Genomic DNA, 56,836 nt, shown 5'->3' on the forward strand with positions numbered 1-56,836 from the left:
GAACGGCACGTCGGCCTCGCCGGCGACGGCCCGGGCGAGCAGGGTCTTGCCGGTGCCGGGCGGACCGGCGAGCAGCACCCCGCGCGGCATCTTGGCGCCGAGCCGCCGGTAGTGCTGCGGGTTCTTCAGGAAGTCGACCACCTCGGCGAGTTCGGCCTCGACCTCGTCGATGCCGGCCACGTCGGCGAAGGTGGTGCGCTTGCCCTGCTCGGCGGTGACCGGCTTGGGCGGGGCCTTGCGGCCGAGCGGGCCGCCGCCCATGCCGCCGGCCATCCGGCGGGCCAGCAGCACCCAGATCAGGATCAGCAGGAGCATCGGGGCGAGCGAGATCAGCAGGTTGGCGAGGAAGCTGCGCTGCTGGACCACCGGCTTGGCGGTGACCTCGACGCCCTGCTGCTGGAGGGTGGTCCAGAGGCTGTCGCCCGCGAAGGACGGGCGCTGGGTGTCGAACTCGGTGTAGTCGCCCTTGGCGCCGTCCGGCTTGGGTGCCGCGTTCTTGAGGGTGCCCTCGATGGAGTCGCCCTTGGAGTAGATCTTGGTGACGTTGCCGTTGTTGAGCTGGTTGTTGAACTCCGTGTAGGAGATCGTCGTCGCGCCGGCGTTGCCGAAGAAGGACAGCAGCAGGTCGGTGATCAGGAACACCACGAGGGCGGTGAGCACGAGGCCGATCCAGCCGCCGGGCATCTTGCGACGGGGCGGCTGCGGGGGTGGGGCACCCTCGGAGCGCCAGGGCTGGTCGGGGGTCCGGCGCGGCGGTACGGGATCGGTCACCTGTCGGACAATACGGACATTCATCCGGGTGAGACAGCCGCAACGCCGCGCCCGCACGGCCGCACCACGGGCACCCGGGGCGCCCCGGACACCCGCCAGCCGCGCCGCTCCCCCCGCGCCGCTCTCCCGCGCCGCGCCGCGCTACTCCCCCGCGCCGGGCCACTCCTCGGCGGTCAGCGCGAACCGCTCGTGGTCCCGCCAGGCGCCGCTCAGGAACAGCATCCGGGGCGTGTACCCCTCGTGCCGGAAGCCGAGCCGCTTGGCCAGCCCGATCGAACGCGCGTTGTCCGGCTGCACGTTGATCTCCAACCGGTGCAGGCCGAGACCGCCGGCCGTCTGCGGGGCGAAGCAGCGGTCCAGCACCAGCCGCATGCCCTCGCTCATCCGGCCGGTCCCGGCGAACGGCACGTACGAGTCGTAGCCGAGCGCGCCGTTGCAGAACCGGCCCATCACGATGTTGGCGACGTTCACCTTGCCGACCAGCCCACCGGTGGCCTGATCGACGATCAGGAAGGTGCGCAGACCGGCGCCCTGGCGCTCCAGGAGATCGGGGAGCCCGTTCGGCTCGACCGGGTTCCACCGCCCGATGTGCTCGGCGGACCGGCGGACAGCCTCGGCGTACGGAACCTCGTCGTCGGCCCGTGGGGCCCTGATCGTCACTCTCACCCCACCATCATCGGACATGTGAACGGCCCGCCACCCGGATACCCCGGGTGGCGGGCCGTTCGAACGCCGACGGCGGCCCCGGACGGTGCCGGGGGCGGGCGGCGGCGGGAACCGCGGCAGGACCTGCAACAGGACCTACAGCAGGTCCTTGAACTCCTTGGGCAGCTCGAAGTCGGACGGGCCCTTGCCCGCGCCGAGGCCGAAGGCGCCGCCCTGGGCCGGCGGCTGGCCGGCGCCCGGGCCGAGCGCGCGGCGCTCGGCGGCCGCGGCCTCCTCCTGCGCGCGCTTCAGCGGGTTGCCGCTCTTGCGCTTGCCCTTGGCGGCCGGGGCCTTCTTGGCGGACTTCTTCGAGCCGCCGCCCATGCCCGGGATCCCCGGCATACCGGGGATGCCCTTGCCGGAGGCCATCGCCGACATCATCTTGCGGGCCTCGAAGAACCGCTCGACCAGGTTGTTGACCTCGCCGACCTGGACGCCCGAACCCTTGGCGATGCGCAGCCGGCGCGAGCCGTTGATGAGCTTGGGGTCGGTCCGCTCGGCCGGGGTCATCGACTTGATGATCGCGCCGACGCGGTCGACGTCCTTGTCGTCGATGTTGTTGATCTGGTCGCGGATCTGGCCCATGCCGGGCAGCATGCCCAGCAGCTTGGAGATCGAGCCCATCTTCCGGACCTGCTCCAGCTGGTCCAGGAAGTCGTCGAGCGTGAAGTCCTTGCCGCCGCCCTGCAGCTTGGAGGCGATCTTCTCGGCCTCGGCCTGCGAGAAGGTCTGCTCGGCCTTCTCGATCAGCGAGAGCATGTCGCCCATGCCGAGGATGCGCGAGGCCATCCGGTCCGGGTGGAAGGCGTCGAAGTCGTCGACCTTCTCGCCGTTGGAGGCGAACATGATCTGCCGGCCGGTGACGTGCGCGACCGACAGGGCGGCGCCACCGCGGGCGTCGCCGTCGAGCTTGGACAGCACCACACCGGTGAAGTCGACACCGTCGAGGAAGGCCTGCGCGGTGGTGACCGCGTCCTGGCCGATCATCGCGTCGACGACGAACAGGACCTCGTCCGGGTTCACCGCGGCCCGGATGTCGGCGGCCTGCTGCATCAGCTCGGCGTCGATGCCCAGACGGCCGGCGGTGTCGACGACGACGACGTCGTACTGCTTCTGCTTGGCGTACTCGATCGAGTCGCGGGCGACCTGCACCGGGTCGCCGACGCCGTTGCCCGGCTGCGGGCCGTAGAAGGCCACGCCCGCGCGCTCCGCGACCACCTGGAGCTGGTTGACGGCGTTGGGGCGCTGGAGGTCGCAGGCGACCAGCAGCGGGGTGTGCTTCTGCTGCTTCAGCCAGTGGCCGAGCTTGCCGGCGAGGGTGGTCTTACCGGCGCCCTGGAGGCCGGCGAGCATGATCACCGTGGGGCCGCTCTTGGCGAACCTCACCCGGCGGGTCTCGCCGCCGAGGATCGCGATGAGCTCCTCGTTGACGATCTTGATGATCTGCTGGGCGGGGTTCAGCGCGCCGGAGACCTCGGCGCCGAGGGCGCGCTCCTTGACCTGCTTGATGAAGGCCCGCACGACCGGCAGCGCGACGTCCGCCTCCAGCAGCGCGATGCGGATCTCGCGGGTGGTGGCGTCGATGTCCGCCTCGCTGAGGCGGCCCTTGCCCCGGAGGTTCTTGAACGTCGCTGCGAGGCGATCGGAAAGGGTGTCGAACACGTCGTCGCGGGTCCTCTGCGGCATCGGGATCAGTACGGTCGTCGCCCCCAAGGGTATCCGGCCGCCCTGGCAACGGTCTCCACCCCCGGACGAACCGGCCCGGGGGCGCCCGGAGCGGGCGGCTCCGACGGCCGCCCGCAGGCCCCGCGGCCGCCCCGCGAGGGCGGCGACGGGGCTCCGGCGGGCGTCGGGGCCCGGTCAGCCCAGCGCCGCCCGGACGGCCTGCGCCACCTCCCCGGCCCGCCGGCCGGAGAGCGGCCGGCCCGCCTGGTCGGTCAGGTAGAAGGAGTCCACGGCCTCCGCCCCGAGCGTGCTGACGTGCGCCGTCCGGACCCGGACACCGGCGCCGTCCAGGGCCCGGCCGATCCGGTGCAGCAGGCCGGGGGCGTCATGGGCGCGCACCTCCAGCACCGTCGCCGTCGCCGAGGCCACCTCGGGCGCCACGGCGACCACCGGTGGCGGGGTGGGGATGCCGCGCCGGCGCGGGGCGGCCGCGTCGCGCTCGGCGAGCCGCCGCGAGACGTCCAGCGAGCCGTCCAGCGCCCGGCGCAGGTCGGCCCGGAGCCGGGCCGCCTCGGGCAGCTCGCCGAACTCGGCCGCCACCGTCCAGGACAGCAGCAGGACCGGGCCGGCGCCGATCGGGTCCAGCTCGCGCAGGCCCGCCGAGCGGACGGTCAGCCGGTGCAGGGCCAGCACCCCGGCGACCGTGCCGAGCAGACCCGGCCGGTCGGGCACGGCGAGGGTCAGCCGCACGCCCATCGGCTCGGCGCCCGGCTGGTCGTCCCCGTCGGCCTGGGCCAGCAGCGAGAGCGCCGGACCGCCCGTACGGGCCGCCTCGACGGCGAGCCGCTCCTGTTCGGCGGTCGGCGCCGCCTCCCCGGCGTGGGAGCCCCACCGGCCCGGGTCGGGCGACGGGTACGCGCCGGCCAGCCGGTCGGCGGCCCGGGCCGCCAGGCCCTCCACCAGCGAGGCCCGCCAGCGGCTCCAGGCGGCCGGGCCGGTGGCGGTCGCGTCGGCCTCGGTCAGCGCGTGCAGCAGCTCCAGCTGCGGCAGGGTGGCGACCACCTTGGTGATCGCCTCCACCGTGGCGGGGTCGTCCGGATCCCGCCGCGTCGCGGTCTCCACCAGCGTCAGGTGGTGGCGGACCAGCACGGCGAGGGTCTCCACGGACTCGTGGTCGAAGCCCATCCGGGCGGCCACGTCGCGGACGATCACCTCGCCCGCCTCGCTGTGGTCGCCGGGCCAGCCCTTGCCGATGTCGTGCAGCAGCGCCGCGACCAGCAGGAGGTCCGGCCGGGCCACCCGGCGGGTCATCGCGGCGGCCCGCACGGCCGTCTCCACCAGGTGCCGGTCGACCGTCCAGCGGTGCACCGCGTTGCGCTGCGGACGGCAGCGCACGCGCTCCCAGTCCGGCAGCAGCCGGGTGATCAGCCCCTCCGCCTCCAGCGCCTCCCAGACCGGCAGGCAGGCCTCCCCGGCGCCGAGCAGGGTGACCAGTTGCTCGCGCGCCTCGTCCGGCCAGGGCACCGGCAGCGGGCGGCACTCGGCGGCCAGCCGGCGGACCGTCGCGTAGGAGATGGTGAGCCCGTTCTGGGCCGCCGCGGCCGCCGCGCGCAGCGGCAGTACTGGGTCGGCGGCCGGGCGGGCCCCCTGGGCGAGCACCGCCTCGCCGTCCTGCTCGACGACGCCCTCGGCGAGCGGCCGGCGCTGGACCGCGCCGCGGGCCACCGCGCCGCCGCCCCGACCGGTGCCGGTGAACGGGAAGGAGAGCCGGGAGGAGCGCCGGCCCCGGGTGGTCCTGGCGGCCAGCACCCGGTCCACCGCCCGCCAGGTGACGTCGCTCGCGTAGGCGATGGTCCGCGCGGCCTCGTACACCTGGCGCAGCAGGGTGTCGGCGTCCAGTACGCCGAGCCGTTCGGCGACCTGGTCCTGGTCCTGGAGGCTGAGCCGCTCGGTGGCCCGGCCGGTGACCAGGTGCAGCGCGTCCCGCACGTCCGCCAGCCGCAGGGCGGCGGCGTCCAGGCCGTCGCGCGGGGCGTCGGCCAGCCAGGTGGCGGCGATCGCGTTGAGCGCGACCACGTCGCGCAGGCCGCCGCGGGCCTCCTTGAGGTCCGGCTCCAGCAGGAAGGAGAGTTCGCCGTGGCGCTCGGCCCGCTCGCGCCCGAGTTCGCGCAGCTCGGGTAGGCGGTTCGGGGCGCCGGCGCGCCAGTCGGCGAGCACGGCGGAGCGCAGCCCGGCGGTGAGCTCCCGGTCGCCGGCGATGTGCCGGGCGTCGAGCAGGCCGAGCTGGGCCTTGAGATCGTCGGCGGCGACGGTCCGGGCCTCGGCGAGGGTGCGGACGGAGTGGTCGAGCGAGGCGCCGGCGTCCCAGACCGGGTACCAGATGCGTTCGGGCAGTTCCGGGTCGAGCGGACCGTCGTGCAGCAGCAGGACGTCGAGGTCGCTGCGCGGGGAGAGTTCGCCGCGCCCGTAGCCGCCGACCGCGACCAGGGCGACGCCGGCCGGGGCACCGGCCGCCGCCAGCAGTCCGGCCAGCCACTCGTCGGTGAGCGCGGCCAGCGCGGTGCGGCGGGCGGTGCTGACGAGGCCGGGCGTGTCCAGCAGTCGGGCCCGGGCGGTGCCGTGGTCGGGCGGGCCCGACTCCCCGGACGGGCGCTCGGGGGGAGTCGCGGGCCCGGCGGCGGGCCGGGAGGGCGGGTCGGGCTGCGTGGTCATCGGGGGTCCCCGTCCGTCGTCGTCCGGTCTGAGCGCGCGCTGGTCGAGCGGGCGGCGCCCGGGTCGCGCGAGGAACGCCGATTCGCGCGAGGAGCGCTGATACGCCGTCAGCGGACCCGCGACCACGGGGTGGTCACGGGCCCGCCGGCGGGATCGTGCTGAATGCTAGGCCCTGTCCTGGAGGAAGGGGTCCTGGTCAGAGGGCGTCGGGGCCGCGCTCACCGGTCCGGACCCGCACGGCGGTCTCGACCGGGACGCTCCAGACCTTGCCGTCGCCGATCTTGCCGGTCCGGGCGGCCTTCACCAGGACGTCGATCAGCTGGTCGGCGTCGTCGTCCTCGACCAGGACCTCGATTCTGACCTTGGGTACCAGGTCCACGGTGTACTCCGCGCCCCGGTAGACCTCGGTGTGACCTCGCTGGCGGCCGTAACCGCTCGCCTCGGTGACGGTCAGCCCGTGCACCCCGAAGGCCTGCAGGGCGGCCTTCACGTCGTCCAGGCGGTGCGGCTTGATGACTGCGGTGATGAGCTTCATCAGGCGTCGACCCCGGTCTTCTCGGTGCTCTTCCCGGCGGCCCTGGCGGCGGGCCCGGACGTGGACTCGGCGACCACCGCGGCGGTCATCCTGGCCGGACCGGCCCCCAGCGCGCTGAAGTCGTAGGCGGACTCGGCGTGCTCGGCCTGGTCGATGCCGGCCACCTCGACCTCCTCGGCGACCCGGAACCCGACCGTGCTGTCGATCGCCTTGGCCAGCAGCCAGGAGACGACGAAGGAGTAGGCGGCGACCACGGCCACGCCCATCGCCTGCTTGCCGAGCTGCTCCAGGCCACCGCCGTAGAACAGGCCCTTGGCGGTCTGGCCGACGGTGCCGGTGGCGAAGAGGCCGACCAGCAGGGAGCCGATGGCACCGCCGACCGCGTGCACGCCGACCACGTCGAGCGAGTCGTCGAAGCCGAAGCGGTACTTGAGGCTGATCGCCGCGGCGCAGACGGCGCCGGCGATCAGGCCGATCGCGACCGCGCCGAGCGGGCTGACCGAACCGCACGCGGGGGTGATGGCGACCAGACCGGCCACCGCGCCGGAGGCGGCGCCCAGCGTGGTGAACGCGCCGTGCCGCAGCTTCTCGTAGATCAGCCAGCCGAGCAGCGCGGCCGCCGTGGCCACCTGGGTGTTGACGAAGGCCATCGCGGCGACGCCGTTGGCGGCCAGCGCCGAGCCCGCGTTGAAGCCGAACCAGCCGAACCAGAGCAGCCCGGAGCCGAGCATGACCAGCGGCAGGCTGTGCGGGCGCATCGGGTCCTTCCGGAAGCCGACCCGCTTGCCCAGCACCAGGCAGAGCGCCAGGCCCGCGACGCCCGCGTTGATGTGCACGGCGGTGCCGCCGGCGAAGTCGATCACGCCGTTGCGGTCACCGAGCCAGCCGCCGTTGCCGCCGTCGAAGAAGAAGACCCAGTGCGCGACCGGGAAGTAGACGACGGTCACCCAGAGGGCGATGAACAGGCCCCAGGCGGTGAACTTGGCGCGGTCCGCGACGGCCCCGCTGATCAGGGCCGGGGTGATGATCGCGAACATCAGCTGGAAGGCGGAGAACGCGGTGACCGGGATGGTCCCGGTCAGGTCGTTCAGCCCCACCCCGTGCATCCCGAGGAAGTCCAGGTTGCCGATCAGCCCGGCGCCGGCGTCGGGGCCGAAGCTGAGCGAGTACCCGTAGAGGACCCAGAGCACGCTGACGATGCCCAGCGAGAGGAAGCTCATCGCCAGCATGTTGAGTGTGCTCTTGGCCCTGACCATGCCCCCGTAGAAGAAGGCCAGCCCGGGGGTCATCACCATGACCAGGGCCGCGCAAATGAGCACGAAGGCGGTATCGCCCGCGCTGAAGCCGTCCGGCATCGGCGTCTCCTCATGAATGGAAGCCGCTCCACACCCGGGATACCTGTCCCGTGCCACCCGGGGTGTCGGCGATGGGAGGAGCGTGCCGAAGTCGGGTTTCGACCGATGCGACCCGGTGTTTCGCGACCGTGACGACGGCGACGCGCGGGTTACGCCTACGTGAACCACGGCCCTGCCGCCGGGCCCGGTGGGTTACCGTGCCGCCCCGCGGCACGCGCGGTGCCGGACACACCACCGACCGTGGCGGCGGCGGCCGTCACGGTCGGTGGGGGCTGGGGGCCGGGGGGCTGGGAAGGCTGGGGGCGGACGCCGGTGCGGGTCAGACCACCGAGACGTACTCCGGGATGTCCTGGACCACCCGCTCCTTGAGCCGGCTGATCGCGTCCACCCCGCCGTACCGGGCGGCGGCGGCCTCGGTGGTCTTGCGGACCCTGGAGTTGAGCCGCTCGGAGCGCACCTTGGTGGCGATCTCCACCGCCTGCTCGGCCATCACCACGGCCTGCTCGGGCTCACGCTGCAGCAGGTGCACGCTGGCCATGCCGATCAGGTTGAAGGCGTAGGAGCGGACGTGGTCGCCGTCCTGGCGGAAGAGGTCGACCGCCCGCTCCATGACCGGGGCGGACATCGAGGCGTACAGCTCGGCCCGGTCCGAGTGGTAGGCGAGGTCGCGGAAGGAGTGCGCGTTCTCGGCGTTCAGCTCGGCCGGCGAGAAGAACTTCAGCCAGTCCGGGTCGCCGTCGCCCTCGCGGATGTCGGTGAAGGTGTCCTCGGCCAGCCGGACCGCCCGGGCGCAGCGGTTCACCTCGCCGATGGTGGCGTAGGCGCGCGCCTCCATCGCGTACAGCAGGGCCTGCTGGCGCGGGGTGGCGGTGTCCCGGCTGCCGTACTGGGCCAGGTGGATCAGCTCCAGGGCGTCCTCGCCGCGGTTGAGGTGGATCATCTGGCGGCTCATGTCGGTGAGGATCAGCGCGCCGAACGGGCGGTCGCCGGCCTCCTTGGCGGCGTGCAGGGCCAGCACGTAATACTTCTGCGCGCTGGGGTGCATGCCGACGTCGTAGGACATCCAGCCGGCCAGGTGGGCCAGCTCGGCGGTGAGCCGGAACAGCCGCCGGGTGGTCTGCTCGGGGTAGGTCTCCTGGAGCAGGTCGGTGACCTCGTGCAGCTGGCCGACGACGGCCTTGCGGCGCAGCCCGCCGCCGTTCTGCGCGTCCCACTGCCGGAACATGACGGTGGTCTGCTCCAGCAGTTCCAGCTCGGGCTCGGAGAGCCGGCCGGTGAACGGCTCGCCGCCGTTGGCGGCGGTCAGGATCGGGGTGGGCGCGCCGTTCGGGCCGGGGGCGAGCCAGCGCTGCATCGGCTCGATCAGCGCGGCGCCGGCCGTCATGGCGAGCGAGGTGCCCAGGAAGCCCCGCCGGTTCAGCATCAGGTCGCTGCGCGAGTAGTCGCTGATCAGCTGGACGGTCTGCGGGGCGCTCCACGGCAGGTCGACGCCGCCGCCGACGGTGGAGACCGGGATGGCGGCCCGCAGCCCGAGGTCCTCGATGGAGACCACGGAGCCGAAGCGTTCGGAGAAGAGCTCCGACATGATCTTCGGGATGGGCTCGCGGGGCTGCTCCCCGTCGAGCCAGCGCCGCACCCGCGAGGTGTCGGTGGACACGTGGTGGGCGCCGATCTGGCGGGCCCGGCGGTTGACCTGGCGGGCCAGTTCGCCCTTGGACCAGCCGCTGCGGGCGAACCACGTGGTCAGCTTCTCATTGGGTTGCTTCTCTGCCATGGGAACGTCCCCATCCCGCCCGGCCCCTGCGGGGCCCCGATCGTGACCGCCCGACGGTTGCGGGCTCTTGCCAGACGTGCTGCTTCTCTTCCGTACCCGAGGTGCTGTCGAGACCGCTGGTCGGACCACTCGTCGCACTGGTGTGCCATCCTCGCGGACGAGCCGTCAGATTCCCCAACTCCCGCCCCCACAGGGCCGGAAGCGGACTCCCCGACGATGTCTGCGTGCTGAACGTAACGCCCCGCACACGGTCCCGGGGAGCGGCCCTGGCGAAACGCCACCTTTCGCCACCCCCAGGAGTGAACCGATCCAAGACCGCACACGCTTCACTGGATAGTCCCGGCGGTCCGGCATATGCGGGCTGCCAAGTCCCCACCGGCACCACGGCCCCTCACCTGCAACCCACGGCAGCCCCAGGCGAGTTTGCCGCCCGCCCCGGTAGACGGCCGCCTCGTGGACACGACGATCCGGCACGGGCACCGCCCCCCACAAGGCGGCGCCCGAGGCGCAGAGCCGGAACAGGCGCACGCCATGCGCTGCGCGCCGCTCCCGCACCACGCACGACGCAACGGACAATCAACACAAAGTCACCATCCCGTAACCATCGGCAACGAGAACCTGTTGGGGGAGGCATGGACAACCTGTTCGGCGAACTTCGACTGGGGCACCTGCGGTTGGCCCCGCTGAGCGCACGCCGCCGCACCCGGGTGACCGCGTCCCGGGCGGCCGCGGAGTACACCGGCCGCTGGGGCTGGGCGGTCACCGTCGGCAACCAGGCCGGCCCGGCGGCCGCGGCCCGCTGCCACTGCGGTGCCGCCCGCTGTGCCGCGCCCGGTCTGCATCCGGCCCCCGGCGGCGCACCGGCGGACCGCACCGGTACGAACGTCTCCGTCCTGTTCCCCACCGGCCGCGCCTTCGACGTCCTGGACGTCCCCGAGCAGGCCGGCCTCCAGGCGTTGGTCCGGCTGGAGCGGATGGGCACCCAGGTCGGCCCGGTGCTGGCCTCGCCCGCCGGCCGGCTGCAGTTCCTGGTCGCCGCCGGCACCGCCCGGCGGCTGCCCGACCTGCTGTACCGGATGGGCTGGGACGACGCCGCGCTCGACCTCACCTGCCACGGCGAGGGCAGCTACGTCGCCGCGCCGCCGACCGTGCTCGGCGGTCTGGGCCCGGTCCGCTGGCTGCGCCGGCCCACCCGTGACAACGCCGGCTGCCCGCCCGAGGCCCGGTTGCTGCTCGGCACCCTCGCCTACGCCTGCCACCGCGGGCGCGAGCGCAGCGCCGAGCCCGCCTGGCTCGCCTCGTAACCACCCCGCCCGCCGGCCCCGAGGGGCCGCCGCCCGCTCCCCACCGCGCCGCCCCGGAAGACGCCGGGACACGCCGAAGGGCCCGCCCCGACCGGAGCGGACCCTTCCTCGGACAGCGGCCGGGGCTCAGTCCCCGATCAGCGCGTCCACGAACGCACCCGCCTCGAACGGCGCCAGGTCGTCGGCGCCCTCGCCGAGCCCGATCAGCTTGACCGGGACACCCAGCTCCCGCTGCACCGCGACCACGATGCCGCCCTTGGCGGTGCCGTCCAGCTTGGTGAGCACGATGCCGGTGATGTCGACCACCTCGGCGAAGACCCGGGCCTGGATCAGACCGTTCTGGCCGGTGGTGGCGTCCAGCACCAGCAGCACCTCGTCCACCGGGCCGTGCTTCTCCACGACCCGCTTGACCTTGCCCAGCTCGTCCATCAGGCCGGTCTTGGTGTGCAGCCGGCCGGCGGTGTCCACCAGCACGGTGTCGGCGCCCTCGGCGATGCCCTCCTTGACCGCGTCGAACGCGACCGAGGCCGGGTCCCCGCCCTCCGGGCCGCGGACGGTCCGCGCGCCGACCCGCTCGCCCCAGGTCTGCAGCTGGTCGGCGGCGGCGGCACGGAAGGTGTCGGCCGCGCCGAGCACCACCGAGCGGCCGTCGGCGACCAGCACCCGGGCCAGCTTGCCGGTGGTGGTGGTCTTGCCGACGCCGTTGACGCCGACCACCAGGACGACGGCCGGGCCGGCCTCGTGCTTGGTGGAGTGCACCGTGCGGTCGGCGTCCTTGCCGACCAGCTCGACCAGCTCCTCGCGCAGCAGGGCGCGCAGCTCGTCCGGGGTGCGGGTGCCGAGCACCTTCACCCGGGTGCGCAGCCGCTCGACCAGCTCCTGGGTGGGGGCGACGCCGACGTCGGCGGTCAGCAGGGTGTCCTCGATCTCCTCCCAGGTGTCCTCGTCGAGGTGCTCGCGGGAGAGCAGCGACAGGAGGCCCTTGCCGAGCGAGTTCTGCGAGCGGGAGAGCCGGGAGCGCAGCCGGACCAGCCGGCCGGCGGTGGGCTCGGGGACTTCGAGGGCCGGCGCCTGCTCGGCCTCGACCGCCTCGGGAGCCTCCGGGGCCGCCTCCGCCTCGGGGAGCTCGACCTCCTCGACGGTGCGCCGCGGCTCCTCGGTCGGCGGCGCGGCCTCCTCACCGACCTGGGGCTCCCGCGGGGTCCCGGGCGGTGTGATGACCGGCGGCCGCGCCTTCGGGGGGAGCTCCCGGCGTCGTCTGCCGGAGACGACCAGGCCGGCGACCGCGCCGACGGCCAGCACGGCGATGACAACGGCAAGGATCACGTATTCCACATCAATCTCCTTCTCGGGATCCCACGACAGAGTGATCCTTCGGTCACCGACGCACGGGGCGTCGCCGCCTCCCTTACGCCGACGCGGTGCCGTCCGGCACCGGTCGGGGCTTGGCCGTCATGAGGTCGTCAAGCGGCTGAATCAGAAGCCCCCTCGCGCGCGAGGGGGAGGAGTCACAACCCGTCCAGTATCCGTGATCGGGTCGCCCACGGGCAGCTGCCCCGGCGTCGGCCGGTGGATCACCCGGTCGGACGGGCGGCGGCGGCCGCCTCCCGCTGCCCGGCCGGCTGCGCGAGCGGCCTGCGCCGACGGGCCGGGGGCGCCCCCTCCCGCAGCCGCTGGCTGATCACCTGGGAGATGCCGTCGCCCTTCATGGTCACGCCGTAGAGGGCGTCGGCGGACTCCATGGTCAGCTTCTGGTGGGTGATCACGATCAGCTGGGAGCTCTCCCTCAGCTCCTCCATGATCCCGACCAGCCGGCGCAGGTTGGTCTCGTCCAGCGCCGCCTCCACCTCGTCCATCACGTAGAACGGGCTGGGCCGGGCCTTGAAGATCGACACCAGCAGCGCCACCGCGGTCAGCGAGCGCTCGCCGCCGGAGAGCAGCGAGAGCCGCTTGACCTTCTTGCCCGGCGGCCTGGCCTCCACCTCGACCCCCGTGGTCAGCATGTTGTCCGGATCGGTCAGCACCAGCCGCCCCTCGCCGCCGGGGAAGAGCCGGGAGAAGACGCCCTCGAACTGGGCGGCGGTGTCGTGGTACGCCGAACTGAACAGCTGCTCGACCCGCTCGTCCACGTCCTTGACGATGTCCAGCAGGTCGCGCCGGCTCCGCTTGAGGTCGTCCAGCTGCTCCCCGAGGAAGGTGTGCCGCTCCTCCAACGCCGCGAACTCCTCCAGCGCCAGCGGGTTGACCTTGCCGAGCTGCTGGTAGGCCTTCTCGGCGGCCCGCAGCCGCTTCTCCTGCTCGGCCCGGTCGTACGGCCGCGGCTCGCCGGGCTCCCCGCCGTCGTCGGGTGCCGGCGCCGGGACGAGCCGGTCCGGCCCGTACGAGGCGAGCAGCTCACCGCCCTCGATGCCGAACTCCTCCAGCGCCCGGGACTCCAGCTGCTCGATCCGCAGCCGCTTCTCGGCGCGCAGCACCTCGTCCCGGTGCCCGGCGTCGACCAACTTGTCCAGCTCGGCCTTGAGTTCGCGGCCGTGCTCGCGGTGCTCCCGCAGCTGCGCCTCCCGCTCGGCGCGCGCCTGCTCGACGGCGGCCCGTCCGGCGTCGGCGCGGGCCAGCGACACCTCCAGGCAGGCCAGCAGCTGTCGGGCGCCGGCCGCGACGGCGTTCGCCACCCGGGCGTCGTGCTCGGCGCGCTCCCGGCGCTCGGCGGCGCGGGCGCGCGCCTCGCGCTCGGTCCGCGCGGCCCGGTCCAGCTGGTCGGCCCGCCCGGCGAGGGCGCGCACCCGCTCCTCGTGCGTCCGCACGGCGAGCCGGGCCTCCAGCTCGGCCTGCCGGGCGCCGGTGGCGGCCGTGGCCAACCGCTGCTGTTCCGCGGCGTCGGGTTCGTCCTCCCCCGCGTCGGCCGACTCCTCGGCGGCCGCGAGCCGTCCGGCCAGCTCCTCGGCGGTGTCGAGCAGGTCGGCCAGCCCCTGCTCGGCGCGACCGGCCGCGGCCGCGAGCCGTTCGGCCTCGCCGGCGGCGGCCCGGGACTGCCCGCCGAGCCGGCCGAGTGCGCCGGCCACCTCGGCCCGCTCGCGCTCCGCCTTCCGCCGGGTGGTGGCCAGTTGCTCCAGCCCGGCGGCCGACTCCCCCCGGAGTTCGGTGAGTTCGGCCAGCTGTTCGGCCGACTCGGCGCAGCGGAGGTCCAGTTCGCCGATCGCCCGGGCGGTCTCGTCGACCGCCGCCTGGGTCTCCAGCAGGCTCGGCGCACCGCCCGCGCCGCCGTACGCGAAGCCCGCGCCGAGCCGGTCACCCTCGGCGGTGACCGCGGTCAGCGCCGGGTGCTCCGTCACCAGCCGCACCGCCTCGTCGAGCGAGCCGACCACGGCGACGCCGGCCAGCAGGGCCCGCGCGGCCGGCAGCAACGGGGCTGGGCCGTCGACCAGTTCGGCGGCCCAGCGGGCGGTGGGCGGCAACGGCGGCGTCGGCGCGGCCGGCTCGGGCGCGCCGGCGATGAGCAGCGCGGCCCGGCCGGCGTCCGCCGCGCGCAGCAGGCGCAGGGCGTCGGCCGCCGTGCCGGGCGAGTCGACCGCCACCGCGTCCGCGGCGGCGCCGAGGGCGGCCGCGACGGCGCTCTCGTGCCCGGGCGCGATCCGCAGCAGCGTGGCCGCCGGGCCGAGCAGGCCGGTCAGCCGGTCGGCTGCCGCCAGCAGCGCGCCGGTGCCGTCCTTGCGGCGCAGCCCGAGCGCCAGGGCGTCGTGCCGCGCGGTCAGCCCGGCCCGCTCGCGTTCGGCGGCGCCGGCGGCCTCGCGGGCACCGGCCAGCTCGCGTTCGACGGCGGCGAGCCGCGCACGGGCCGCCTCGTGGGCGGCCTCGGCCCGTTCGTCGTCCCCCGCCGAGGCGTCGACCTGCTCCCGCAGCTCCTCGTAGGCGGTCCGGGCGGCCTCGGCGCGCAGCAGTGCCTCGTCCCTGGCCTCGGTGAGCCGGCCGATCTCGGCCTCGGCGGCGGCGGCTTTGGACCGGGCGGCCGCGGCCTGCCCCTGCAGCCGGGCCAGCCCTTCGCGGCGGTCCGCGATGGCCCGGGCGGCGTCCTTCAACCGCCGTTCTTCCGCGGCGAGTTCCCGCTCCAGCTCACCCCGGGACTCGACCGCCTCGGCGAGCGCGTAGCGGGCCTCCTCCAGGGCCTCGGCCAGGGCGGCCTCCTCCTCCCGGACGTGCTCGGCCTCGCGCTCCAGCTCTTCCGGGTCCCGGCCGCGCCGCTCCTCGACCGCTCCCCCCGCGGCCGCGTGCCGGGCCCCGGCCTCGGCCAGCCCGACGGTGCCGCGGGTCCGCTCGGCCAGGGCGGAGAGCCGGTACCAGGTCTGCCGGGCCGCCTCCAGGCCCGGACCGAGCTGCTGGACCTGCGCCTCCAGGACGGCCTCCCGCTGGATCGCCCGGGACAGCTCCTGTTCGACGGTGGAGCGGCGCAGCTTCAGCGCCAGTTCGTCGGCGACCTCGGCCTCGACGGCGGTGCGCAGCGCGAGCAGGTCGTCGGCGAGCAGCCGGAGCCGGGCGTCGCGCAGTTCGGCCTGGATGCCGGCCGCGCGTCGGGCGATCTTCGCCTGCCGGCCCAGCGGTCCGAGCTGGCGCCGCAGTTCGGCGACCAGGTCCTGCACCCGGTTGAGGTTGACCTGCATCGCGTCCAGCTTCCGCAGCGCCTTCTCCTTGCGCTTGCGGTGCTTGAGGACGCCGGCCGCCTCCTCGATGAAGGCGCGGCGGCCCATCGGGTCGGCGTGCAGCACGGAGTCGAGCTGTCCCTGCCCGACGATGACGTGCATCTCGCGGCCGATGCCGGAGTCGGAGAGCAGCTCCTGGATGTCCAGCAGCCGGCAGGTGTCGCCGTTGAGCGCGTACTCGCTGCCGCCGTTGCGGAACATCGTCCGGGTGATGGTCACCTCGGCGTACTCGATCGGCAGCGCGCCGTCGGAGTTGTCGATGGTGAGGCTGACCTCGGCGCGGCCGAGCGGGGCGCGCCCGCTCGTCCCGGCGAAGATGACGTCCTCCATCTTGCCGCCGCGCAGCGACTTGGCGCCCTGCTCCCCCATCACCCAGGAGAGCGCGTCGACGACGTTGGACTTGCCGGAGCCGTTGGGGCCGACCACGCAGGTGATCCCGGGCTCGAACCGCAGGGTGGTGGCGGAGGCGAAGGACTTGAACCCGCGCAGGGTCAGACTCTTCAGGTGCACGCGCCGCTCTCCTCGTCGCTCGCCAGGGCCCCAGCGGCGACTGTATCCGGACGGACCGGCGCCGACGGCGCCCGGACACGACGAAGGGACGCCACTCAGGGCGCCCCTTGCAAGCTGCGTCCCTTATCGGGGCGGCTCAGTGCACTGCTGCGTCGATCTGCGAGGACCGGGCGGGACTCAGGTGAGAGCCGGCTCCCGCTGATCCAGATCGATGCTGTTGAGCAGCGAGTGCTCGTCAGCGACAGCGGTGAGCGCGTCGTTCTCGGCCTGCATCCGAAGGAGCTCGGACTCAAGATCCTGGACACGCTGCTGAAGCCGTCGCACCTCGGTGAGCATTCGCGGGTCGGGGCCGCCGACGTACCCGAGAAGCGCCTTTGCCATGATGAATGGTCCTCCACGCTGAGTGACCGAACCGGAACGGTACAGGTCTAGGGGGAAGGGGGACGCACGCGCGTCGCGCCACCGGCAGTGCTGGCTGGGCACTACGGCACAACCACCGTGAGCTGGGCTCACGAGGGCGTGCGCCTACCGGGTAAACGCGGTCGTGTGCGCGGGCTTCCAGCGTCTCACCAAAGACGGAAAGGGTCAACACGATCACCGCACGCTACCGCGCCCCTGTCACCTGCCTGGCGGTGTGGTCACACCAGGGGGGATCTCGGGCCGGTCCACCAGTCGCTCGTGGATCATCGTTCGATGCGGAGTCAACCACGAGTCTGCCCAGATGGCAACCGTATGACACCGAAGGCCGCCGATCATTTCACGGGGGCGGGCCCCGGCCCGTCCGCCACGGCGCGCGGGGCCCCGGTCAGCGGATCTCGAAACCCGGGTAGCCGGTTCCGACGGCCGTCCAGATCTCCGTGACCCCGCTGACGCGGCCGGGCGTGTCCGGGCCGCGCAGCAGCGCCAGCAGATGCTCGCAGTCGGCCGCGAGTCCCTCGGCCACCACCTGCACCCGGCCGTCGCCAAGGTTGCTGGCGTAGCCGGTCAGCCCGATCTCCAGCGCCCGCGCCCTGGTCCACCACCGGAAGCCGACCTGCTGGACCTTGCCCCGCACCCAGGCGGTCACCCGGACCGGTTCATCACTGTGGGCGTCGCGACCGTGCATGGCCCCGACCCTATCGGGCCGGATCGCGGGCCGCGCTACGGCGCCGTGGGGCCGGCCATCGTCCAGTCCGGACTGTGGATCTCCGCCCGGAGGTCCCCGCGCCGGCCCTCCTCGCCGCAGGTGCGGCAGACCCAGGCCGGGTCGTAGGGGTGCGGCTCGTGCCCCTCGGGGCTGTGCTCGAAGCTCACCGGCGGCTCGGGGAGCAGCCAGCGGTCGCCCCAGCCGAGCAGGGCGTGGGTGAGCGGGGCGAGGTCGCGGCCGGCCTCGGTCAGGTGGTACTCGTAGCGCGGCGGCCGCTCGCTGTAGGCGCGGCGCTCGACCACGCCCGCCTCCTCCAGCGCGCGCAGCCGGGCGGTGAGCCGGTCGCGCGGAGCGCCGGTGTTGCGGGCGATCCGGTCGAAGCGGTGGTTGCCGTAGAACAGCTCGCGGACGGCGAGCAGGGCCCACTTCTCGCCGACCACGTGGAGCGCGGCGGCGATCGAGCAGGGCCGGCCGGGGAGGGCGGGCGGGGCCGGAGGCGTGTGGGAGGTCACACCACCAGCCTGCCACACAGGGTTGCGTTCTCAAACCTCCTCGGGGGCACCACCGGCAGGGCCCGCGGCCCCCGCCGTCCACCGGCGGGGGCCGCGGGCCCGGTCGTCACGCCGCCGGGGTCAGAAGCCCCCGCCGAAGTCACCGCCGCCACCGTCGAAGCCGCCACCGCCGCCGAAGTCGCCCCCGCCGCCACCGTCGAAGCCGCCGTCGAAGTCACCGGAATCGAAGTCGGCGCCGGAGAAGTCGCCGCCGTCGTAGCCGGAGCCGCCGTCGTAGCCGGCCCCGTAGGCCGGGGAGCTCATCATCGAGCCGAGCATGGTGCCGACCAGCAGGCCGGGCAGCAGCCCGCCGCCGCCGAAGCCGCCGAAGTAGCCGCCCGCCCACGGGCCGTACGCCGGGCCGGCGTTCCAGTACGGCTGCGGGCCGTGCTCGGTCGGCACGGTCCGGATCTCCGGGTCCTGCCCGGTGGCCAGCCGGTCGGCGTCCGCCCGGCAGACCGGGACGGTGCGCGCCGCGCCGCCGGCCGGTGCCCAGTCGGCGTCCCGCACGGACGGGCCGTGCCGCGGGTCGAAGAAGCACGGCGGCCGGCGCTCGGGCAGCGGCCGCTTCGCGCGCCGGGCGTCCAGGGTGGCCAGCGCGAACCGGCCGTCCTCCAGTGCTTCGGTGACCGGCTTGACGTCCTCCGGCCCCTTCGCCTCGTCCATGCTGCGCTTGGCCCGCTCGTAGGAGTCCAGGGCGTGCGTGTAGTCGGCCCGCTGGACGTCGTCGGCGTCCGGGGCGCCCGGGCTGAAGTCGAGCCGGTCCAGCTCCTCGCCGAACGCGGTGATGTCCTCGTCCACCACCCGGCGCAGCTGCGCCAGTTCGGCCCGGCGCCGCTCCTCCTTGCGCTTCTTCGAGCGGCGGAAGAGCAGGAACACCCCGGCGCCGGCCAGTGCCAGCAGGGCCAGCGGGACGACGACCGCCGCCACCGAGAAGCCGCCGGAGCCGCTGTTCGCCCCGTGCCCCTTCACCTGGGGCGCGGCGGTGTCGACGAAGTCGTTCAGGGTCGCGTCGATGTCGCCCGGGTGTGAGCGCGCGGACGCGCCCGCGATGCGCTCGGCGCTCGTGGTGGCCAGCGCGGCCTTGTCGGACTGGGCCAGGAACCGGTCACCGCGCCAGATGCCGTAGACACCGGTGATGCCGACCTTGGTCCGCAGGTCGGAGAAGACCGTACGCGCGCCGTACGGGTCCGCCGCCGGGACCACTGCGATGAAGATCGGCTTGTCGGCCTTGCGGATCTTCTCGGTCAGGGCGTCGGCCTGGCCCTGGCTGAACCGGCCGGTCATCGCCGGGTCGACGTAGACCCGGCCCTGCTTGAGCGCGGCGGTGGCGTCGTCCAGCCCGCCGGCCGCGGCGGCCGCCGGGGCCAGCACGAGCAGCAGCCCGAGCAGCAGCGCCACCAGGGTCGACAGCCCGGCACTCCGGGAGCGTCGTCGAGCGAGGGTTCTCATGCCATCGACGCTACCCCTCCTGCCACGTCGACAGGGCATCCCCTTCGCGTACGGGCGGCCCCGCGCACCCCCACCGTCCGCCGGGGTCGCTCCCCTCCTCGCGGATGATGTTTCCCCCGGCCGCCCCGGAGACGGGCCGCGGCGGGAACCCGGCCGTCGGCCCGGTCGTCCGTCCCGGCGGGTCCACGGGTGGTCGAGGAGCGCTCGACGGCCGATCGGACCCTCTCCCCCGACCAGGCATAGTGGTGGCCGGGCCTCGGCCCCCTTACCTACTCCTGACCTCTTCTCCCGATCGGAGCATCTGGGTGTTCATCGGCCTCGTCACCGCCGTGGCGGCCTCCGCCTGCTACGGCACCGGTTCGGTCCTGCAGGCCGTCGGATCACGTCGCTCCGCCCGGGAGGAGGCCGCCGCCGCGGGCAGCGGCTCGGCCGGGGTCACCGCACACGGCGGGCCCAGCCTCGCCTCCACCGCGAAGGCCGCCGTCACCTGGGAGTTCATCCTGGGCACCGTCCTCGACTTCATCGGGTTCGGACTCGGCGCCCTGGCCGCGCGACTGCTGCCGCTGTTCCTCTCCCAGACCATCATCAGCGCCAATCTGGTGATCACCGCGGTGCTGAGCATCAAGCTGCTCGGCATCCGCCTCAAGCAGCTGGAGTGGGCGTCGATCGGCGTGCTCTGCTCGGCGCTGGTGCTGCTGGCCGTCTCCGCCGGGCCGGAGGGCGGCCACCACGTGGAGATGTCCTTCCACTGGTGGCTGCTGCTGATCACCACCGTGCTGCTGGTCGGCGGCGCCCTGCTGGTGCGGCGGATGGGCGCCAACGGCGCGATCGTCGCCGGTCTGCTCTCCGGCCTCGGCTTCGGCGCGCTCGGCGTCGGCGTGCGGATCCTCAACGGCGTCGAGCCGTTCGACCTCGGCGCGCTGCTCTCCGACCCCGCCCTGTACGCGATCCTGGTCGGCGGCATCGGCGGGATGTACGTGCACACCGTGGCCCTGCAGATCGGCTCGGTGAACGGCGCGACCGCCGCCCTGGTGGTCGGTGAGACGGTGCTGCCCGGCGCCGTCGGCGTCCTCTGGCTCGGCGACTCCTCCAAGGAGGGCCTGGCCTGGCTCGGCGCGGTCGGCTTCCTGCTCGCCGTGGTCTCGGCGGTCGGCGTCGCCTACTTCGGCCAGGACACCCACGGCCCGGCCGGGTCCGACCAGCCGCAGCCCGAACTCACCAAGCGGTAGCGCCGGGTGGCCCCGGACCGGGGCCGCCCGGGCTCAGGCCCCGCTGCGGGCGCGCGGGACGCGCTGGCAGCGGGGGCAGAAGTAACTGGAGCGGTTCATCCAGGCGGCCCGGCGGATCGGGGTGCCGCAGCGGCGGCACGGCTCGTCCTCGCGGCCGTAGGCGTCGAGGTCCCGGGAGAAGTACCCGCTCTCGCCGTTCACGTTGACGTAGAGGCTGTCGAAGCTGGTGCCGCCGACCGCGAGGGCGGCCGTCATCACGTCCCGCGCGTGGGCCAGCAGGACGGCGGCCTGCGGACGGGTCAGCGCCGTGGTCGGGCGGTCGTAGTGCAGCCGGGAGCGCCAGAGCGCCTCGTCCGCGTAGATGTTGCCGACCCCGCTGATCAGCGTCTGGTCCAGCAGCGCCCGCTTGACCGTGGTGCGCCTGGCCCGCAGCGCTGCCACGAAGGCGGCGTCGTCGAAGCGGGGGTCGAGCGGGTCCCGGGCGATGTGCGCGATGGAGAGCGGGGTGGCCTCCGGGTCACCCTCCTCGGCCTCCTCGACGGCCAGCCCGCCGAAGGTCCGCTGGTCGACGAAGCGCAGCTCCCGGCCGCCGTCGGTGAACCGCAGCCGCACCCGCAGGTGCTTCTCGTCGGGCACCGACGGGTCCTGGACGAGCAGTTGGCCGCTCATCCCCAGGTGACCGATCAGCGAGAACCCGCCGACCGGCGAGCCGTCGGCCGCGGTGGACAGCGGCACCCAGAGGTACTTGCCGCGACGCTGCGCGGCGCCGAGCGTGGCCCCGGTCAGCCTCGCGGTGAAGTCGGCCGCACCGGCCGGCTGGCGGCGCACCGCCCGCGGGTGCAGCACGTCGACGGCGGCGACGGTCCGCCCGGCGACCCAGTTCGCCAGACCTCGGCGGACGACCTCTACCTCGGGGAGTTCGGGCACGGGAAACAAGCCTCCTGCGACTGAAACATGCAGGAGGAAGAGTACTGCGTGCTCAGGCGCCGGCGGGCAGGCGGTCGGCGTACTTCTCCTTGATCGCCCGCCAGGCGCTCTCCGCGGCCTTCTGCTCGGCTTCCTTCTTCGAGCGGCCGACGCCGCTGCCGAAGTCCTCGCCGGCCACCCGGGCCGCGGCGGTGAAAGTCTTCTCGTGGTCCGGACCGGACTCCTCGACCACGTACTCCGGCACTCCGATGCCCACCGAGGCGGTGAGCTCCTGGAGGCTGGTCTTCCAGTCCAGGCCCGCGCCCAGCTGGGAGGACTCCTCGATCAGCGGGTCGAAGAGGCGGTGGACGAACTCGGTGGCCGCGTCCAGGCCCTGGTCCAGGTAGACGGCGCCGATCACGGCCTCGACGGTGTCGGCGAGGATCGACGACTTGTCGCGGCCGCCGGTGCCCTCCTCGCCCTTGCCGAGCCGGATGAACGTCCCGAGCTCCAGGCCACGGCCGACGTCGGCGAGCGCGCGGGAGTTGACCACCGCGGCGCGCAGCTTGGCGAGCGTGCCCTCCGGGACGTCCGGGTGGACGCGGTAGAGGGTGTCGGTCACCACCAGGCCCAGCACCGAGTCGCCGAGGAACTCCAGGCGCTCGTTGGTGGGCAGCCCGCCGTTCTCGTACGCGAACGAGCGGTGGGTCAGGGCACGCACCAGAAGGGCGCGCTCGAGCGTGTACCCGAGGCGCCCTTCCAGGACGTCGTATTCGGTCGAAGCCGGCCCGCCGGCCTTTCCGCCGCCCGAAGAAGCCTTCGGGGCGATGGTCGCCTTGCGGGAAGAGTTACTGTCCGACATCGATCCGTACACCCCGCCGATCAGACCGAGAGGACCTGGCGACGGTTGTACGTGCCGCAGCTCGGGCACGCGATGTGGCCGAGCTTCGGCTCGTGGCAGCTGTCGCACGCCACGAGGGCCGGAACGACGGCCTTCCAGTTGGAACGGCGGTGGCGCGTGTTGCTGCGCGACATCTTCCGCTTCGGAACAGCCACGGCTACTTCTCCTGGTTCTCGGCGGCACCCTCACGGGTGTCGCTGTTCTTGATTCCGTCACCCTCGTCGCCAGGGGCGGCGGAGAGTCCCTGCAGAGCCGCCCACCTGGGGTCGGCGGCGTCGTGGTGGTGCGCCGGGTCGTCGCTCAGGCGCGCTCCGCACTCGGAGCACAGGCCCAGGCAGTCTTCCTGGCACACCGGCTGCAGCGGCAGTGCGAGCACCACCGCGTCACGCAGCACCGGCTGGAGGTCGAAGAAATCGCCCTCCAGACGGTAAGTCTCGTCTTCCGAGTCCTCGTCGAGGTCGTCCGTCCCGGCGGTGCGGGCACGGTGACGCTCGTCGGACTCCGGGTAGTAGTACAGCTCCTGGAAGTCCACGTCGAGGTCGTCCTCGACCGGCTCCAGGCACCGCACGCACTCGCCCTCGATCACGGCCTCGGCGGTGCCGGTCACCAGCACGCCCTCGACCACCGACTCCAGGCGGAGCTCCAGCCGCAGTTCGCTCTTCTCCGGGACACCGATCACATCGATGATCCCGAGGCCCTCGGGGGCTTCCAGGGTGCGGGACACCTTGCGCAGCGAGCCCGGGCGACGGCCGAGCTCGTGCGTGTCGAACACGAGTGGGTCGCGGTGGTCGAGGCGGTTCAAGGTGTCCTGACTTCCTGAGAAAACTGATGCTCGGTGCTGCTCACCGGACGATGCGCGGGCAGACCGACGGCCCGACACGGAGAGGCCGGAGTGGTCAGACTACCGGAGTCTCCCGCCAGGCCCAACTTCGCCCACGGAGGGCGAGCGGGCTCAGCGGCCGCCGAGCTCCCGGAGCCTGGTCATGTCGATCATGCTGGTGTCGAAGAAGCTGGTCTCGTCCAGGCCCGGCTGCTGCGGGACGGCCGGCGGGTTGGCGGGCTGCTGCGGGTAGCCGTAGGCGTCGTACTGCTGCGCGGCGTAGCCCTGCTGCTGCTGCGGATAGCCGTAGCCGCCCTGCTCCTGCGCGGCCGGGTACCCCTGCTGCTGGTGCTGCTGCTGCTGCCCGTAGCCGTACTGGCCGCCGTACGGATCGCCCTGGCCCGCCGGGTCGAAGCCGCCGCCGTACACCTCGGCGTACTGGCCGCCCGGCTGTTGCGCGGCGGCGTACTGGTCGACGCCGGGCGCCTGCCAGCCGGCCGCGGCCGGGGTCTGCTCCGGCCAGGTCTGCTGCTGCGGCACCTCCTCGCGGTACCACGGCACCTCCTCGCCGTCGGCGTCGGTGGCGAAGCCCGCCGCCACCGCCTCGGCGCGGTTCTTGGCCTGCTGGGCCTCGTCGGCGGCGGCCAGGTAGGCACCCAGCTCGTCGATCGGGGCCTTGCCGAGCAGCTTGTCGCGGCCCTTGCCGACCGCCTCCAGCGTCGCGCTGAGGACGTTCTCCAGGGTGGCGAGCTTCACATCGACGTACTCGTCGACCTCGGGGCTCGGGGTGATCCGCGGCTGCGGCCGGAACTCCTCGCCGTCGGTCTCGCCCTCGTACGGGGTCTCGAAGACGCTGGAGTCGCCGCGCAGCTTCGTCCGGCCGCGGCCGACCGCGCCGAGCGTCTTGGTCAGCACGACCTCGAAGTTGGCGAGCTTGCTGTCCACGTAGTCGTCGGCCTCGGCGCGCTTGGTCTCGACCTCGGCACGCGCCTCCGCGAGGATGCGGTCCGCCTCGGCCTGGGCCCGGCGGACCACTTCGGTGTCGGAGATCAACGAGCCGCGCTCGGCGTGCGCGCCCTGGATGATCCGCTCGGCCTCCGCCTCGGCGCCGGCGACCACCTGCTCGTGGTCGGCCATCACCGACTGGGCCTGGGCCAGCTCGGCGGGCAGTGCCGCCCTGAGGTCCTGGAGCAGGCCGACCAGTTCGGCTCGGTTCACCACGCAGGAGGCCGACATGGGCATCGAGCGGGCGTTCTCGACGGCCGCGACGATCTCGTCGACCTTGTTCTGCACGTCCACGGGGCTTCGTCTTTCCGTGTGCCGCCGACGGTCCGGCGGAGGCAGGCCCGGCGCGGTGGACCTCACCGCAGGGCAGGAACACAGACTTTACGGCCACGGCGGGGCGAGGTCACAACGCCCGGACCGGGCTGCCGGACCGGCCCCCGGACAACTGGTGACGAATCGGCAGAAACGGACCGGCCCGGCTCCGGCCCGGCGGCTACTGGGCCTTCCGCTGCGCGATCCGCTCGACCAGCCGGCGGTGCACCGTCTCCGGCAGCAGGTGCGAGACGTCGCCCCCGTACGAGGCGACCTCCTTGACCAGCGTCGACGACAGGAAGCTGTACGTCGGCGAGGTCGGCAGGAAGAGCGTCTCGACCCCGCTCAGCCCGTGGTTCATCTGGGCCATCTGCAGCTCGTAGTCGAAGTCGCTGACGGCCCGCAGGCCCTTGACGATCGCGGGGATGCCGCGCTCCCGGCAGAAATCCACCAACAGGCCGAGGTGCGACTCGACCACGATGTTCCCGTACTGGGCGGTGGTCTCCTCGATCAGCGCGATCCGCTCCTCGATGGTGAACATGCCCTGCTTGTTCCGGTTCACCGCGACCGCGACGTGCACCACGTCGTACAGCTTCGAGGCCCGCTCGATGATGTCGAGATGACCGTTGGTGATCGGGTCGAACGATCCGGGGCAGACGGCGCGGCGCATGGCGTGGATGCTCCCTCGTGGGGTGACGGGTCCTGCGGGCCTCGGCCCGCTACGAGTGTGGGCGGCCCTCGGCGGCGGCGCGACCGTACCAGAGCGTGCCCTCGCCGTAGCGGCGCGAGCGCAGTACCTCGAAGCCTTCGGGCCAGCCGAACTCGCCGCCTCGGGTGCTGCGCTCCACGGTGACGAGTGCGTCGGCCGCGAGCCAGCCCCCGGCCAGGAGTGTGATCAGCATCTCGCGCACCTCGTCGTCGGTGACGACGTACGGCGGATCGAGGAAGGCCAGGTCGTACGGGGTCTCCGGGGCCGGTCCCGCGATCACCTTCTCGGCCCGGGAGGCCACCACCACCGCGCCCGGCAGGTCGATCGTCCGGACGTTCTCCCGGATCACCCGGGCCGCCTGGCCGTCGGCCTCGACCAGCAGGACGTGCTCGGCGCCGCGGGACAGCGCCTCCAGGCCGACCGCGCCCGATCCGCCGAACAGGTCGAGCATCCGGGCCCCGTGCAGGGTGCCGCGCAGGGCCTCCAGCGTGGAGAACATCGCCTCGCGGGCCTTGTCGGAGGTCGGGCGGGTGCTCCGGCCGGGCGGTACGGCCAGCCGGCGGCCGCCGGCCGCCCCGGCGATGACGCGGGTCATGGTGGTGGGAGGTCCTTTCGTCGCTGCCCGACCACGCTATACGGCCCCCACCCGAAGGGCCGCCCCGAACCCCTCGCCGCAGCCCCGGCGGAGGGCTGCGGCGAAGGTCGCGGCGAGGGCCGCGGGATCAGCTCGCGTCGGCCGCCGTCGACTGGGGCGGGATCGCCGCGCCGAGCAGCGCCGGCGAGGCGTAGCGGGACCACGAGAGGCAGCCGTCGGGCGGGCAGAACTCGGGGCGGCGCGGGTCGTGCCCGAGCTCGCGCAGCTTGGTGCGGACGGAGTCGGGGGTGCGGCCGAAGCGGGCGGCGATCCGGGCGACGGTCTCGCTGTCGTGGAACCGCCGGACCAGCTCCTCCTCGTGCTGCGGCACCCAGGGGGCGCCGTGTCCGGGGTAGAGCTCGCGCAGCACGTCACGGTCGGGGATGGGCTCGGAGACGTCGGCGACGATCGCCAGGGCCCGGAGCGCGCGGTTGAGCGCGATCCGCAGCGAGGCGACGTCCTCGACCGGCAGGCGGAGCTTGCCCGAGGCGAGCGGCGCGGCGGCCGCCCCCTCGCGCCAGCCGGTCAGGGTGAGGGTGACCTCGCGGTCGTCGTCGCTGGCGAGTTCGATCCGGAAGACCTTGTCGCCGAGCGGGAGCTCGTTGAGATGACGGAATGCCATGGCAGGACCCCCAAGTGTCGTGCCAGGTACGCACCTTGAGGGTGCGTCCTGAACAACTACATTCTCTCGCGGGGGTCTGACAATCGGCCCTGGCGGTCAGCCCTCACGGGCGGCCCGGGCACCGGCCCGCCGGCCGGGCTCCCGGGGGCTCAGCCCTTCTCCAGGTACTCCGCGCGGTCGGCGTCCAGCAGGCTCTCCAGCGCGGTGCGCAGGTCCGGGTGGGCGGCCAGCTCCGGGTCCTCGGCGACCAGCCGGGTGGCCTCGGCCCGGGCGGTCACGATGACCTCCTCGTCCTCCAGCACGGAGAGCACCTTCAGCGAGGACTTCACCCCGGACTGCGCCTGGCCCAGCACATCGCCCTCGCGCCGCTGTTCGAGGTCGATCCGGGACAGCTCGAAGCCGTCCAGGGTGGCGGCCACCGCGTCCAGCCGGGCCCGGGCCGGGCTGCCCGCCGGCATGTCGCTGACCAGCAGGCAGAGGCCGGCGGCGCTGCCGCGCCCGACCCGGCCGCGCAACTGGTGCAGCTGGGAGACGCCGAAGCGGTCGGCGTCCATGATCACCATCGCGGTGGAGTTGGGGACGTTGACCCCGACCTCGATCACCGTGGTCGCCACCAGGACGTCCACCGCGCCGGCCGCGAACCGGCGCATCACCTCGTCCTTGGCGTCGGGCGCCAGCCGGCCGTGCAGGATCTCCACCCGCAGCCCGGCCAGCGGGCCCTTCAGCAGCTTCTCGGCGGTCTCGACGACCGACAGCGGGGGGCGCCGGTCGTCGCTCCCGGCGCCCGCGTCGGGCTCCGCGCCGGTGAGCTCCTCCAAGTCCTCGGCCGGGACCGACCGGCGCTTCCTCTTGGCGTCGGGGGCGGGCTCCTCGTCCCCGATCCGGGGGCAGACCACGTACGCCTGGTGGCCCTTGGCCACCTCCTCGCGGACCCGCTCCCAGGCCCGCGCCAGGAAGTTGGGCTTCTCCAGGGCCGGGACGACATGGGTGGAGATCGGCGAGCGGCCGGCCGGCAACTGGTCCAGCACCGACGTCTCCAAGTCCCCGAAGACGGTCATCGCGACGGTGCGCGGGATCGGCGTGGCCGTCATCACCAGCAGGTGCGGCGGCTGCTCGCCCTTGGCGCGCAGCGCGTCCCGCTGTTCGACGCCGAAGCGGTGCTGCTCGTCCACCACGACCAGGCCGAGGTCCTGGAACTGCACCTTGTCCTCGATCAGCGCGTGGGTGCCGATCGCGATGCCCGCGTCCCCGCAGGCCATGTCGAGCATCGCCTGGCGGCGGGCCGGGACGCCCATCGAGCCGGTCAGCAGCACCACCCGGGTGCCGAGGTCCGAGCCGCCCAGCAGGCCGCCCTCGGCCAGGTCCCCCATCATCTCCACGATCGACCGGTGGTGCTGCTGCGCCAGCACCTCGGTGGGCGCCAGAAGGGCGGCCTGGCCGCCCGCGTCGACCACCGCGAGCATGGCGCGCAGCGCGACGAGCGTCTTGCCGGAGCCGACCTCGCCCTGGAGCAGCCGGTGCATCGGGTGTTCGGTGGCCAGGTCGGCGGCGATCTCGGCGGAGACCTTCAACTGACCGTCGGTGAGGGTGAACGGGAGCCGGGCGTCGAAGGCGTCCAGGAGGCCGCCGGCCCGGGGCTCGCGGGGCTTGGCCGGCAGGGCGGAGTCGGCGGCCCGGCGCTGCGCGAGCGCGACCTGGAGGACGAAGGCCTCGTCCCAGCGGAGCCGGCTCTGGGCGCGCTCGCGGTCGGCCTGGCCGCGCGGGCGGTGGATCAGCTCCAGCGCCTCGGGCAGCGGGATCAGTTCGTGCCGCTCGCGCAGCTCCGCGGGCAGCGGCTCGCCGACGTCGGAGAGGTGCTTGGTGAGGGCGGTCTCGACGCAGATGGACAGCTTCCAGCTGGGCATCTGGGCGCTGGCTCCGTAGACCGGGATCAGCTGGCCGGCGAACTGCTGCGCCGCGTCCGACCCGGTGTCCTCGTCGAGCAGTTGGTAGTCCGGTGAGACCAGCTGGCGGGTGCGGTTGAAGACGCCGACCTTGCCGGCGAACAGGCCCTGGGCGCCGGTGCGGAGCTCCTTCTGCCGCCAGCCCTGGTTGAAGAAGACCAGCGAGAGCCGGCTGCGGCCGTCGGTGACGACCACCTCCAGGCGGTCCCCCTTGCGGCCGCGGAACGGGATCAGGGTGACCTTCTCGATCCGGGCCAGCACGGTGACGTGCTCGTCGATCTCCAGCTCGTCCAGGCTGGTGAGCTGGCCGCGCTCGACGTAGCGGCGCGGATAGTGGTGCAGCAGGTCCCCGACCGTGCGCAGCTTGAGGCTGTCGGCGAGCACCTTGGCGGTACGGTCGCCGACGAGCTTGGTCAGTGGTTCATCGAGAGCGCCCATCAGGCCCTTGTTTACACCACCGGACCGACATTCCGGGCGCCACCCGCTGCCCGGCGCCCCGGCCGGACCGCGGCGCCCGCCGCCCGGACCGCTACTCCACGCCGATGAGCAGCGGCGCGGACTCCTGCCCGCCGTGGAAGGCCACCGCGTCGACCTCCGGCCGCCGGTGCCGGGCGTGCGCCACCAGCCGGTCGGCCAGCTCCTCGTCCGCGCCGTCGCCGAGGATCAGGGTGACGAGTTCGCCGCCCGCGCCCAGCATCCGGTCGAGCACGCTGGCCCCGACCTCGGCCGGGGCGGCGCCGATCACCACCACGTCCCCGTCGATCAGCCCGAGCACGTCCCCGGCCTGGCAGACCCCGGCCATCGTCCAGGACTCGCCCTCGGCGACGGCGAGCTCGGCGTACCGGGTGGCGCCGGCCGCCGAGGTCATGGCGACCACGTCCTCGTCGAACCGGCGGCCGGCCTCGTGCACGGCGAGGGCGGCCAGCCCCTGGACCGGTGACCGGGTGGGCAGGACGGCGATCCGCACCCCCTCCTCGCGCAGCTGGTCGGCGGCGGCCCCGGCGGCGGCCCGCAGCTCGGGGTCGTTGAGCAGCAGGACGACCTCCCGGGCGCCCGCCCGGCGGACGGCGGCGGCGAGTTCGGCGCTGGCCGGCGGGCGGTCCGGGTCGGCGTGCAGCACGACGGCGCCGGCCTGCTCGCAGAGGTCGGCCAGTCCCGCACCGGAGACCACCGAGAGCACCACCCGGGTGCGCTCCTCGTGCTCGCCGCGGTCGTCGGCGGTCCCGGCCCGGGCGGCGGCCTCGGCGAAGTGCGTGATCCGGATCTGGTGCGGCCGCCCGGCCCCCAGCCCGGCCTCCACCGCGGCCCCCGCGTCGTCCACGTGGACGTGCACGTTCCAGAGGCCGTCCCCGCCACCGATCACCAGGGAGTCGCCCAGTCCGGCGAGCCGCTCGCGCAGCGCGGGCAGCGCCTCGTCGGGGGCGTCCAGCAGGTAGATCACCTCGAAGGCGGGGTGACCCGGGCCGGGCGGCCGGACGTGCCCCTGGCAGCTCTCGACCGGCCGGACGTCACCGCGCAGCGCGACGGGGCCCATCGGCTGGTGGCCGGCCACCGCGTCGGCGAGCGCCCCGAGGACGGCGACCAGGCCGCGTCCGCCGGCGTCCACCACCCCGGCCTCGGCCAGCACGGAGAGCTGCTCGGGAGTGCGCCGCAGCGCGTCCCGGGCGGCCCGGTACGCGGTGTCGGCGACCTGGCCGAGTCCGTCGCCGGCCCGGGTCGCCTCCCGGGCGGCCACCCGGGCGACGGTCAGCAGGGTGCCCTCGACGGGCTCGGCGACCGCCTGGTAGGCGGCGTCCGCGGCCCCCTGGAGGGCGGCCCGCAGCTGGTCGGCGCCACCGCCCTGGGCCAGCTGCTCGGCGGTGCCGCGCAGCCACTGGGCGAGGATCACGCCGGAGTTGCCGCGGGCGCCGACCAGCGCGCCCCGGGCCATCGCCCGGGCGGTCTCGGCGAGCCCGGGGGCCGGGCCGCCCGCCGGGTCGGTGAACCGGCTCTCCACCGCGGCGGCGGCGGACTCCACGGTCAGGTAGAGGTTGGTGCCGGTGTCGCCGTCCGGGACGGGGTAGACGTTGAGTGCGTCGATCTCCTCGCGGGCCTGGCCCAGCGCGCGCAGGGCCAGCTGGCACCAGCTGCGCACGGCCGGGGCGTCGAGCGTGGTCAGCACCAGGTCTCCTCCGGATGGGACGCCGTGATGGCCTGAGGTTGAACGGCGAGGGTTGGTACCGGCAGGTTATCGGGGGCCGGGGCCGCCGCCGGAAGCGCCGAGCGCGGCGATCACCTGCGCAGACGTGGTAGTTTCGTTGAACGGAAGCAAGCGTTGTATGCTCTTCCGGTTGCCTGGAACAGTCCAGGCTCACCCCATTGATCTGATCTGGTTCACGTGAGTGCTCCGGTGGGTTGGCGGGGTTTCGAACGTAAATGATCTGAAGTCTTGGAGTGACTCCTGTGGCTGCCAACTGCGACGTCTGCGGCAAGGGGCCGGGCTTCGGCAACAGCATCTCCCACTCTCACCGCCGTACCCCCCGTCGTTGGAACCCCAACATTCAGACGGTGCGCGCTGTGATTGGGCGGACGCCGAAGCGGCTCAACGTCTGCACCTCGTGCATCAAGGCCGGTAAGGTCTCGCGCTGACGCGCAGACCGGTAAGCCGGTCCTCCAGGAAGCCGGTCCATCCTCGGATGGGCCGGCTTCCTGTTTCTGGATCCCGGCTCTCCAGTGCCGACCCCTCTCTCCGGGCCTGCCCGGAGCCGCCACGGGCGGGCCCTCGGGCCCGCCCGTGGTCGTTGCGGCCCCGGTGCGCTCAGCGCCAGCGCCAGGCGTGGTCCACCGGGCCGATGCCGGACCCGAGCGCGAAGCCGCCGGCGATCGCACCGGTGATGTAGGCCTTCGCCGAGGCCACCGCCCCGGGCAGCGGTTCGCCCTTGGCCAGCCCGGCGGCGATGGCGCTTGCCAGCGTGCAGCCGGTGCCGTGGGTGTGCCGGTTGTCGTAGCGGGGCGCCCGGTACCAGTGCTCCTCCCCCGGTCCGCCGTACAGCAGGTCGGCGGCCTCGCCCTCCAGGTGCCCGCCCTTCACCAGGACCCAGCGCGGCCCGAGGTCGAGCAGCGCCTTGGCCGCGTCGAGCATCTGCGCCTCGTCCTCGACGGTGCGCCCGGTGAGCTGCGTCACCTCGTGCAGGTTGGGCGTGGCCAGGGTGGCGACCGGCAGCAGCCGCTCCCGGACGGTGGCGACGGCCTCGGCGGCCAGCAGCGCGTCGCCGTGCTTGGAGACGCCGACCGGGTCGACCACCACCGGGGCGTCCACCCCGGCCAGCAGCTCGGAGACGGTCTCGACCAGCTCGATCGAGGCGAGCATCCCGGTCTTCACGGCCTGGACGCCGATGTCGTCCACCACACTGCGGAACTGGGCCCGGACGGCCTCGGCCGGCAGCTCCCAGTAGCCCTGGACACCGAGCGAGTTCTGCGCGGTGACGGCGGTGATCACGCTCATGCCGTGGACGCCGAGGGCCAGCATCGCCTTGAGGTCGGCCTGGATGCCGGCGCCGCCGCCGGAGTCGGATCCGGCGACGGTGAGCACCCGCGGGGGTGCGGAGGAGGGGCCGCCCTGGGGGCGGCCGCCGGGAGCGGGGGCGGAAGACGGGAGGGACATGGGCCCCAACCTACCCGCGCCGCCTCAGAGCACGGCTTCGGATTCCGCCCAGCGGTCCTGCGGCACGGTCTTGAGGTGGGTGACCGCCTCGGCGACCGGCACCAGCTCGATGTCGTTGCCGCGCAGCGCGGTGAAGTGCCCGAAGGCGCCCTTGTGGACGGCCTCCACCGCGTGCCAGCCGAACCGGGTGGCGAGCACCCGGTCCCGGGCGGTGGGGGTGCCGCCGCGCTGGGTGTGGCCGAGGATGACCGGCCGGGCCTCCTTGCCGAGCAGGTTCTCCAGCTCGTTGGCGAGCCGGTTGCCGATCCCGCCGAAGGTCCGGTGGCCGAACTGGTCGACGACGCCGTGGTCGAAGCGCATCGTGCCGGGCATCGGGGCCGAGCCCTCGGCCACCGCGATGATGGCGAACTTCTTGCCCCGGGAGAAGCGGTCCTCGACCATCCGGGCGACCGCCTCGATGTCGAAGGGCTTCTCCGGGATCAGGATGCCGTGGGCGCCGCCGGCCATTCCGGCGGTGAGGGTGATCCAGCCGGTGTGCCGGCCCATCAACTCCACCACCATCACCCGCTGGTGGGATTCGGCGGTGGTCTTCAGCCGGTCGATCGCGTCGGTCGCGACATGGACTGCGGTGTCGAACCCGAAGGTGACGTCGGTCGCGTCGATGTCGTTGTCGATGGTCTTCGGCACGCCGACCACCGGCAGTCCGGCGTCGCTGAACATCTTGGCGGCGGTCAGCGTGCCCTCGCCGCCGATCGCGATCAGCGCGTCGATGCCGATGTCCCGGGCGAGGGTCTCGGCGTTCTCCACCGCCCAGGCGATCCGGTCGCGCTGCACGCGGGCCGAGCCCAGGATGGTGCCGCCGAGGGTCAGCAGGCCGGTGACGTCGTCGTGCGAGATCGGCCGGGTGCGGCCCTCGATCAGGCCGAGGAAGCCGTCCTCGATGCCGACGATCTCGTCACCGTGCACATCGGTTCCCCGGTGCACCACGGAGCGGATCACCGCGTTGAGCCCGGGGCAGTCTCCGCCGCTGGTCAGGACACCGATGCGCATGGTGGCTGTGCTCTCCCGCTCCGCAGTGGTTCAGACCACCCGCGTCCGAGGAGCAGCAGGTGGATCCGGTTCAGCGCAAGCCTACGCCGTCCCCCGGCGCGGGCCCGCGCGCCGCTCGCCGGGGCGTCCCGCGCGTCCGGGCCGATGCGCGCGCCCGCGCCGGCCCGCGGCCGCCAGCGGCCACCCGCCGACCGACGCCGCGCTCGCTCCGCTCATTCCGCGAAGTGGTCCCAGCCGCCGACCCGGTCCCAGGGCTCGCCGTCCACCGTCACCCGGCCACCGCGGGACGGCCGGGCCCGGCCGGTCACCTCGCCCACCACCCGCCAGCGGGCGGGCAGTTGGACCCCGCGCGGGAAGGTCGCCACGATCGCGTGGTCCTCGCCGCCGGAGAGCACCCAGACCAGCGGGTCCACCCCGACGGCCTGCCCGATGTCGGCCATCTGTGCCGGGACGTCGAAGTCGGCGGCCCGCAGGTCGATGTCCACCGCGCTGGCCCGGGCGACGTGGCCGAGGTCGGCCACCAGCCCGTCGCTCACGTCGACCATCGCGGTGGCGCCCAACTCGGCGCCGGCCGGGCCCGCGTGGTACGGCGGCTCGGGCCGGCGGTGCGCCTCGACGAAGGCGCGCGGCGAGCGGAACCCGCGCTGCAGCACGGTCAGCCCGGCGGCGGACCAGCCGAGCCAGCCGGTGACGGCGACCACGTCGCCCACCTGAGCCCCGGCGCGCGTCACCGGTGCGCGCCCCTGGAGATCCCCGAGCGCCGTGATGGCGAGGGTGATGACGTCGCCGCGCACCACGTCGCCACCGACCACCGTGGCACCGGCCACCTGGCACTCGTCGCGCAGCCCGTCCATCAGCTCGGTGGCCCAGGTGGTCGGCAGATCGGCGGGGGTGACCAGGCCGAGCAGGATCGCCGTCGGCACCGCGCCCATCGCGGCCACGTCGGCGAGGTTCTGGGCGGCGGCCTTGCGGCCCACGTCGTAGGCGGTCGACCAGTCCCGGCGGAAGTGCCGGTTCTCGATCAGCACGTCCATGGTGGCGACCACCCGGCCGTCCGGCGTCTTCACCACCGCGGCGTCGTCGCCCGGACCGAGGTCGACCGCGTCGGTGAGCGGTACCCGGGCCGTCAGCTCCCTGATGAGTCCGAACTCGCCGAGCTCGCCCACGGTCCCCTGCATCTGCCGTCCTCTCGCGTTTCCATCCGAATCGGAACTGGTGCCCCCCGCTCCCCCGCGCGCAGCGTACGCCCTCCGGGGGTGCAGAAGTCTCCCCTCCCCGGCCCGCTGCGCGGTAGCGTGGTGATCGGAATGCCGGTGAGTCCGTTCCCCACCCCCGAACGCCCGAGCGGGCGATCACGGCGCCGATCCCCGTTCCCAGCCGCCGGGAGGTCCCCCCGTGGTACAGGCATACATCCTGATCCAGACCGAGGTCGGCAAGGCCACCGCCGTGGCCCGGTCCATCTCCGAGATCCCCGGTGTCCTCCAGGCCGAGGACGTCACCGGACCGTACGACGTGATCGTGCGGGCCGAGGCCGAGACGGTGGACGACCTCGGCCGCCTGGTCGTGGCCAAGGTCCAGCAGGTGGAGGGCATCACCCGCACCCTCACCTGTCCGGTGGTCCACCTGTAGGCCCCGGCTACCATCGGCGGGTGGTCCGACAACTCCGCGTCCCCCGCTTCCTGACCGCGCTGCCGGCCCCCGTCCGGTGGCTGGCCCTGCCGCTGGCGCTGAGCTGCACCGTCGTGGTGCTGCTCGGCAGCTGGGGCGCGCCCGCGGCGATCGAGGTGCCGAAGCCGACCGGGAGGGCCGCCGGCTACTGCCGGGACCTGGCCGCGGCGCTGCCCCAGGAGGTGCTCGGCCACGCCCGCAAGGACCCGTCGCCCGGCTCCCCGTACGTGGCCGCCTGGGCCAGCTCGCCGCGCACCGTGCTGCGCTGCGGGGTGGACCGGCCGGAGGCGCTGAACGGCGAGCACGCCAAGGACCTCTCCCCCACCATCGACGACGTCACCTGGTGGGCGCAGAAGCTCGACGACGGCGGATACCGGTTCATCACCACGATGCGCCGGGCGTACGTCGAGGTGACCGTCCCCGGCGGGGCCTTCAGTAATCCGCTCGACCCGGTCTCCGCCCTGAACGGCGTGGTGAAGGCCAACATCCCGTAGCGGCCGGAGAGCACGGGAAGGGCGGTCCGGGAACTCCCGGACCGCCCTTGCGCGGGTGTGCGGCGGGTGCCCGGGCGGCTAGCGCAGCCCGGTCGGGCGGCGCAGCGCCGCCTGGAGCAGCCGGTCGATCAGCTCCGGGTACGACAGCCCGCTGGCCTCCCACATCTTCGGGTAGGCCGAGATCGGGGTGAAGCCGGGCATGGTGTTGACCTCGTTGATCATCCAGCTGCCGTCGTCCAGCAGGAAGAAGTCCACCCGGGCCAGGCCCTCGCAGCCGAGCGCCTCGAACGCGGCGACCGCCTGACGGCGGATCTCGGCGAGCTCGGCCGCACCGAGTTCGGCCGGGATGCGCACCTCGGAGGAGTCGATGTACTTGGCCTCGAAGTCGTAGAACTCGTAGTCGCCGCCGACCAGGACCTCGGCCGGGACGCTGGCGCGCGGGCCGTCCTCGAACTCCAGCACCCCGCACTCGATCTCGCGCCCGGACACCCCGGCCTCGATGATCAGCTTGGGGTCGTGCCGACGGGCCTCCTCGATCGCGGCGTCCAGCCCGGCGAGGTCCTTGACCTTGGTGATGCCGATGCTGGAGCCGGCCCGGCAGGGCTTCACGAACACCGGCAGACCGAGTTCCCCGACCCGCTCGCGGACGGCGGCGCGGCCGGCCTCGCTCTCCCACTCCCGCGGCCGGACGATGGTGTACGAGCCGACGCCCAGGCCGTGCGAGGCCAGCACCCGCTTGGTGAACTCCTTGTCCATGCCCACCGCGCTGGAGAGCACGCCGTTGCCGACGTACGGCACTCCGGACAGCTCCAGCAGGCCCTGGAGGGTGCCGTCCTCGCCCCAGGGGCCGTGCAGCAGCGGGAAGACCACGTCGACCTCGCCGAGCGCCTTCGGCACCGCCCCCGGCTCGCTCCAGACCACCTCGCGGCTGTCCGGGCTGACCGGCAGCACGACCTGGCCGTCGACGGCCTCGGCGACCTGGGCGACGTCCGGCAGCCGGCCGTCGGTGATGGCCATCCGGGCCGGATCGTCGCTGACCAGCGCCCAGCGGCCCTCGTGGGTGATGCCGATGGGCAGCACGTCGTACTTCTCGCGGTCGATCGCCCTGAGCACGCTGCCCGCGGTGGACACCGAGATGGCGTGCTCGGAGCTGCGGCCACCGAAGACGAGCGCTACGCGCGGCTTCGCGGACGGATTCGGGGGGGTCTGTTCGATGCTCATATCGGGTGTGAGACTACCGTGCGAGCCGTTTCCGGGACGTCAACCGCCCCGGTCGCCCGGCGTCGCGCGGTCAGTGCCGCTCGGCCTTGGCCGAGCGCGACATCAGCGCCCGCAGCGCCTCCTGGGTGGGGCGCCCGTTGTGCACCACGTCCACCACGGCCTCGACGATCGGCATGTCGACGCCGCTGCGCCGGGCCAGGTCGAGCACGGACTCGCAGGACTTGACGCCCTCCGCGGTCTGCCGGGTGGCCGCGATGGTCTCGGCCAGCGACATCCCGCGGCCGAGGTTGGTGCCGAAGGTGTGGTTGCGGGAGAGCGGCGAGGAGCAGGTCGCCACCAGGTCGCCCATCCCGGCGAGCCCGGCGAAGGTGTACGCGTCGGCGCCGAGCGCCAGCCCCAGCCGGGTCGTCTCGGCCAGGCCCCGGGTGATCAGCGTGGCCTTGGTGTTGTCGCCGAGGCCCATGCCGTCCGCCATGCCGACCGCCAGGCCGATCACGTTCTTCACCGCGCCGCCCAGCTCGCAGCCGATCACGTCGGTGTTGGTGTAGGGGCGGAAGTACGGCGTGTGGCAGGCCGCCTGGAGCCGCTTGGCGACCGCCTCGTCGGTGCAGGCCACCACGCTCGCGGCGGGCTGCCGGTTGGCGATCTCCCGGGCCAGGTTGGGGCCGCTGACGACGGCCACCCGCTCCGCCCCGACCTTCGCGACCTCGGCGATGACCTCGCTCATCCGCTTGGCGGTGCCGAGTTCGATGCCCTTCATCAGGCTCACCAGCACGGTCTGCGGCTCGATCAGCGGGGCCCAGGCGGCGAGGTTCTCGCGCAGCGTCTGGGAGGGCACCGCGAGCACCGCGAAGTCGGCGCCGGCCAGGGCCCGCGCCGGGTCCACGGTGGCCCGGACCGACCCGGGCAGCGGGACGCCGGGCAGGTAGTCGGGGTTGACGTGGGTGGTGTGGATCGCGTCCACCAGCTCCGGCCGGCGCCCCCAGAGGGTGACCTCGCAGCCCGCGTCGGCCAGCACCATCGCGAACGCGGTCCCCCAGGAACCCGTTCCGAACACGGCACATCGGGTCACTTGCCGGCCTCCTCGGTGCTGTTCTTGCGCGTGCCGGCGGCCCGCTGCCGCTCGGCGGCGGCCGCCTCCGCCCGGTGCCGGGCCGCCGTGCGCATGTCGTAGCGCTCGGCCGGCGGCTCCTCGCCGCGGATGTCGGCCAGCACGGCGGTGATCGCCCGCATGATGTCCTCGGTCGCGTCCCGGAGCACCTGGGCGGTCAGCTCCTGGCCCTGGTACTTGCTCAGGTCCACGGCCGGCCCGGCCGCCACCGTCACCCGGTGCCGCGGGAACAGGTTGAACCGGCCCTTCCCCGAGCCGCCCCGGCCGTACGGCGGGATGATCTCGTGCGCACCCCAGTGCGCCACCGGGATCACCGGCGCACCGGTCATCAGCGCGACCCGGGCCACCCCGCTCTTGCCGGTCATCGGCCACAGGTCCGGGTCCCGGGTGAGCGTGCCCTCCGGGTAGAACTGGACGCACTGGCCGCCGTTCACCGCGTCGATGGCCGCCCGGAACGCGTGCGCGGCGTCGGTCGACTCGCGGAACACCGGGATCTGGCCGGTCTTGCGCAGCATGAAGCCGATGAACGGGACCGAGAACAGCGAGGACTTGCCGAGGATCCGCGGCGGCCGCCCGCTGTTGTACTGCCAGTGCGCGTAGACCACCGGGTCGATGATCGAGTTGTGGTTGACGGCGGCGATGAAGCCGCCCTCCTTCGGCAGGTGCTCCCAGCCCCGCCAGTCTGGCTTGACCAGCGCGGTCGTCACCGGCTTCACCAGCACGGCCGCGAAGCGGTACCAGATGCCGTAATCGGCGTTGCCGAAGCCGGCATACGAGCGGCGGGCCACCCCAGGTCCTCCTCATCCGGTGCGGCACGCGGAGTGCCGCAGTCTCTCGCCTCCCGCGACCCCCGTCGGACGGGGTCGGGGCGCGGAACAGTCTCGCCCGACCGCGGAGCGGCTGTCGAGCAACCCCGCCAGCACGTCGGGCGGGCGTGACCAAACGCACGTCCGCACAGTTCGGACGGCCTGGCGAGGGTTCCGGGACCGGCGTCACAATGACGCCGATGACCCAGGACACCGTACGCCCCAGCGGGCCCGTCGCGCCCCCCGCACCCACCGCAGGCTGGTCGCTGGTGCTGCCGCTCAAGCGGCTCGCCCTGGCGAAGACCCGGCTGGCACCCTTCGCCGGGCCGCACCGCGCGGACCTGGCGCTCTCCTTCGCCCTGGACACCGTGACCGCCGCGCTGGCCACCCCGGGCGTGTCCCGCGTCCTGGTGGTCACCCGGGACGGCGCCGCCGGCGAGCGGCTGGCCGCGCTGGGCGCGGTCGTCGTCGGCGACGAACCGGGCGGCGGCCTCAACGACGCGCTGGCGCACGGCGCGGCGGCCGCGCTGGCGCTCGCCCCGCACGCCCCGCTGGCCGCGCTCTCCGCCGACCTGCCGGCCCTGCGCCCGGCCGAACTGGCCCGGGTGCTGGCCGCGGCCCGGCCGGCTGGGCGGTCCTTCCTGGCCGACGCCCCCGGGTTGGGCACCACGCTGCTGGCCCGCTCCCCCGGCGGTCCGCTCGCACCCGCCTTCGGCGACGGCTCCCGGGCCCGGCACGCGGCCGGCGGCGCCCGCGAACTGCGGCTGGACGACGTGGAGTCGGTGCGCCGGGACGTGGACACCGGCGCCGACCTCGGCGCGGCGCTCGCACTCGGCGTCGGCCCGCACACCGGCGCCCTGTCGGCCCGGCTCGCGCAGGCGCTCGGGCTCCCCGCCGCGAACCGCTCCGGACGGGCGCGGAAGCAACTCTGACCCCCGCTCCGGACGGGCGCGGAACAACTCCCCATCCACACCGGGCCGCCTCCGCGAGCTGCCCCGGAGGCCTGTCGGTGCTGCTCGCTATGCTGCTTCCATGCAGGCCACCGCGTTCACTTTCGACCCCGCCACCCGGGCCGGCTCCGTGCTGCTCGACGACGGGACCCCGGTGCCGTTCGACGCCGCCGCCTTCGACGCCGGCGGCCTGCGGCTGCTGCGCGCCGGCCAGCGGGTGCGGATCCGCACCGAGGGCGCGGGCGACGCCCGCCGGGTGGTCTTCCTGACGCTGCAGACCTTCCCGGACCCCGCCGAGGCGTGACCGGGCCCGCGCCGCTCCACAGCCGCGCGCCGGGGCCGGGACTGACCCCGGAAAACCGAAGAGCCGTGGCGGCCCGACCACCCGGAATTCCGGGAGGGGGTGCGCCACGGCCCTGGAGAGCCGTCCGAGGACTACTTCGCGCTGGTCTTGCGCGCGGTGGTCTTGCGGGTGGCGGTCTTCTTCGCGGGAGCCGTCTTCTTGGCCGTGGCGGTCGCCTTCTTGGCGGTGGCCGTGGTCTTCTTGGCGGCGGCCGTGGTCGCCGTCTTCTTGGTGGCGGCAGCGGTCTTCTTGGTCGCGGCGGCCGTGGTCTTCTTGGCGGCGGCGGCCGTGGTCTTCTTGGTCGCGGTCGCCTTCTTGGCGGGGGTGGCCGTGGTCTTCTTGGCGGCGGCCGTGGTCGCCGTCTTCTTGGCAGCGGCCTTCTTGGTGGCGGCCGGGGCCGCGGCGGCGGCCGAGGCGGCGCGCTTGGTGGCGGCGCGCTTGGCGGCCGGGGTCGCGGCGACACCGCTCTTGCCCGGGGTGAGGGAGCCCTTGGGGGCCTTCTTCACCGAGGGGCCTTCCTTCGGCAGCTTCTTGCTGCCGCTGACCAGGTCCTTGAAGCCCTGGCCGGGACGGAAGCGGGGCACCGAGGTCTTCTTGACCTTGACCTTCTCGCCGGTCTGCGGGTTGCGGGCGAAGCGCGCGGAGCGCTCCACCTTCTCAAAGGTGCCAAAACCGGTGACCGACACCCGGTCACCGGCCACGACGGCGCGGACCATGGTGTCGAGCACTGCGTCGACGGCCTCTGCGGCAGCCTTGCGACCGCCCAGCTGCTCGGCCACCGCTTCGACAAGCTGAGCCTTGTTCACGTCTTCCCCTTCGGAAACGGGCGCCGGATGATTCCATCCGTTCATTTCGCACGTTAGGTATGTATCTGCGGACTTTCAATTACCAAACGCGCGAATCACCCTAGTGTCGCAATGGATTTGCGCGTCGGCGACCTCAGGCGACGGGCGGGCGCCCCTCGTCGAGGTCATGCACAAAGCGACTCAACCGCCTTGCCGCCTCCGGAAGATCGCGCTTGGCGGCCTCGGTGACGATCAGGAGTTGACGGGTGAGAGCGGTCTTTGCATCGGCAGACACGTTCAGCGCATGCACGCGGGCGTGAGCTTGCTTCAACCGCTCGGCCACAAGCGCGTAGAGCGCTGCGACTTCCGGGTCGTCCGGCCCCTCAGCAGGTGAGGTGGCGGCGTCCGGCCGATCGTCAATTCGGCGTTCGGATCCCCGGCCCGTGGACTCCGGTGACGCGGGTTCGCCGCCCGCGTACGGAGGTTCATGGTGCCGGTGCATGTACTGATTGTGCCATCTACCCGCAGTTGTGCTTGCGCGGGGCCTCTGCGGCAATGCCAAATCGGCAATCGGGGGCCGGCGCCGGGGGGTAACTCCGGGCCCGGAACGGCGGATGGTCCGCCCCCCCGAGGGGAGGCGGACCATCCGGTGGAACGTCAGAATGCTTGTTCTCCCGAGCCGCTCAGGCGACCGGCAGAGTACGCGGCTTGAAGGCGGGCCGGGTCTGTTCGAAGGCCGCGATGTCGGGCTCGTTCTGCAGGGTGATGCTGATGTCGTCCAGCCCGTTCAGCAGCCGCCAACGGACATTGTCGTCCAGCTCGAACGGGGCCGTGACGCCCTCGGCGCGCACCTCGCGGGCCTCCAGGTCGACGGTGATCCCGGCCGTCGGATCGGCCTCCACCAGCGCCCAGAGCCGCTCCACCGTCTCCTGCGGCAGCACGACCGTGAGCAGGCCGTTCTTCAGCGAGTTACCGCGGAAGATGTCGGCGAAGCGGGACGAGACGACCGCGTGGAACCCGTAGTTCTGCAATGCCCAGACGGCGTGCTCCCGGGAGGAGCCGGTGCCGAATTCGGGGCCGGCCAGCAGGACGGTCGCGCCCTGGTACTCGGGCCGGTTCAGGACGAACGACTCGTCCTTGCGCCAGGCCTCGAACAGGCCGTCCTCGAAACCGGAACGAGTGACCTTCTTGAGCCAATGGGCCGGGATGATCTGGTCGGTGTCGACGTTGCTGCGGCGCAGCGGCACGGCGCGACCGGTGTGGGTGGTGAACTTCTCCATGCTGCTCAGGCCTCCACAGCGACGTCGGACGGGAGATCGGCGGGTGCGGCCAGTCGGCCGAGCACCGCGGTCGCGGCGGCGACCTGCGGCGACACCAGGTGGGTGCGGCCGCCCTTGCCCTGACGGCCCTCGAAGTTGCGGTTCGAGGTGGACGCGCAGCGCTCGCCGGGGGCCAGCTGGTCGGGGTTCATGCCCAGGCACATCGAGCAGCCCGCGTGGCGCCACTCGGCGCCGGCGGCGGTGAACACCTTGTCCAGGCCCTCCTCGACGGCCTGCAGGGCGACCCGCACCGAGCCGGGGACGACCAGCATCCGCACGCCCTCGGCGATGGTCCGGCCGTCCAGGATGGCCGCGGCGGCCCGCAGGTCCTCGATCCGGCCGTTGGTGCAGGAGCCGACGAAGACGGCGTCCACCGCGACCTCGCGCAGCGGGGTGCCGGCCTCCAGGCCCATGTACTTCAGGGCGTTCTCGGCGGCGATCCGCTCCTGCGGGTCGGCGAAGGAGGCCGGGTCCGGCACCTGGGCGCCGAGCGGCGCGCCCTGGCCCGGGTTGGTGCCCCAGGTGACGAACGGGGTCAGCTGGGTCGCGTCGATGAAGATCTCGTGGTCGAAGACCGCGTCCTCGTCGGTGCCCAGGGTCTTCCAGTACTCGACCGCGGCGTCCCAGTCCTCGCCCTTCGGCGCGTGCGGACGGCCCTCCAGGTAGTCGAAGGTGGTCTGGTCGGGGGCGATCATCCCGGCCCGGGCGCCCGCCTCGATGGACATGTTGCAGATGGTCATCCGGGCCTCCATGGAGAGGCTGCGGATGGCCGAGCCGCGGTACTCCAGGACGTAGCCCTGGCCGCCGCCGGTGCCGATCCGGGTGATGATCGCCAGGATCAGGTCCTTGGCCGTGACGCCCTCGGGCAGCTCGCCCTCGACGGTGATCGCCATCGTCCTGAACGGCGCCAGCGGGAGGGTCTGGGTGGCCAGGACGTGCTCGACCTGGCTGGTGCCGATGCCGAACGCCAGGGCGCCGAAGGCGCCGTGGGTGGAGGTGTGGGAGTCGCCGCAGACCACGGTGGTGCCCGGCTGGGTCAGCCCGAGCTGCGGGCCGACCACGTGCACGACGCCCTGCTCGACGTCGCCCAGCGAGTGGATCCGGACGCCGAACTCGGCGGCGTTGCGGCGCAGGGTCTCCAGCTGGATCCGCGAGACCGGGTCGGCGATCGGCTTGTCGATGTCCAGGGTCGGGGTGTTGTGGTCCTCGGTCGCGATCGTGAGATCGGTCCGGCGGACCGTGCGCCCGGCCAGCCGGAGGCCGTCGAAGGCCTGCGGGCTGGTGACCTCGTGGAGCAGGTGCAGGTCGATGAAGAGCAGGTCGGGCTCGCCCTCCGCGCGCCGGACGACGTGGTCGTCCCAGACCTTCTCTGCGAGTGTCCGTCCCATCGGATTCCCTCCAGCCGGCCGCGTTGCCGGCCTTCTCGTGTTCATCGGGGTCACTGCCTGCGCCGCCCTGTGAGGCGCGCCGCGTGACCTGCACGCCGGATCGGTGTCCACCATGCGGACACTCTGTTGAGGCCGCATTCTGGATGTCTCCCGGGCTGCTGCATCCAGAGTGGCGCTTTTCTCGCCGGATTGAACTTGCGTCTCGCGGAATGAGACTGCAGTCTTAGGGCATGGACAACTCTAGCGGCGTCGGCGTTCTCGACAAGGCCGCTCTGGTGCTGAGCGCACTGGAGTCGGGCCCCGCCACGTTGGCGGGGCTGGTCGCCGCCACCGGTCTGGCGCGGCCCACGGCCCACCGGCTCGCCGTCGCACTCGAACATCACCGACTGGTCACCAGGGACATGCAGGGCCGGTTCATCCTCGGCCCCCGTCTCTCCGAACTCTCCGCCGCGGCGGGCGAGGACCGGCTGCTCGCCACCGCGGGCCCGGTCCTGACCCATCTGCGCGACGTCACCGGCGAGAGCGCACAGCTCTACCGCCGGCAGGGCGAGATGCGGATCTGCGTCGCCGCCGCCGAGCGGCTCTCCGGTCTGCGGGACACCGTCCCGGTCGGCAGCACTCTGCCGATGAAGGCCGGCTCGGCCGCCCAGGTCCTGCTCGCCTGGGAGGAGCCCGAGCGGCTCCACCGGGGCCTCCAGGGCGCCCGGTTCACCGCGACCGCGCTGAGCGGCGTCCGGCGCCGCGGCTGGGCGCAGTCGATCGGCGAGCGCGAGCCGGGTGTGGCGTCCGTCTCGGCCCCCGTGCGCGGCCCCTCCAACCGGGTCGTGGCCGCCGTCTCCGTCTCCGGTCCGATCGAGCGCCTGACCCGCCACCCGGGCCGGCTGCACGCCCAGGCCATCATCGAGGCCGCCAACCGGCTCACCGAGGCCCTGCGCCGCGGCTGACCACCCCTGCCCGCCGACGTCGAAAAGGGCCCGCGCACCGAGGTGCGCGGGCCCTTTTCCGAATCACCCGGGAAATGCGGGCGGAAAACACAAAAGGCCCTGGCGGACCAGGGCCTTGCTCATTTCTGGCTGGGGTACCAGGACTCGAACCTAGACTAAGTGAACCAGAATCACTCGTGCTGCCAATTACACCATACCCCAACAAAGCAATCAGCCGATGGGCAAGCCCACCGGCTTAATGCTCTGGTACCCCCGACCGGATTCGAACCGGCGCTACTGCCGTGAGAGGGCAGCGTGCTAGGCCGCTACACAACGGGGGCATCCTGGCGATCCCTTGCGGGATCAGTACCCCCGACCGGATTCGAACCGGCGCTACTGCCGTGAGAGGGCAGCGTGCTAGGCCGCTACACAACGGGGGCTTGGATCTTTGTTTGTACTGCGGTGGTGCCTGCACTGCGATGGAGCCGACAGTGCCTGTACTGCGCTGGGGTACCAGGACTCGAACCTAGACTAAATGAACCAGAATCACTCGTGCTGCCAATTACACCATACCCCACCAGAGTTGAACCCCTGCGGGCCCTTCTCAGGCGTTGCGCCCCTCGCTCGGTCCCGACGGGGTTTCGCTCCCTCGTCCGTTCCCTCCCGGGCGGCGCAGAAAGAACATTACCCGACGTCCGGCCCCGGTCCAAAATCGATAAGCCCAGGCCGCGGCCGGGGCGGCTGCGGGCCAGGTCAGAACCCGGCCCGCGGCCGCCGGTGGCGGTGCTCAGGCAGCCGGGACGGCGGCCAGCGCGGCGGTCAGCCGGCGCAGCGTCTCGGGGCGCCCGAGCAGCTCCATCGACTCGAAGAGCGGCGGGGACACCCGGCGGCCCGTGACGGCCACCCGCAGCGGCGTGAAGGCGAACTTGGGCTTGATGCCCAGCCCGTCCACCAGCGCCGCGCGCAGCGCGGCCTGGATCGGCTCGGGCGAGAAGTCCGCCAGCTCCTCCAACGCCTTGATGCTCGCCTCCAGCACCGGACGGGCGTCGGCGGTGAGCACCTTGGCGGCGTCGTCCGGGTCGAGCGTGAAGTCCGCCGGGTCGACGAAGAGGAAGCCCGCCATGGTGACGATCTCGCTCAGCACGACCATCCGCTCCTGGGTGAGCGGTGCCACCTTGGCCAGCAGCTCCAGCTGCTCGGCGGTCGGCTCGGCCGGCAGCAGACCGGGCGCCTGGAGGTACGGCACCAGGCGGCGGACGAAGTCCTCCGGGGCCAGCCGGCGCACGTGCTCGGCGTTGATGTGCTCGCACTTCTTGAGGTCGAAGCGGGCCGGGTTGGCGTTGACGTCGGCGATGTCGAACGCCTCGACCAGCTGCTCCACCGAGAAGATGTCGTCGTCCGCGGAGAGCGACCAGCCGAGCAGCGACAGGTAGTTGAGCAGGCCCTCGGGGATGAAGCCGCGCTCGCGGTACAGGTTGAGCGAGGCCTGCGGGTCGCGCTTCGAGAGCTTCTTGTTGCCCTCGCCCATCACGTACGGCAGGTGGCCGAAGCGCGGGGTGCCGCCGTCGCCGACGCCGATCTCGGCGAGCGCCGCGTACAGCGCGATCTGGCGCGGGGTCGAGGAGAGCAGGTCCTCGCCGCGCAGCACGTGGGTGATGCCCATCAGGGCGTCGTCGACCGGGTTGACCAGGGTGTAGAGCGGTGCGCCGTTGGCCCGGACGATGCCGTAGTCGGGCACGTTCTCCGGCTCGAAGCTGAGCGTGCCGCGCACCAGGTCGTCGAAGGCGATGGTGCGGTCGGGCATCCGGAACCGCAGGATCGGCTCGCGCTTCTCCAGCTTGTAGACGGCGACCTGGTCGTCCGTCAGCTCCCGGCAGTGGCCGTCGTAGCCGGACGGGCGGCCGGCCGCGCGGGCGGCCTCGCGGCGGGCGTCGAGCTCCTCGGTGGAGCAGTAGCAGTGGTAGGCGTGGCCGGCCTCGTGCAGCCGGCGGGCCACGTCCGCGTAGATGTCCATCCGCTGCGACTGCCGGTACGGCGCGTGCGGGCCGCCGATCTCCGGGCCCTCGTCCCAGTCGAAGCCGAGCCAGCGCATGGCGTCGAGCAGCTGCCGGTACGACTCCTCGGAGTCGCGGGCGGAGTCGGTGTCCTCGATCCGGAAGACCATCGTGCCGCCGTTGTGGCGGGCGAAGGCCCAGTTGAAGAGGGCCGTGCGGACCAGGCCCACGTGCGGGTTGCCGGTCGGGGACGGACAGAAGCGAACCCGAACGCTCGGGTCAGTGTTAGCCACGCTTGATCACCTTGTTGGTGAGAGTGCCGATGCCTTCGATGGAGACGGCGACCGCGTCGCCGACGTTGAGGGGGCCCACCCCAGCGGGTGTGCCGGTGAGGATGACGTCGCCGGGCAGCAGCGTCATGGCCTCGGAGATGTGGACGATCAGCTCGGCGACCGAGCGGACCATCTGGGAGGTGCGGCCGGCCTGCCGGAGCTCGCCGTTGACCGTGCAGGTGACGGCGAGGTCGCTCGGGTCGAGGTCCGTCTCGATCCACGGGCCGAGCGGGCAGGCGGTGTCGAAGCCCTTGGCGCGGGCCCACTGGCCCTCGCGCTGCTGGATGTCGCGGGCCGTGAGGTCGTTGGCACAGGTGTAGCCGAAGATCACCTCGGGCACCCGGTCCAGCGGGACCTCGCGGCACATCCGGCCGATGACCACGGCCAGTTCGGCCTCGTGGTGGACGTCGGAGGAGAACGGCGGGTACGCGATGGACTCGGTCGGGCCGATCACCGAGGTCGACGGCTTGAAGAAGGTCAGCGGGACGTCCGGGACGTCGTGGCCGAGCTCCGCCGCGTGGGCGGCGTAGTTGCGGCCGACCGCGACGATCTTGTTCGGCAGCATCGGGCTGAGCAGCCGCACGTCCTGGAAGCGGTAGCTCTCACCGGTGGGTTGGGGCTGCCCGAACGGGTGGCCGGCCAGGGCGTGAACCACGAGGGACTCGGGCTGCGCCGGGTCACCCTCGACCACACCGAAGGAGACGGTGCCGGCGGCAGGGCTCCCCTCCCGGACGGAAAACCTGGCAATGCGCACGGCTGGGCTACCCCTCGCTTCGTCGGCCGCCCGGGGCGCGCCCGGGCGCTGGTGGGCGCCGCGCCCGTGTGGGCCCGGCCCCGCTCAATCGTCGACCAGGCTATCGCGTGGGGCCTCCCCCGACCGCTTTGCCCCTGTTCAGCGTGGTTGCGCCCGACCTCGCGGGAACAAACCGAAAGGCGCCGCGAGTGCGGCGCCTTCCGGGTTCGTGCGGGGTGTCAGCTCCGCGGGGCCACCGCCGGGGCGACCATCAGCTGGGTGCGGCGCGGGTTGGCCGTGTTGGTAGGCAGCTCGGTGGCGTAGGTCGCCACGTGCTCGGCCCGGCGGGCGCCCGGGATCCCGCTGAAGTCCTCGACCGAGGCCAGCGTCGTCCGGCGCGGGTTCGCCGTGGAACGGCTGGAGAGCTCGGGACTGGTGGCGGCCGTGTTCGCCTGGGACATCTCGTCAGCACCTCGGGGTCGCGACCGGCGCGTCGACGTGGCGCGACACCGGCCTGAGTGGTTCGGGGAGATTCTGGGCAGGCTGATCGAGGCCGTGCGCCGGAGACAGCAAGGTTACGGATCTCTTTCCACAGCCGCCGTGACCAAAGCTACACATTGTGCTGTGATTTTGCTCACAAATTGAAGAGCAATTCTCCGATATCCGACATATCGCTTCATCAAGTTTCGCCGACAAAACCCCGCATATCGGGCAATCGGGAACCTCTGCACCTCCCGTTGATCTCGGGTCCGGTTGGCATGTATCCGGCAAGTGTCCGAAAAAGGCGGTATTCCGGTCCGGTTACCGCACAGTCAGTGAAATCGCGCGCGCGGTCGGTAGTGTGGCCCCACTCGCCCTGGCGGCCCTTGTTGGGATTCCCCGGCTGTGCTGGAATGCCACGGACCGTGGGTAGGGAGTAGTCCACCCCGGTGCCCGCTCTCCCGGACCGGCCGGGGTGCGGATGGAAACTCCACACCGTCCAGGCTGCGGCGACGCGGCGGGACGCCCGGTCCAGAGGTTGCGACGCCAGTGCAGGGACGTTTCAAAAGGGGTAGCGGCGCCGCGGGTGACCCGGAGTCGCGTGAGCCCGTGGCACCACCCCAGCAGGCGGCGGTGCCCGGCGGCCCCGTCGAGCCGGCACCCGAGGCGGTCGGCCGCCCGGAGGACGACGCCGAACAGGACCGGAAATCGGCCCGGGGCAAGCTCCGCAAGACGCTGACCCGCCGACGGGCCAAGGGCATGAGCCGGCTGGCGATGCGCAACTGGCGGATCCGTACCCGCCTCATCGCGCTGCTCGCGCTCCCGGTGCTGGTCGCCCTCGTGCTCGGTGGGCTGCGCATCCAGACCTCTCTCGAGGCCTCGCAGCAGCTCGCCCAGATGGCCAACCTCTCGGACCTGGCGAAGAAGGCGACCAACCTCGCCGACGCCCTGCAGACCGAGCGGGACATCAGCGCCGGGCCGATCACCCACGAGCCGAACGCCCCGCTCGACGACGACATCGTCAACGCCCGCAAGATCACCGACGACCTGAGCCGGACCTTCACCGCGTCCTCGGACAAGTTCGAGAACCTGGAGCTCTCCGGCGGCAAGGCGCTGCTGTTCCAGATCCGCAAGGACCTGAACTCGATCTCGGACGCGCGCAACACCCCGTACCAGAACAACCAGAACATCCAGTCGACGATCACGGCCTACGACGTGATCATCCGAGACCTGCTGTCGATCACCCAGGACATCGCGCTCGCGTCCAACAACCGCGACCTGGTCCGCGCCACCCGCGCCCTCCAGCAGTTCTCGCTGGCCAAGAACGCCACCTCGCAGCAGCGCGCCCTGATCAGCGCCGCGCTCGCCAACCCCAAGGCCCCCGACCTCAGCCTGAGCGACGAGTCCTTCGGTATCCGGCTGCGCGCCTCCTACGACAACGCGCTCACCAGCTTCAACAACATCTACACCTCGCACGACCTGGACAACCTGCGCGGCCAGCTCAGCTACAACTCGGTGGTCGCCGCCGCCGACCGGTACGCGCGCTCGGTGCTCCAGCAGAGCGGTATCCACCAGACCGAGCCGGTCAGCTTCAAGGACTGGTACGAGCAGGCCACCGCCAAGATCACCGCCGAGCGGCGGATCGAGTCGAAGCTGATCGAGGACCTCGACGGCAAGGCCCAGGAGCTGCAGTCCGCCGCCGACACCGAGGCCCTGATCATCGGTGCCGCCGTCGCGCTGGTGCTGCTGGTCGCCCTCGGTGGCGCCGGTCTGATCGCCCGCTCGATGGTGCGCTCGCTGACGCGACTGCAGTCCGCGGCCGAGGACGTCGCCGAGCGGCGACTGCCCGAGCTGGTCAAGACGCTGTCCGAGAGCGACCCGCACGACGTCGACGTCACCGTCGAACCGGTCGGCATCGACTCCGCGGACGAGATCGGCCACGTGGCCCACGCCTTCGACATGGTGCACAGCGAGGCCGTCCGCCTCGCCGCCGAGCAGGCCCTCCTGCGCGGCAACATCAACGCGATGTTCACCAACCTCTCGCGCCGCAGCCAGGGCCTCATCCAGCGCCAGCTGTCGCTCATCTCCGAGCTGGAGAGCCGCGAGGCGGACCCGGACCAGCTGGCCAACCTCTTCAAGCTGGACCACCTCGCGACCCGTATGCGCCGCAACGGCGAGAACCTGCTCGTCCTCGCGGGCGAGGACCCGGGCCGCCGCTGGACCCGCCCCGTCCCGCTGGTCGACGTGCTCCGCGCCGCCGCCTCCGAGGTGGAGCAGTACGAGCGCATCGAGCTGGCCACCGTGCCGTCGGCCGAGGTCGCCGGCCGCGTCGTCAACGACCTCGTCCACCTGCTCGCCGAGCTGCTGGAGAACGCCACCTCGTTCTCCAGCCCGCAGACCCGCGTCCGGGTGACCGGCCACGCCCTGCCGGACGGCCGGGTGCTGGTCGAGATCCACGACACCGGCATCGGCCTCAGCCCCGACGACCTCGCCGACATCAACGAGCGCCTGGCGAACCCGCCGACGGTGGACGTCTCCGTCTCCCGCCGGATGGGCCTCTTCGTGGTCGGCCGCCTGTCCCTGCGACACGGCATCCGCATCCAGCTGCGCCCCAGCGACTCCGGCGGCACCACCGCGCTGGTCATGCTCCCGGTGGACGTCACCAACTCCGCCGACCGCCGGGCTCCGGCCCGCCCCGGTTCGGCGCAGGCCAAGCAGCAGCGCGGGGTCGCCCCGACGCCGCGCCAGCAGCGCCAGGTGCCCGGCGGTCCGGCTGGCGGCCCGAACGGCGGCCCGGCCGCGCTCGGCCAGGGTCCGGCGGGCGGTGCCCCGCAGGGCCGTCCGCAGCTCGGCCAGGGCGGTCCCGGTGCTCCGGGCGGCCAGGGCGGCCCCGGTGGACGGGCCGGCGGCGCGCTGCCGACCCGACAGGTCGGCCAGTCGCTCCAGGGCCAGCCGCAGGGCCAGCAGGCCCCCCAGGGTCAGCAGGCCCCGCAGGGCCAGCAGCAGGTCCCGCAGGCCCGCCAGAACCCGCAGGGCGGTCTGCCGCAGCGCGGTGCGGGCCGGCAGGCTCCGCCGCAGGGCGGTCCCGGTGCGCTGCCGCGCCGCGGCCAGCAGCAGCCCGGCCAGGGCCAGCCCGGTCCGGGTCAGCCGGGCCAGGGCCAGCAGGGCCAGGGCCCGGGTCAGCCCGGCCAGGGCCGGCGCCCCGGCCAGGAGCGGCCGCGCCCCGGCGGGGACTTCGCCGGCGGTCCGGGCCCCCGGACCGGCGAGCAGCCGCAGCACGGCTGGGCCGACCAGTCGGGCCGTCCGGGCGCGCCGCAGGGCGCCCGCCCGGGCAACCGCCCGCAGGAGGGTCTGCCGCAGCGCCGCCAGCCGGGCCAGGCACCGCAGGGTCAGGCACCGCAGGGCCAGGGCGGCCCCGGCGGCCAGGGCCCGCAGGGTCCGCGCCGTCCGCAGCGCCCCGGCCCGGACGCACCGCAGCGCGAGCGGCAGCAGCAGCAGTTCCCGCCGCAGCAGGCCCAGCCGCTCCCCGCGGCCGAGCCCTCGTCGATGGAGAGCACCGCGCAGTTCGCCCGGCCGCGCTTCGAGGCGAGCGAGATCGACCCGCGTGACCCGCTCGGCCTCGGTCTGGTCGAGCCGGTGCTGCCGAACCCGGCGCGTCCGGAGCCGGTCCGCCCCGAGCCGGTCCGCCAGGAGCCGATGGCGCTGCCGACCGGTCCGTCCGACGGCGGCCCGCAGGGCGGTGCGCCGATCTTCGAGTCGGCCGAGCAGGCCGAGGCGGCGCGGGCGGGTCAGTACCAGCCGCGTCGGCCCGGGACCAGTGCGCCCGGCGTCCAGCAGCAGGGCCAGCACCAGCAGGCCCCGCAGCAGCACCAGCACGCCCAGCAGGCTCCCCACCAGGCTCAGCAGCAGGCCCCTCAGCAGGGCCAGCCGCAGCAGGCCCCGCAGGGTGGGCAGGGCGGGCCGGGCGGGCCTGGTGACGCGCCGTGGCGCCCGTCCGCGAACGACGAGCGCTGGCGCCGGGCCGAGCAGGTCCGGGAGCCCTCGACCAGTGGCGTCACCATGTCCGGTCTCCCCCGGCGGACCCCGCAGGCCAACCTGGTCTCCGGTACCGCCGAGGCGTCCCCGCTGACCGGCCCCCAGGTGTCCCGTGCGCCCGAGGAGGTCCGCGGCCGGCTCACCAACCTGCGCCGCGGCATCCAGCAGGGCCGCCGGGTCGGCGCCGAGCAGGCGGCCGGCCAGGGCCCGGGCCAGGGCAACCAGGCGGGTCCGCAGCATGGTGCCCAGCAGTCCGGATTCGATAGCTTCGGGGGCCGCACCGACGGCAACGGCGCAGATCACCAGGAGCGTTGAGTTGAACCAGATGAGCCAGGCCGCACAGAACCTGAACTGGCTGATCACCAATTTCGTGGACAACACCCCCGGGGTGTCGCACACGGTGGTGGTCTCCGCGGACGGCCTCCTGCTGTGCATGTCCGAAGGTTTCCCCCGCGACCGCGCCGACCAGCTCGCCGCCGTCGCCTCCGGCCTCACCTCCCTCACCTCCGGCGCCAGCCGGATCTTCGAGGGCGGCGAGGTCAACCAGACCGTTGTCGAGATGGAGCGCGGTTTCCTCTTCCTGATGGCCGTCAGCGACGGCTCCGCCCTCGCCGTCCTCGCCTCCCCGGACTCCGACATCGGCCTCGTCGGCTACGAGATGGCACTGCTCGTCGACCGCGCCGGCGCCGTCCTCACCCCCGCACTCCGCGCAGAACTCCAGGGCAGTCTCCTGCACTGAGTGCCCTGAGCGGCGACCTCACCCGTCCCACCTCCCCGCCGGGCCTGACCCGACCAGGCCCGGCGCCTCACCCTCAGCTACCCTCAGGCAGCTGATTTCGCCTCAGCTGGCATCGCCCCAGCTGGAACCGGCTGCCCAAGGCTGCAGCACAAGGAGGACCCATGACCCCGCCTTCGACACCCGCCGGCTCGTACGGCAGCGGGTACGGCAGCGGCTACGGCGGGCAGCAGTCCGACGGCTACGAGCAGCAGCCGCTGGTCCGCCCGTACGCGATGACCGGAGGCCGCACCCGGCCCCGGTACCAGCTCGCGATCGAGGCGCTGATCTCGACCACCAGCTCCGCCGAGCGGACCGGCGGCCTGCTGCCCGAGCACGCCCGGATCGTGAACCTCTGCCGTGAGGTCAAGTCCATCGCGGAGATCTCCGCACTCGCCGGCGTGCCGCTCGGTGTCGCCCGCATCCTCGTCGCCGACCTTGCCGAGGCCGGTCTCGTCGCCATCCACCAGCCCGCCGCCGCGGGCGAGTCGGGCGGAACGCCCGACGTCACGCTGCTCGAAAGGGTCCTCAGTGGACTTCGCAAGCTCTAACGGAGCCACCCGCGCCACGACCTCGGCGAAGATCGTCGTCGCCGGCGGCTTCGGTGTCGGCAAGACCACGCTCGTCGGCGCCGTCTCCGAGATCAACCCCCTGCGCACCGAAGCCGTCATGACCTCCGCGTCCGCCGGCATCGACGACCTCAGCCACGTCTCCGGCAAGACGACCACCACCGTCGCCATGGACTTCGGCCGCATCACCCTCGACGAAGACCTCATCCTCTACCTCTTCGGCACCCCCGGACAGGACCGCTTCTGGTTCATGTGGGACGACCTCGTCCGAGGCGCCATCGGAGCCGTCGTCCTCGTCGACACCCGCCGCCTCGCCGACTGCTTCCCCGCCCTCGACTACTTCGAGAACAGCGGACTCCCCTTCGTCGTCGCCCTCAACGGCTTCGACGGACACCAGCCCCACACCGGCGACGAAGTCCGCGAAGCACTCCAACTCGGCCCCGACACCCCCGTCATCACCCTCGACGCCCGACGACGCGACAGCGCCAAGAGCGCCCTCATCACCCTCGTCGAACACGCCCTCCTCGCCCGCCTGCGCTGAGCGGGAACCCGCAGGTCGCACGCCCCGGTGCCCCGCCGTCACGGTCGGGCACCGGGGCAGCTGCGGCTAGGGCGCGGGTGTCGCCGCAGCGGCCCGCGCAAGACCCCTACATAAGCAGCGGATAACAGTTCGGTAGGCATTTTGTGATCAACAGTGACCATGCGTAGCGAATTAGCATCGCTCAGCGCCAGAAGACCACGGTTTTGCCCCTCGATGTCGGCTAATGTCCGGATTGCTCCACAGCAGGCCGCCATCGACACCTGTTTGTCCCCCATCCCTGCACGTGCTGAAATTCCAGCTACCCCTAAATCCATTTCGGCAGTCCCACCACCAGCGGGCCGCTGCCAGGGGTAGCGCTGGATTGATCCATGGCCGCCAATCGGCCGAGAGGTTGTTGTCGAGTGAGGCGTAAGCAGCAGGTCGCCCCGCAGCGGCGCTCCGAGCCCCGCCAGAGCGAGCCGAACGGTACCGCAACGGACCCGGCCGGATTCTCCGCGTTCACGCCGGTCGAGGAGCGACCCCCGGCCCCCTCCCCGAAGCCGCCGGCCGCCTCCACGGAGCGCCGCAGCGGTGGCTCGGCGGACGACGGAGGCAGCGGCGGCAAGGGTGGTCGGTACGACTTCCTCCGGCCGCGGAACTGGCGTGTGCCGGCCCGTCTGATAGCCATCCTGTTGATCCCGGTCATCATCGGCCTGATCTTCGGCGGCCTGCGCGTCAACACCTCGGTCGACGGCTACGTCAAGGCCTCCCGCGCCGAGAAGACCGCCCGCCTCGCCAAGGCGGCCACCGAACTCGCCGAGGCGCTGGAGAACGAGCGCGACAAGTCGCTCAGCCCCCTGCTGACCGGCCAGGACCCGAACGGCGACGTCCCGAAGACCCGCGCCACCACAGACACCGCGCTCAAGGCGTACAACGCGGCCTACGACGCCAGCGACAAGTCCGCCGAACTGCCCCACCGGCACGCGGCCTTCCAGAGCATGGTGCTGTTCCTCCCGCACCTGCGCGACGTCGCCTACAAGCCCGAGCTGTTCGCCACCGCGACCCAGTCCGCGTACTCGACGATGATCGCGCCGCTGCTGGCCTACGACAACTCGGTCGGCCTCGGCAGCAGCAACATCACCAGCAAGGGCCGCGCGATCTACGCCATGTCGCTGGCCAAGGCCTCGGCCTCGACCCAGCGCGCGCTGATGCTCCACCTGCTGGTCGGCATCTCGGCCCAGTCCACCACCCGGTACGAGAACACCGACCTGATCCAGCAGCTCCTGGTCTCCCAGAAGCTGGAGCAGGTCTCGCTCTCCGAGTTCAACACCGGCAGCGCCCCCGAGGACGCCCAGCGCTACGCCGACGCCCAGGTCGCCCAGGCCGCCGCCGACCAGCGCGCCGCGTACCGGATGCCGAACGGCAGCGTGCCGACCATGACGGGCCTGCTGGGCCTCGGCGCCGCCTACACGCAGGCCGCCGCCGAGGGCCAGTCCAAGGGCAAGGCCGCCGCCGACGCCGCCTACAAGGAGGCCAAGGACGCCGGTCTGACCAAGGAGAACTGGGAGCAGGCCTCCAACACCCACATCGCCAGCCTGCGCGCCACCGAGGTCGCACTGCTGGACGACGTCCTCAACGACGCCGCCGACCTGCGGGACAACGCGCTCTACGACGCCATCCTCAACTCGGCGATCGTGCTCGCCGCGCTGGTCCTCGCCGGTGTCCTCACCGGCTACGTGGCCCGCTCGATGATCCTGGGCATGCGCACCCTGCGCAACGCCGCCCTGGAGATCGCCGACCACCGCCTGCCGGACCTCGTCGAGCGGCTCTCCAAGACCGACCCGGACCGGGTGGACACCTCGGTCAGCCAGATCCCGCTGCACGGCAAGGACGAGATCGGCGAGGTCGCCCGGGCCTTCGACCAGGTCCACCGGCAGGCGGTCGCGCTCGCCGCCGAGCAGGCCCTGCTGCGAGGCAACGTCAACGCGATCTTCACCAACCTGTCGCGCCGCAGCCAGAGCCTGATCCAGCGCCAGCTGGCGCTGATCACCGACCTGGAGAACAACGAGGCCGACCCGGACCAGCTGGAGAACCTCTTCAAGCTGGACCACCTCGCCACCCGTATGCGCCGCAACGGTGAGAACCTGCTCGTCCTCGCGGGCGAGGAGGCCGGCCGCCGCTGGAACACCCCGGTCCCGCTGGTCGACGTGCTCCGCGCCGCCGCGTCCGAGGTGGAGCAGTACGAGCGCGTCGAGCTCTCCGGCATCCCCGAGGCCGAGGTCGTCGGCGCCGCCGTGACCGACCTCGTCCACCTGCTCGCCGAGCTGCTGGAGAACGCCACCTCGTTCTCCAGCCCGCAGACCCGGGTGCTGGTCAACGCCACCCGCCTGCCGGACGGCCGGGTGCTGGTCGAGATCCACGACAAGGGCATCGGCCTCACCGCCGAGGACTTCGCCGAGATCAACGAGAAGCTGGCCGAGCCGCCCACCGTCGACGCCACCATCTCCCGCCGCATGGGCCTCTTCGTGGTCGGCCGGCTCTCCCAGCGGCACGACGTCCGTGTCCAGCTCCGCCCCTCGGGCGAGTCCGCGGGCACCACCTCGCTGGTCATGCTCCCGCCGTTCCTGACCCAGATGGGCGCCGCCCCGGAGCCGGAGGAGCAGTTCACCGTCTCCCGGATCTTCGCCGAGCAGGAGCCGTCCGCGGCCGACTGGGCCGCCGAGGTCCAGCAGAACCAGCCGCGCAGCGCCGCCGAGCTGGGCTTCGACGACCACCTCACCGGCAACGGCAGCGCCGGGTCCAGCGGCTTCAGCCCGGCCCTGGAGGCCGTCCAGCGCTCGCAGCGGCTCGACCAGGTCCGCCGCGCGGCCCTGGAGTCCGGCCCGCTCGGGCCGGAGGAGCGGCAGGTGCTCGACGCCGAGGTCGAGGAGGAGTACCCGGCGTACGGCCGGCGCAACGACGAGGGCTACGGCCAGGACGGCCAGTACCCCCAGCAGGGCTACGACCAGTCCGGCTACGCCGACCAGCAGTACGGCTACGACCAGGGCGGCTACACCCAGGACGGGTACGCCCAGGACGGCTACGCCGGGACCGAGTACGGGCAGAACGACTACGGCCAGGACGCCTACGGCCGGTTCCCCCAGCAGGGTTACGGCGACGACCAGTACGGTCAGGACCAGGGCCAGAACCAGGGCCAGGACGACCAGTACGGCCAGTACCCGGGCTACGACGGCTACGCCGACGAGCAGTACGGGGCCGAGGAGGCCCCGGCCGGCCACCCGTACACCCCGGAGCCGCCGGCCCTGCCGGCCGCCCAGCCCGCCGCCACCCTGCCGTCCGGGCTGCCGCAGCGCCGCCCCGGCCAGCAGCTGGCCGGCGGTGGCCCCGCCGCCGCGCCGCAGCAGGGCGGCGGCCAGGACACCGGCGAGACCCCGAACTGGTTCGCCGGCGCCAAGGACACCT

Annotated in this window: 49 protein-coding genes and 4 tRNA genes (2 of these 53 running past the window's edge); 13 read left to right on the forward strand and 40 right to left on the reverse strand. The window is 73.1% G+C overall.

Annotation, left to right across the window (positions count from 1 at the left end):
• The 7 genes from ftsH to ACIF6L_RS32825 all read right to left on the reverse strand — a co-directional run.
• Window positions 1-795, reverse strand: partial view of an ATP-dependent zinc metalloprotease FtsH gene (gene ftsH, locus ACIF6L_RS32795; protein ID WP_329489766.1) — the start only. 1,149 nt of this gene lie to the left of the window's left edge; only the first 795 of its 1,944 coding nucleotides appear in the window; it begins with the start codon at window positions 793-795; the stop codon falls past the left edge of the window.
• A 117-nt stretch (window positions 796-912) separates the two neighbouring features.
• Window positions 913-1,455, reverse strand: a complete 543-nt coding sequence (locus ACIF6L_RS32800) for a GNAT family protein (protein WP_329489765.1) — start codon at window positions 1,453-1,455, stop codon at window positions 913-915.
• Between the two features lie 117 nt (window positions 1,456-1,572).
• A complete protein-coding gene (gene ffh / locus ACIF6L_RS32805; protein WP_329492257.1) occupies window positions 1,573-3,138 on the reverse strand; it encodes a signal recognition particle protein in 1,566 nt (521 codons plus the stop codon).
• A gap of 198 nt (window positions 3,139-3,336) precedes the next feature.
• Entirely contained in the window at window positions 3,337-5,853 is a 2,517-nt protein-coding gene (locus ACIF6L_RS32810; protein WP_396491285.1) for a [protein-PII] uridylyltransferase, read from the reverse strand.
• Between the two features lie 196 nt (window positions 5,854-6,049).
• Window positions 6,050-6,388, reverse strand: a complete 339-nt coding sequence (locus tag ACIF6L_RS32815) for a P-II family nitrogen regulator (RefSeq protein ID WP_329489763.1) — start codon at window positions 6,386-6,388, stop codon at window positions 6,050-6,052.
• Window positions 6,388-7,743: an ammonium transporter gene (locus ACIF6L_RS32820; RefSeq protein ID WP_396491284.1), complete on the reverse strand. Its 1,356-nt coding sequence runs from the start codon at window positions 7,741-7,743 to the stop codon at window positions 6,388-6,390. The genes ACIF6L_RS32815 and ACIF6L_RS32820 overlap by 1 nt, the downstream gene beginning before the upstream one ends.
• A gap of 319 nt (window positions 7,744-8,062) precedes the next feature.
• A complete protein-coding gene (locus tag ACIF6L_RS32825; RefSeq protein ID WP_329489761.1) occupies window positions 8,063-9,517 on the reverse strand; it encodes a hypothetical protein in 1,455 nt (484 codons plus the stop codon).
• 632 nt (window positions 9,518-10,149) lie between these two features.
• Between ACIF6L_RS32825 and ACIF6L_RS32830 the strand changes: the two genes are divergently transcribed.
• Window positions 10,150-10,821, forward strand: a complete 672-nt coding sequence (locus ACIF6L_RS32830; protein ID WP_396491283.1) for a bifunctional DNA primase/polymerase — start codon at window positions 10,150-10,152, stop codon at window positions 10,819-10,821.
• A 126-nt stretch (window positions 10,822-10,947) separates the two neighbouring features.
• Here the strand turns inward: ACIF6L_RS32830 and ftsY are convergent, their stop codons facing one another.
• The 6 genes from ftsY to ACIF6L_RS32860 all read right to left on the reverse strand — a co-directional run bounded on the left by ftsY (window position 10,948) and on the right by ACIF6L_RS32860 (window position 19,154).
• A complete protein-coding gene (gene ftsY, locus ACIF6L_RS32835; protein WP_329489759.1) occupies window positions 10,948-12,156 on the reverse strand; it encodes a signal recognition particle-docking protein FtsY in 1,209 nt (402 codons plus the stop codon).
• A 239-nt stretch (window positions 12,157-12,395) separates the two neighbouring features.
• Window positions 12,396-16,025: a chromosome segregation protein SMC gene (smc, locus tag ACIF6L_RS32840; RefSeq protein ID WP_396491282.1), complete on the reverse strand. Its 3,630-nt coding sequence runs from the start codon at window positions 16,023-16,025 to the stop codon at window positions 12,396-12,398.
• 177 nt (window positions 16,026-16,202) lie between these two features.
• On the reverse strand, window positions 16,203-16,406 hold the full coding sequence (locus ACIF6L_RS32845) for a hypothetical protein (protein WP_329489757.1): 204 nt from the start codon (window positions 16,404-16,406) through the stop codon (window positions 16,203-16,205).
• A gap of 424 nt (window positions 16,407-16,830) precedes the next feature.
• The gene (locus ACIF6L_RS32850) at window positions 16,831-17,130 is read right to left on the reverse strand and encodes an acylphosphatase (protein WP_329489756.1); all 300 of its coding nucleotides are present in this window, start codon (window positions 17,128-17,130) and stop codon (window positions 16,831-16,833) included.
• Between the two features lie 35 nt (window positions 17,131-17,165).
• Entirely contained in the window at window positions 17,166-17,663 is a 498-nt protein-coding gene (locus ACIF6L_RS32855) for a winged helix-turn-helix transcriptional regulator (RefSeq protein ID WP_396491281.1), read from the reverse strand.
• 120 nt (window positions 17,664-17,783) lie between these two features.
• Entirely contained in the window at window positions 17,784-19,154 is a 1,371-nt protein-coding gene (locus ACIF6L_RS32860; RefSeq protein WP_396491280.1) for a hypothetical protein, read from the reverse strand.
• 305 nt (window positions 19,155-19,459) lie between these two features.
• On the opposite strand from ACIF6L_RS32860, the gene ACIF6L_RS32865 reads away from it, so the two are divergent.
• Window positions 19,460-20,383, forward strand: a complete 924-nt coding sequence (locus tag ACIF6L_RS32865) for a hypothetical protein (RefSeq protein ID WP_329489753.1) — start codon at window positions 19,460-19,462, stop codon at window positions 20,381-20,383.
• Between the two features lie 33 nt (window positions 20,384-20,416).
• Here the strand turns inward: ACIF6L_RS32865 and mutM are convergent, their stop codons facing one another.
• From mutM to ACIF6L_RS32915, 10 genes are all read right to left on the reverse strand, one after another.
• Window positions 20,417-21,310, reverse strand: coding sequence for a bifunctional DNA-formamidopyrimidine glycosylase/DNA-(apurinic or apyrimidinic site) lyase (gene mutM / locus ACIF6L_RS32870; protein WP_396491279.1), 894 nt, complete (start codon window positions 21,308-21,310; stop codon window positions 20,417-20,419).
• Between the two features lie 52 nt (window positions 21,311-21,362).
• Window positions 21,363-22,151 (reverse strand): ribonuclease III, encoded by a 789-nt coding sequence (rnc, locus tag ACIF6L_RS32875; protein WP_329489751.1) that lies wholly within the window; start codon window positions 22,149-22,151, stop codon window positions 21,363-21,365.
• A 20-nt stretch (window positions 22,152-22,171) separates the two neighbouring features.
• Window positions 22,172-22,345 (reverse strand): 50S ribosomal protein L32, encoded by a 174-nt coding sequence (gene rpmF / locus ACIF6L_RS32880; protein WP_188303282.1) that lies wholly within the window; start codon window positions 22,343-22,345, stop codon window positions 22,172-22,174.
• A gap of 2 nt (window positions 22,346-22,347) precedes the next feature.
• The gene (locus ACIF6L_RS32885; protein ID WP_329489750.1) at window positions 22,348-22,992 is read right to left on the reverse strand and encodes a DUF177 domain-containing protein; all 645 of its coding nucleotides are present in this window, start codon (window positions 22,990-22,992) and stop codon (window positions 22,348-22,350) included.
• Window positions 22,993-23,142: 150 nt separating this feature from the next.
• On the reverse strand, window positions 23,143-24,309 hold the full coding sequence (locus tag ACIF6L_RS32890; RefSeq protein WP_396491278.1) for an ATP synthase F0 subunit B: 1,167 nt from the start codon (window positions 24,307-24,309) through the stop codon (window positions 23,143-23,145).
• 199 nt (window positions 24,310-24,508) lie between these two features.
• Window positions 24,509-24,997, reverse strand: coding sequence for a pantetheine-phosphate adenylyltransferase (gene coaD, locus ACIF6L_RS32895; RefSeq protein ID WP_396491277.1), 489 nt, complete (start codon window positions 24,995-24,997; stop codon window positions 24,509-24,511).
• Between the two features lie 49 nt (window positions 24,998-25,046).
• Window positions 25,047-25,631 (reverse strand): 16S rRNA (guanine(966)-N(2))-methyltransferase RsmD, encoded by a 585-nt coding sequence (rsmD, locus tag ACIF6L_RS32900; protein WP_396491276.1) that lies wholly within the window; start codon window positions 25,629-25,631, stop codon window positions 25,047-25,049.
• Between the two features lie 127 nt (window positions 25,632-25,758).
• On the reverse strand, window positions 25,759-26,292 hold the full coding sequence (locus ACIF6L_RS32905; protein WP_352291629.1) for a hypothetical protein: 534 nt from the start codon (window positions 26,290-26,292) through the stop codon (window positions 25,759-25,761).
• A gap of 149 nt (window positions 26,293-26,441) precedes the next feature.
• On the reverse strand, window positions 26,442-28,673 hold the full coding sequence (gene recG / locus ACIF6L_RS32910; protein WP_396491275.1) for an ATP-dependent DNA helicase RecG: 2,232 nt from the start codon (window positions 28,671-28,673) through the stop codon (window positions 26,442-26,444).
• Window positions 28,674-28,764: 91 nt separating this feature from the next.
• The gene (locus ACIF6L_RS32915) at window positions 28,765-30,396 is read right to left on the reverse strand and encodes a DAK2 domain-containing protein (RefSeq protein ID WP_396491274.1); all 1,632 of its coding nucleotides are present in this window, start codon (window positions 30,394-30,396) and stop codon (window positions 28,765-28,767) included.
• A gap of 281 nt (window positions 30,397-30,677) precedes the next feature.
• On the opposite strand from ACIF6L_RS32915, the gene rpmB reads away from it, so the two are divergent.
• On the forward strand, window positions 30,678-30,863 hold the full coding sequence (rpmB, locus tag ACIF6L_RS32920; protein WP_014138233.1) for a 50S ribosomal protein L28: 186 nt from the start codon (window positions 30,678-30,680) through the stop codon (window positions 30,861-30,863).
• Window positions 30,864-31,032: 169 nt separating this feature from the next.
• On the opposite strand, the gene thiD is transcribed toward rpmB, so the two are convergent.
• From thiD to ACIF6L_RS32935, 3 genes are all read right to left on the reverse strand, one after another.
• Window positions 31,033-31,878: a bifunctional hydroxymethylpyrimidine kinase/phosphomethylpyrimidine kinase gene (thiD, locus tag ACIF6L_RS32925; protein WP_359807877.1), complete on the reverse strand. Its 846-nt coding sequence runs from the start codon at window positions 31,876-31,878 to the stop codon at window positions 31,033-31,035.
• 24 nt (window positions 31,879-31,902) lie between these two features.
• Complete coding sequence (locus tag ACIF6L_RS32930) at window positions 31,903-32,928, reverse strand: 6-phosphofructokinase (RefSeq protein WP_329489742.1); 1,026 nt, start codon at window positions 32,926-32,928, stop codon at window positions 31,903-31,905.
• 212 nt (window positions 32,929-33,140) lie between these two features.
• A complete protein-coding gene (locus ACIF6L_RS32935; RefSeq protein ID WP_329489741.1) occupies window positions 33,141-34,106 on the reverse strand; it encodes a thiamine-phosphate kinase in 966 nt (321 codons plus the stop codon).
• 217 nt (window positions 34,107-34,323) lie between these two features.
• Here ACIF6L_RS32935 and ACIF6L_RS32940 point away from each other — a divergent pair, with 217 nt between their 5' ends.
• Together ACIF6L_RS32940 and ACIF6L_RS32945 are read left to right on the forward strand one after the other, a co-directional pair.
• A complete protein-coding gene (locus ACIF6L_RS32940; RefSeq protein ID WP_329489740.1) occupies window positions 34,324-34,557 on the forward strand; it encodes an Lrp/AsnC ligand binding domain-containing protein in 234 nt (77 codons plus the stop codon).
• A 20-nt stretch (window positions 34,558-34,577) separates the two neighbouring features.
• Complete coding sequence (locus ACIF6L_RS32945; protein WP_396491273.1) at window positions 34,578-35,090, forward strand: DUF3515 domain-containing protein; 513 nt, start codon at window positions 34,578-34,580, stop codon at window positions 35,088-35,090.
• A 78-nt stretch (window positions 35,091-35,168) separates the two neighbouring features.
• Here ACIF6L_RS32945 and ACIF6L_RS32950 read toward each other — a convergent pair whose 3' ends face one another.
• The 3 genes from ACIF6L_RS32950 to ACIF6L_RS32960 all read right to left on the reverse strand — a co-directional run bounded on the left by ACIF6L_RS32950 (window position 35,169) and on the right by ACIF6L_RS32960 (window position 38,210).
• The gene (locus ACIF6L_RS32950; RefSeq protein WP_329489738.1) at window positions 35,169-36,311 is read right to left on the reverse strand and encodes a D-alanine--D-alanine ligase family protein; all 1,143 of its coding nucleotides are present in this window, start codon (window positions 36,309-36,311) and stop codon (window positions 35,169-35,171) included.
• A 70-nt stretch (window positions 36,312-36,381) separates the two neighbouring features.
• Entirely contained in the window at window positions 36,382-37,383 is a 1,002-nt protein-coding gene (locus ACIF6L_RS32955; RefSeq protein WP_329489737.1) for an NAD(P)H-dependent glycerol-3-phosphate dehydrogenase, read from the reverse strand.
• Complete coding sequence (locus ACIF6L_RS32960; RefSeq protein WP_352291617.1) at window positions 37,380-38,210, reverse strand: lysophospholipid acyltransferase family protein; 831 nt, start codon at window positions 38,208-38,210, stop codon at window positions 37,380-37,382. Before ACIF6L_RS32960 ends, ACIF6L_RS32955 begins: the two co-directional genes overlap by 4 nt.
• Window positions 38,211-38,428: 218 nt before the next feature.
• Between ACIF6L_RS32960 and cofC the strand changes: the two genes are divergently transcribed.
• Both cofC and ACIF6L_RS32970 read left to right on the forward strand, forming a co-directional pair.
• A complete protein-coding gene (gene cofC / locus ACIF6L_RS32965) occupies window positions 38,429-39,160 on the forward strand; it encodes a 2-phospho-L-lactate guanylyltransferase (protein ID WP_396491272.1) in 732 nt (243 codons plus the stop codon).
• Window positions 39,161-39,260: 100 nt separating this feature from the next.
• Window positions 39,261-39,482: a hypothetical protein gene (locus ACIF6L_RS32970; protein ID WP_396491271.1), complete on the forward strand. Its 222-nt coding sequence runs from the start codon at window positions 39,261-39,263 to the stop codon at window positions 39,480-39,482.
• A 131-nt stretch (window positions 39,483-39,613) separates the two neighbouring features.
• Here ACIF6L_RS32970 and ACIF6L_RS32975 read toward each other — a convergent pair whose 3' ends face one another.
• From ACIF6L_RS32975 to leuC, 4 genes are all read right to left on the reverse strand, one after another.
• Window positions 39,614-40,327: an HU family DNA-binding protein gene (locus ACIF6L_RS32975; RefSeq protein ID WP_396491270.1), complete on the reverse strand. Its 714-nt coding sequence runs from the start codon at window positions 40,325-40,327 to the stop codon at window positions 39,614-39,616.
• 133 nt (window positions 40,328-40,460) lie between these two features.
• Entirely contained in the window at window positions 40,461-40,808 is a 348-nt protein-coding gene (locus ACIF6L_RS32980) for a hypothetical protein (protein WP_380388343.1), read from the reverse strand.
• 181 nt (window positions 40,809-40,989) lie between these two features.
• Entirely contained in the window at window positions 40,990-41,586 is a 597-nt protein-coding gene (gene leuD, locus ACIF6L_RS32985) for a 3-isopropylmalate dehydratase small subunit (protein ID WP_329489732.1), read from the reverse strand.
• A gap of 5 nt (window positions 41,587-41,591) precedes the next feature.
• Window positions 41,592-43,013, reverse strand: coding sequence for a 3-isopropylmalate dehydratase large subunit (leuC, locus tag ACIF6L_RS32990; RefSeq protein WP_329489731.1), 1,422 nt, complete (start codon window positions 43,011-43,013; stop codon window positions 41,592-41,594).
• A 230-nt stretch (window positions 43,014-43,243) separates the two neighbouring features.
• On the opposite strand from leuC, the gene ndgR reads away from it, so the two are divergent.
• Window positions 43,244-43,957 carry an IclR family transcriptional regulator NdgR gene (gene ndgR / locus ACIF6L_RS32995; protein ID WP_148642806.1) on the forward strand — a complete coding sequence of 238 codons (714 nt, stop codon included), beginning with the start codon at window positions 43,244-43,246 and terminating at the stop codon, window positions 43,955-43,957.
• 126 nt (window positions 43,958-44,083) lie between these two features.
• On the opposite strand, the gene ACIF6L_RS33000 is transcribed toward ndgR, so the two are convergent.
• The 7 genes from ACIF6L_RS33000 to ACIF6L_RS33030 form a co-directional block, all read right to left on the reverse strand.
• Window positions 44,084-44,158: transfer RNA gene (locus ACIF6L_RS33000), tRNA-Gln, on the reverse strand.
• 43 nt (window positions 44,159-44,201) lie between these two features.
• Window positions 44,202-44,277: transfer RNA gene (locus ACIF6L_RS33005), tRNA-Glu, on the reverse strand.
• 26 nt (window positions 44,278-44,303) lie between these two features.
• Window positions 44,304-44,376, reverse strand: a tRNA-Glu gene (locus ACIF6L_RS33010).
• 65 nt (window positions 44,377-44,441) lie between these two features.
• Window positions 44,442-44,513, reverse strand: a tRNA-Gln gene (locus tag ACIF6L_RS33015).
• Window positions 44,514-44,723: 210 nt separating this feature from the next.
• Entirely contained in the window at window positions 44,724-46,223 is a 1,500-nt protein-coding gene (gene gltX, locus ACIF6L_RS33020; RefSeq protein WP_329489730.1) for a glutamate--tRNA ligase, read from the reverse strand.
• Window positions 46,216-47,016 carry a fumarylacetoacetate hydrolase family protein gene (locus ACIF6L_RS33025; RefSeq protein WP_329489729.1) on the reverse strand — a complete coding sequence of 267 codons (801 nt, stop codon included), beginning with the start codon at window positions 47,014-47,016 and terminating at the stop codon, window positions 46,216-46,218. The genes gltX and ACIF6L_RS33025 overlap by 8 nt, the downstream gene beginning before the upstream one ends.
• Window positions 47,017-47,234: 218 nt before the next feature.
• Complete coding sequence (locus tag ACIF6L_RS33030; RefSeq protein ID WP_329489728.1) at window positions 47,235-47,456, reverse strand: hypothetical protein; 222 nt, start codon at window positions 47,454-47,456, stop codon at window positions 47,235-47,237.
• Window positions 47,457-48,084: 628 nt separating this feature from the next.
• Here ACIF6L_RS33030 and ACIF6L_RS33035 point away from each other — a divergent pair.
• The 5 genes from ACIF6L_RS33035 to ACIF6L_RS33055 all read left to right on the forward strand — a co-directional run.
• Window positions 48,085-51,825, forward strand: a complete 3,741-nt coding sequence (locus tag ACIF6L_RS33035; protein ID WP_396491269.1) for a nitrate- and nitrite sensing domain-containing protein — start codon at window positions 48,085-48,087, stop codon at window positions 51,823-51,825.
• A gap of 10 nt (window positions 51,826-51,835) precedes the next feature.
• Window positions 51,836-52,249, forward strand: coding sequence for a roadblock/LC7 domain-containing protein (locus tag ACIF6L_RS33040; RefSeq protein WP_030057391.1), 414 nt, complete (start codon window positions 51,836-51,838; stop codon window positions 52,247-52,249).
• 161 nt (window positions 52,250-52,410) lie between these two features.
• Entirely contained in the window at window positions 52,411-52,836 is a 426-nt protein-coding gene (locus tag ACIF6L_RS33045) for a DUF742 domain-containing protein (protein ID WP_329489726.1), read from the forward strand.
• A complete protein-coding gene (locus ACIF6L_RS33050; RefSeq protein ID WP_329489725.1) occupies window positions 52,817-53,395 on the forward strand; it encodes an ATP/GTP-binding protein in 579 nt (192 codons plus the stop codon). Before ACIF6L_RS33045 ends, ACIF6L_RS33050 begins: the two co-directional genes overlap by 20 nt.
• 401 nt (window positions 53,396-53,796) lie before the next feature.
• A protein-coding gene (locus ACIF6L_RS33055) for a nitrate- and nitrite sensing domain-containing protein (RefSeq protein ID WP_396491937.1) crosses the window boundary here: on the forward strand, window positions 53,797-56,836 show its 5' portion. 425 nt of this gene lie beyond the right edge of the window; the window shows 3,040 of its 3,465 coding nt (coding positions 1-3,040); the start codon lies at window positions 53,797-53,799; the stop codon falls past the right edge of the window.

It is taken from the genome of Kitasatospora sp. NPDC086009 (assembly GCF_044540385.1).
Classification (GTDB): domain Bacteria; phylum Actinomycetota; class Actinomycetes; order Streptomycetales; family Streptomycetaceae; genus Kitasatospora.

What these genes read in the sequence shown, in the direction of transcription:
- ACIF6L_RS32800 (WP_329489765.1), bottom strand. Translation starts at nt 1,455, where the DNA reads ATGTCCGATGATGGTGGGGTGAGAGTGACGATCAGGGCCCCACGGGCC.
- ACIF6L_RS32810 (WP_396491285.1), bottom strand. Translation starts at nt 5,853, where the DNA reads ATGACCACGCAGCCCGACCCGCCCTCCCGGCCCGCCGCCGGGCCCGCG.
- ACIF6L_RS32815 (WP_329489763.1), bottom strand. Translation starts at nt 6,388, where the DNA reads ATGAAGCTCATCACCGCAGTCATCAAGCCGCACCGCCTGGACGACGTG.
- ACIF6L_RS32820 (WP_396491284.1), bottom strand. Translation starts at nt 7,743, where the DNA reads ATGCCGGACGGCTTCAGCGCGGGCGATACCGCCTTCGTGCTCATTTGC.
- ACIF6L_RS32825 (WP_329489761.1), bottom strand. Translation starts at nt 9,517, where the DNA reads ATGGCAGAGAAGCAACCCAATGAGAAGCTGACCACGTGGTTCGCCCGC.
- ACIF6L_RS32830 (WP_396491283.1), top strand. Translation starts at nt 10,150, where the DNA reads ATGGACAACCTGTTCGGCGAACTTCGACTGGGGCACCTGCGGTTGGCC.
- ACIF6L_RS32845 (WP_329489757.1), bottom strand. Translation starts at nt 16,406, where the DNA reads ATGGCAAAGGCGCTTCTCGGGTACGTCGGCGGCCCCGACCCGCGAATG.
- ACIF6L_RS32850 (WP_329489756.1), bottom strand. Translation starts at nt 17,130, where the DNA reads ATGCACGGTCGCGACGCCCACAGTGATGAACCGGTCCGGGTGACCGCC.
- ACIF6L_RS32860 (WP_396491280.1), bottom strand. Translation starts at nt 19,154, where the DNA reads ATGAGAACCCTCGCTCGACGACGCTCCCGGAGTGCCGGGCTGTCGACC.
- rnc (WP_329489751.1), bottom strand. Translation starts at nt 22,151, where the DNA reads ATGTCGGACAGTAACTCTTCCCGCAAGGCGACCATCGCCCCGAAGGCT.
- coaD (WP_396491277.1), bottom strand. Translation starts at nt 24,997, where the DNA reads ATGCGCCGCGCCGTCTGCCCCGGATCGTTCGACCCGATCACCAACGGT.
- rsmD (WP_396491276.1), bottom strand. Translation starts at nt 25,631, where the DNA reads ATGACCCGCGTCATCGCCGGGGCGGCCGGCGGCCGCCGGCTGGCCGTA.
- ACIF6L_RS32905 (WP_352291629.1), bottom strand. Translation starts at nt 26,292, where the DNA reads ATGGCATTCCGTCATCTCAACGAGCTCCCGCTCGGCGACAAGGTCTTC.
- recG (WP_396491275.1), bottom strand. Translation starts at nt 28,673, where the DNA reads ATGGGCGCTCTCGATGAACCACTGACCAAGCTCGTCGGCGACCGTACC.
- thiD (WP_359807877.1), bottom strand. Translation starts at nt 31,878, where the DNA reads ATGTCCCTCCCGTCTTCCGCCCCCGCTCCCGGCGGCCGCCCCCAGGGC.
- ACIF6L_RS32930 (WP_329489742.1), bottom strand. Translation starts at nt 32,928, where the DNA reads ATGCGCATCGGTGTCCTGACCAGCGGCGGAGACTGCCCCGGGCTCAAC.
- ACIF6L_RS32935 (WP_329489741.1), bottom strand. Translation starts at nt 34,106, where the DNA reads ATGCAGGGGACCGTGGGCGAGCTCGGCGAGTTCGGACTCATCAGGGAG.
- ACIF6L_RS32950 (WP_329489738.1), bottom strand. Translation starts at nt 36,311, where the DNA reads ATGAGCATCGAACAGACCCCCCCGAATCCGTCCGCGAAGCCGCGCGTA.
- cofC (WP_396491272.1), top strand. Translation starts at nt 38,429, where the DNA reads ATGACCCAGGACACCGTACGCCCCAGCGGGCCCGTCGCGCCCCCCGCA.
- ACIF6L_RS32970 (WP_396491271.1), top strand. Translation starts at nt 39,261, where the DNA reads ATGCAGGCCACCGCGTTCACTTTCGACCCCGCCACCCGGGCCGGCTCC.
- ACIF6L_RS32980 (WP_380388343.1), bottom strand. Translation starts at nt 40,808, where the DNA reads ATGCACCGGCACCATGAACCTCCGTACGCGGGCGGCGAACCCGCGTCA.
- leuD (WP_329489732.1), bottom strand. Translation starts at nt 41,586, where the DNA reads ATGGAGAAGTTCACCACCCACACCGGTCGCGCCGTGCCGCTGCGCCGC.
- leuC (WP_329489731.1), bottom strand. Translation starts at nt 43,013, where the DNA reads ATGGGACGGACACTCGCAGAGAAGGTCTGGGACGACCACGTCGTCCGG.
- ndgR (WP_148642806.1), top strand. Translation starts at nt 43,244, where the DNA reads ATGGACAACTCTAGCGGCGTCGGCGTTCTCGACAAGGCCGCTCTGGTG.
- ACIF6L_RS33030 (WP_329489728.1), bottom strand. Translation starts at nt 47,456, where the DNA reads ATGTCCCAGGCGAACACGGCCGCCACCAGTCCCGAGCTCTCCAGCCGT.
- ACIF6L_RS33040 (WP_030057391.1), top strand. Translation starts at nt 51,836, where the DNA reads ATGAGCCAGGCCGCACAGAACCTGAACTGGCTGATCACCAATTTCGTG.
- ACIF6L_RS33045 (WP_329489726.1), top strand. Translation starts at nt 52,411, where the DNA reads ATGACCCCGCCTTCGACACCCGCCGGCTCGTACGGCAGCGGGTACGGC.